The sequence below is a fragment of the Streptomyces aureocirculatus genome (genome assembly GCF_000720475.1).
Lineage (GTDB): Bacteria > Actinomycetota > Actinomycetes > Streptomycetales > Streptomycetaceae > Streptomyces > Streptomyces aureocirculatus.
In genome coordinates this window covers 228780-285380 of the sequence record NZ_JOAP01000001.1, presented here as the reverse complement: position 1 = coordinate 285380, position 56601 = coordinate 228780, and the positions used below count along the sequence as shown (strand labels likewise).

At 72.6% G+C, this 56601-nt stretch carries 51 protein-coding genes and 4 pseudogenes (2 of these 55 running past the window's edge); 27 read left to right on the top strand and 28 right to left on the bottom strand.

The window, feature by feature from the left end; all coding sequences use genetic code 11:
* Positions 1–406: the 5' portion of a penicillin acylase family protein gene (locus tag IG78_RS0101230; protein ID WP_030559038.1), read on the bottom strand. The gene continues 2012 nt to the left of window position 1, outside the view; the window shows 406 of its 2418 coding nt (coding positions 1–406); its start codon is at positions 404–406; the stop codon falls past the left edge of the window.
* Between the two features lie 143 nt (positions 407–549).
* Here IG78_RS0101230 and IG78_RS0101225 point away from each other — a divergent pair, with 143 nt between their 5' ends.
* Complete coding sequence (locus tag IG78_RS0101225; RefSeq protein ID WP_078964682.1) at positions 550–2127, top strand: fatty acyl-CoA synthetase; 1578 nt, start codon at positions 550–552, stop codon at positions 2125–2127.
* 233 nt (positions 2128–2360) lie between these two features.
* A pseudogene (locus IG78_RS50910) lies at positions 2361–2663 on the top strand (SDR family NAD(P)-dependent oxidoreductase); the annotation flags it as partial.
* Between the two features lie 263 nt (positions 2664–2926).
* On the opposite strand, the gene paaK reads toward IG78_RS50910, so the two are convergent.
* From paaK to IG78_RS0101205, 3 genes and pseudogenes are all read right to left on the bottom strand, one after another.
* A complete protein-coding gene (gene paaK, locus IG78_RS0101215) occupies positions 2927–4222 on the bottom strand; it encodes a phenylacetate--CoA ligase PaaK (protein WP_030559035.1) in 1296 nt (431 codons plus the stop codon).
* A gap of 201 nt (positions 4223–4423) precedes the next feature.
* Positions 4424–4757 (bottom strand): annotated as a pseudogene (locus IG78_RS45115) (cellulase family glycosylhydrolase); the annotation flags it as partial.
* Positions 4724–6358: an acyl-CoA synthetase gene (locus tag IG78_RS0101205; RefSeq protein ID WP_030559034.1), complete on the bottom strand. Its 1635-nt coding sequence runs from the start codon at positions 6356–6358 to the stop codon at positions 4724–4726. The pseudogene IG78_RS45115 and the gene IG78_RS0101205, both read right to left, overlap by 34 nt.
* 166 nt (positions 6359–6524) lie before the next feature.
* Here IG78_RS0101205 and IG78_RS0101200 point away from each other — a divergent pair, with 166 nt between their 5' ends.
* From IG78_RS0101200 to IG78_RS0101180, 5 genes are all read left to right on the top strand, one after another.
* A complete protein-coding gene (locus IG78_RS0101200) occupies positions 6525–7325 on the top strand; it encodes a crotonase/enoyl-CoA hydratase family protein (RefSeq protein ID WP_030559032.1) in 801 nt (266 codons plus the stop codon).
* A gap of 115 nt (positions 7326–7440) precedes the next feature.
* Complete coding sequence (locus IG78_RS0101195; protein ID WP_030559028.1) at positions 7441–8409, top strand: Zn-ribbon domain-containing OB-fold protein; 969 nt, start codon at positions 7441–7443, stop codon at positions 8407–8409.
* Positions 8406–9455 carry a thiolase domain-containing protein gene (locus IG78_RS0101190; protein ID WP_030559026.1) on the top strand — a complete coding sequence of 350 codons (1050 nt, stop codon included), beginning with the start codon at positions 8406–8408 and terminating at the stop codon, positions 9453–9455. Before IG78_RS0101195 ends, IG78_RS0101190 begins: the two co-directional genes overlap by 4 nt.
* On the top strand, positions 9452–10630 hold the full coding sequence (locus IG78_RS0101185) for a thiolase domain-containing protein (RefSeq protein ID WP_030559024.1): 1179 nt from the start codon (positions 9452–9454) through the stop codon (positions 10628–10630). The genes IG78_RS0101190 and IG78_RS0101185 overlap by 4 nt, the downstream gene beginning before the upstream one ends.
* 126 nt (positions 10631–10756) lie before the next feature.
* Positions 10757–11002: a DUF397 domain-containing protein gene (locus IG78_RS0101180; protein ID WP_030559023.1), complete on the top strand. Its 246-nt coding sequence runs from the start codon at positions 10757–10759 to the stop codon at positions 11000–11002.
* A gap of 132 nt (positions 11003–11134) precedes the next feature.
* On the opposite strand, the gene IG78_RS0101175 is transcribed toward IG78_RS0101180, so the two are convergent.
* A complete protein-coding gene (locus IG78_RS0101175) occupies positions 11135–12712 on the bottom strand; it encodes an amidohydrolase (RefSeq protein ID WP_030559021.1) in 1578 nt (525 codons plus the stop codon).
* A 108-nt stretch (positions 12713–12820) separates the two neighbouring features.
* On the opposite strand from IG78_RS0101175, the gene IG78_RS0101170 reads away from it, so the two are divergent.
* Positions 12821–13450, top strand: a complete 630-nt coding sequence (locus IG78_RS0101170) for a hypothetical protein (protein WP_051852263.1) — start codon at positions 12821–12823, stop codon at positions 13448–13450.
* A gap of 245 nt (positions 13451–13695) precedes the next feature.
* The gene (locus IG78_RS0101165; RefSeq protein ID WP_030559018.1) at positions 13696–15078 is read left to right on the top strand and encodes a lysine N(6)-hydroxylase/L-ornithine N(5)-oxygenase family protein; all 1383 of its coding nucleotides are present in this window, start codon (positions 13696–13698) and stop codon (positions 15076–15078) included.
* A 117-nt stretch (positions 15079–15195) separates the two neighbouring features.
* On the opposite strand, the gene IG78_RS0101160 is transcribed toward IG78_RS0101165, so the two are convergent.
* On the bottom strand, positions 15196–15963 hold the full coding sequence (locus IG78_RS0101160) for a leucine-rich repeat domain-containing protein (RefSeq protein WP_051852262.1): 768 nt from the start codon (positions 15961–15963) through the stop codon (positions 15196–15198).
* Here IG78_RS0101160 and IG78_RS41515 point away from each other — a divergent pair.
* The 3 genes and pseudogenes from IG78_RS41515 to IG78_RS0101145 form a co-directional block, all read left to right on the top strand.
* A pseudogene (locus tag IG78_RS41515) lies at positions 15941–16375 on the top strand (ABATE domain-containing protein); the annotation flags it as partial. The gene IG78_RS0101160 and the pseudogene IG78_RS41515 sit on opposite strands and share 23 nt — an antisense overlap.
* A gap of 489 nt (positions 16376–16864) precedes the next feature.
* Positions 16865–17059 (top strand): annotated as a pseudogene (locus IG78_RS47505) (CGNR zinc finger domain-containing protein); the annotation flags it as partial.
* A 189-nt stretch (positions 17060–17248) separates the two neighbouring features.
* The gene (locus IG78_RS0101145; protein ID WP_030559016.1) at positions 17249–17749 is read left to right on the top strand and encodes a hypothetical protein; all 501 of its coding nucleotides are present in this window, start codon (positions 17249–17251) and stop codon (positions 17747–17749) included.
* 33 nt (positions 17750–17782) lie between these two features.
* Here IG78_RS0101145 and IG78_RS0101140 read toward each other — a convergent pair whose 3' ends face one another.
* The 4 genes from IG78_RS0101140 to IG78_RS0101125 form a co-directional block, all read right to left on the bottom strand.
* Complete coding sequence (locus IG78_RS0101140; protein WP_051852261.1) at positions 17783–18757, bottom strand: hypothetical protein; 975 nt, start codon at positions 18755–18757, stop codon at positions 17783–17785.
* Positions 18758–18838: 81 nt separating this feature from the next.
* The gene (locus tag IG78_RS41505) at positions 18839–19267 is read right to left on the bottom strand and encodes a peptidase inhibitor family I36 protein (RefSeq protein WP_078964680.1); all 429 of its coding nucleotides are present in this window, start codon (positions 19265–19267) and stop codon (positions 18839–18841) included.
* Between the two features lie 236 nt (positions 19268–19503).
* Positions 19504–21504 carry an N-acetylmuramoyl-L-alanine amidase gene (locus IG78_RS0101130; protein ID WP_030559011.1) on the bottom strand — a complete coding sequence of 667 codons (2001 nt, stop codon included), beginning with the start codon at positions 21502–21504 and terminating at the stop codon, positions 19504–19506.
* 215 nt (positions 21505–21719) lie between these two features.
* Positions 21720–22112, bottom strand: a complete 393-nt coding sequence (locus tag IG78_RS0101125) for a VOC family protein (RefSeq protein WP_030559010.1) — start codon at positions 22110–22112, stop codon at positions 21720–21722.
* 143 nt (positions 22113–22255) lie between these two features.
* On the opposite strand from IG78_RS0101125, the gene IG78_RS0101120 reads away from it, so the two are divergent.
* On the top strand, positions 22256–22654 hold the full coding sequence (locus IG78_RS0101120; RefSeq protein WP_030559008.1) for a VOC family protein: 399 nt from the start codon (positions 22256–22258) through the stop codon (positions 22652–22654).
* A gap of 299 nt (positions 22655–22953) precedes the next feature.
* Here IG78_RS0101120 and IG78_RS0101115 read toward each other — a convergent pair whose 3' ends face one another.
* The gene (locus tag IG78_RS0101115; protein WP_037684681.1) at positions 22954–23784 is read right to left on the bottom strand and encodes an alpha/beta fold hydrolase; all 831 of its coding nucleotides are present in this window, start codon (positions 23782–23784) and stop codon (positions 22954–22956) included.
* Between the two features lie 234 nt (positions 23785–24018).
* Between IG78_RS0101115 and IG78_RS0101110 the strand changes: the two genes are divergently transcribed.
* The 3 genes from IG78_RS0101110 to IG78_RS0101100 all read left to right on the top strand — a co-directional run bounded on the left by IG78_RS0101110 (position 24019) and on the right by IG78_RS0101100 (position 27637).
* Positions 24019–25023: a toxin glutamine deamidase domain-containing protein gene (locus IG78_RS0101110; RefSeq protein WP_030559005.1), complete on the top strand. Its 1005-nt coding sequence runs from the start codon at positions 24019–24021 to the stop codon at positions 25021–25023.
* A gap of 217 nt (positions 25024–25240) precedes the next feature.
* Entirely contained in the window at positions 25241–26500 is a 1260-nt protein-coding gene (thrS, locus tag IG78_RS0101105) for a threonine--tRNA ligase (RefSeq protein WP_030559003.1), read from the top strand.
* A 150-nt stretch (positions 26501–26650) separates the two neighbouring features.
* Complete coding sequence (locus tag IG78_RS0101100) at positions 26651–27637, top strand: phosphotransferase (protein ID WP_030559002.1); 987 nt, start codon at positions 26651–26653, stop codon at positions 27635–27637.
* Positions 27638–27730: 93 nt separating this feature from the next.
* Here the strand turns inward: IG78_RS0101100 and IG78_RS0101095 are convergent, their stop codons facing one another.
* Positions 27731–28903: an aminoglycoside phosphotransferase family protein gene (locus IG78_RS0101095; RefSeq protein ID WP_030559000.1), complete on the bottom strand. Its 1173-nt coding sequence runs from the start codon at positions 28901–28903 to the stop codon at positions 27731–27733.
* A 234-nt stretch (positions 28904–29137) separates the two neighbouring features.
* Between IG78_RS0101095 and IG78_RS0101090 the strand changes: the two genes are divergently transcribed.
* Positions 29138–30634 carry a DNA-binding protein NsdB gene (locus tag IG78_RS0101090; protein ID WP_030558999.1) on the top strand — a complete coding sequence of 499 codons (1497 nt, stop codon included), beginning with the start codon at positions 29138–29140 and terminating at the stop codon, positions 30632–30634.
* Between the two features lie 18 nt (positions 30635–30652).
* Here the strand turns inward: IG78_RS0101090 and IG78_RS0101085 are convergent, their stop codons facing one another.
* The 8 genes from IG78_RS0101085 to IG78_RS0101050 all read right to left on the bottom strand — a co-directional run bounded on the left by IG78_RS0101085 (position 30653) and on the right by IG78_RS0101050 (position 40656).
* Positions 30653–32065: a PP2C family protein-serine/threonine phosphatase gene (locus tag IG78_RS0101085; protein ID WP_030558998.1), complete on the bottom strand. Its 1413-nt coding sequence runs from the start codon at positions 32063–32065 to the stop codon at positions 30653–30655.
* Positions 32066–32388: 323 nt separating this feature from the next.
* Positions 32389–33033: a response regulator transcription factor gene (locus IG78_RS0101080; RefSeq protein ID WP_030558996.1), complete on the bottom strand. Its 645-nt coding sequence runs from the start codon at positions 33031–33033 to the stop codon at positions 32389–32391.
* A 12-nt stretch (positions 33034–33045) separates the two neighbouring features.
* Complete coding sequence (locus tag IG78_RS0101075; RefSeq protein ID WP_078964705.1) at positions 33046–34449, bottom strand: sensor histidine kinase; 1404 nt, start codon at positions 34447–34449, stop codon at positions 33046–33048.
* 147 nt (positions 34450–34596) lie between these two features.
* Positions 34597–35532 carry a hydroxymethylbilane synthase gene (gene hemC / locus IG78_RS0101070; protein WP_030558994.1) on the bottom strand — a complete coding sequence of 312 codons (936 nt, stop codon included), beginning with the start codon at positions 35530–35532 and terminating at the stop codon, positions 34597–34599.
* A gap of 118 nt (positions 35533–35650) precedes the next feature.
* Positions 35651–37159 carry an MFS transporter gene (locus tag IG78_RS0101065; RefSeq protein WP_030558992.1) on the bottom strand — a complete coding sequence of 503 codons (1509 nt, stop codon included), beginning with the start codon at positions 37157–37159 and terminating at the stop codon, positions 35651–35653.
* A gap of 50 nt (positions 37160–37209) precedes the next feature.
* Positions 37210–38736 (bottom strand): MFS transporter, encoded by a 1527-nt coding sequence (locus IG78_RS0101060; protein ID WP_404827635.1) that lies wholly within the window; start codon positions 38734–38736, stop codon positions 37210–37212.
* A 191-nt stretch (positions 38737–38927) separates the two neighbouring features.
* Positions 38928–40181 carry a cation:proton antiporter gene (locus tag IG78_RS0101055; RefSeq protein ID WP_037684679.1) on the bottom strand — a complete coding sequence of 418 codons (1254 nt, stop codon included), beginning with the start codon at positions 40179–40181 and terminating at the stop codon, positions 38928–38930.
* A gap of 4 nt (positions 40182–40185) precedes the next feature.
* Positions 40186–40656, bottom strand: coding sequence for a cation:proton antiporter regulatory subunit (locus IG78_RS0101050; protein WP_030558988.1), 471 nt, complete (start codon positions 40654–40656; stop codon positions 40186–40188).
* A 182-nt stretch (positions 40657–40838) separates the two neighbouring features.
* Between IG78_RS0101050 and IG78_RS0101045 the strand changes: the two genes are divergently transcribed.
* Together IG78_RS0101045 and IG78_RS0101040 are read left to right on the top strand one after the other, a co-directional pair.
* On the top strand, positions 40839–41753 hold the full coding sequence (locus IG78_RS0101045) for a phosphotransferase family protein (protein WP_225881894.1): 915 nt from the start codon (positions 40839–40841) through the stop codon (positions 41751–41753).
* A gap of 365 nt (positions 41754–42118) precedes the next feature.
* A complete protein-coding gene (locus tag IG78_RS0101040; protein ID WP_157855732.1) occupies positions 42119–42601 on the top strand; it encodes a DUF3592 domain-containing protein in 483 nt (160 codons plus the stop codon).
* A 33-nt stretch (positions 42602–42634) separates the two neighbouring features.
* On the opposite strand, the gene IG78_RS0101035 is transcribed toward IG78_RS0101040, so the two are convergent.
* Together IG78_RS0101035 and IG78_RS0101030 are read right to left on the bottom strand one after the other, a co-directional pair.
* Positions 42635–44176 carry an ATP-dependent DNA ligase gene (locus IG78_RS0101035; RefSeq protein ID WP_030558984.1) on the bottom strand — a complete coding sequence of 514 codons (1542 nt, stop codon included), beginning with the start codon at positions 44174–44176 and terminating at the stop codon, positions 42635–42637.
* Between the two features lie 95 nt (positions 44177–44271).
* Positions 44272–45588, bottom strand: coding sequence for a carboxyl transferase domain-containing protein (locus IG78_RS0101030; protein WP_030558982.1), 1317 nt, complete (start codon positions 45586–45588; stop codon positions 44272–44274).
* Between the two features lie 307 nt (positions 45589–45895).
* Here IG78_RS0101030 and IG78_RS0101025 point away from each other — a divergent pair, with 307 nt between their 5' ends.
* Positions 45896–46309, top strand: a complete 414-nt coding sequence (locus IG78_RS0101025) for an SsgA family sporulation/cell division regulator (RefSeq protein ID WP_030558981.1) — start codon at positions 45896–45898, stop codon at positions 46307–46309.
* A gap of 59 nt (positions 46310–46368) precedes the next feature.
* Here the strand turns inward: IG78_RS0101025 and IG78_RS0101020 are convergent, their stop codons facing one another.
* From IG78_RS0101020 to IG78_RS0101010, 3 genes are read right to left on the bottom strand one after another with little or no spacing between them, the layout of a single operon-like run.
* Positions 46369–47382 (bottom strand): Gfo/Idh/MocA family protein, encoded by a 1014-nt coding sequence (locus IG78_RS0101020; protein ID WP_030558980.1) that lies wholly within the window; start codon positions 47380–47382, stop codon positions 46369–46371.
* The gene (locus IG78_RS0101015; RefSeq protein WP_051852258.1) at positions 47379–48623 is read right to left on the bottom strand and encodes a D-alanyl-D-alanine carboxypeptidase family protein; all 1245 of its coding nucleotides are present in this window, start codon (positions 48621–48623) and stop codon (positions 47379–47381) included. Before IG78_RS0101015 ends, IG78_RS0101020 begins: the two co-directional genes overlap by 4 nt.
* Before the next feature lie 36 nt (positions 48624–48659).
* A complete protein-coding gene (locus tag IG78_RS0101010) occupies positions 48660–49934 on the bottom strand; it encodes an MFS transporter (protein ID WP_225881893.1) in 1275 nt (424 codons plus the stop codon).
* Positions 49935–50036: 102 nt separating this feature from the next.
* Between IG78_RS0101010 and IG78_RS0101005 the strand changes: the two genes are divergently transcribed.
* The 4 genes from IG78_RS0101005 (at position 50037) to IG78_RS50905 (ending at position 52251) form a co-directional block, all read left to right on the top strand.
* Positions 50037–50783, top strand: a complete 747-nt coding sequence (locus tag IG78_RS0101005) for an AraC family transcriptional regulator (RefSeq protein ID WP_037684772.1) — start codon at positions 50037–50039, stop codon at positions 50781–50783.
* A 38-nt stretch (positions 50784–50821) separates the two neighbouring features.
* Positions 50822–51415, top strand: a complete 594-nt coding sequence (locus IG78_RS0101000; RefSeq protein WP_030558974.1) for a helix-turn-helix domain-containing protein — start codon at positions 50822–50824, stop codon at positions 51413–51415.
* 204 nt (positions 51416–51619) lie between these two features.
* Positions 51620–52069, top strand: coding sequence for a hypothetical protein (locus IG78_RS41500; protein WP_225881892.1), 450 nt, complete (start codon positions 51620–51622; stop codon positions 52067–52069).
* A complete protein-coding gene (locus IG78_RS50905; protein WP_225881891.1) occupies positions 52027–52251 on the top strand; it encodes a GNAT family N-acetyltransferase in 225 nt (74 codons plus the stop codon). The genes IG78_RS41500 and IG78_RS50905 overlap by 43 nt, the downstream gene beginning before the upstream one ends.
* Positions 52252–52307: 56 nt before the next feature.
* Here the strand turns inward: IG78_RS50905 and IG78_RS0100990 are convergent, their stop codons facing one another.
* A complete protein-coding gene (locus IG78_RS0100990) occupies positions 52308–52802 on the bottom strand; it encodes a glutathione peroxidase (protein WP_030558972.1) in 495 nt (164 codons plus the stop codon).
* A gap of 10 nt (positions 52803–52812) precedes the next feature.
* On the bottom strand, positions 52813–53655 hold the full coding sequence (locus tag IG78_RS0100985; RefSeq protein ID WP_051852295.1) for an ABC transporter permease: 843 nt from the start codon (positions 53653–53655) through the stop codon (positions 52813–52815).
* A gap of 105 nt (positions 53656–53760) precedes the next feature.
* Between IG78_RS0100985 and IG78_RS0100980 the strand changes: the two genes are divergently transcribed.
* The 3 genes from IG78_RS0100980 to IG78_RS0100970 all read left to right on the top strand — a co-directional run bounded on the left by IG78_RS0100980 (position 53761) and on the right by IG78_RS0100970 (position 56425).
* Entirely contained in the window at positions 53761–54846 is a 1086-nt protein-coding gene (locus IG78_RS0100980; RefSeq protein WP_030558967.1) for an S-(hydroxymethyl)mycothiol dehydrogenase, read from the top strand.
* Positions 54846–55529 (top strand): MBL fold metallo-hydrolase, encoded by a 684-nt coding sequence (locus IG78_RS0100975; RefSeq protein ID WP_225881890.1) that lies wholly within the window; start codon positions 54846–54848, stop codon positions 55527–55529. The genes IG78_RS0100980 and IG78_RS0100975 overlap by 1 nt, the downstream gene beginning before the upstream one ends.
* A gap of 176 nt (positions 55530–55705) precedes the next feature.
* Positions 55706–56425: a DUF2470 domain-containing protein gene (locus IG78_RS0100970; RefSeq protein WP_030558965.1), complete on the top strand. Its 720-nt coding sequence runs from the start codon at positions 55706–55708 to the stop codon at positions 56423–56425.
* On the opposite strand, the gene IG78_RS41495 is transcribed toward IG78_RS0100970, so the two are convergent.
* On the bottom strand, positions 56364–56601 hold the 3' portion of the coding sequence (locus IG78_RS41495; protein ID WP_037684675.1) for a YkvA family protein. 101 nt of this gene lie beyond the right edge of the window; the window shows 238 of its 339 coding nt (coding positions 102–339); its start codon lies beyond the right edge, outside the window; the stop codon is at positions 56364–56366. The genes IG78_RS0100970 and IG78_RS41495 overlap by 62 nt on opposite strands.

Sequence of the window (56601 nt, the reverse complement as noted above, 5' to 3'; positions counted from 1 at the left end):
GCTCGTCGAGGAGCCGGTCGACGGTGCCCGCGTCCCGGACACCGCGGAAGTACTGGTCGCTCGCGAGGTTCGTGGTCGCCGACGACAGTTCCCCGCCTGGGTCGCCGTCGGGGCCGAAGTGCCGCGACCGCTCGCCGCGCACCGTGGCGAACCCCTCGGCCAGCGTGCACACCTGGTCGGCGGCCTGCGCCCAGCCGGTGCCGAAGCCGAGGTCCGCGTAGTCGTCGGCGAGGATGTGCGGAATGCCGTACTCGGTGTACCGGACGGTGGCGGACAGGCCGTGGGCGGACGGGTGGGCGTCGTCCTGTCGTGCGTCGTCCCGCGCCGCCGCCACGGGCGAGAGCAGGGCCGAGGCGGTGAGCAGCGCGGCGCCGAACGCCACGACAGGTCTGGTGCTTATGCGCATCGTGCCTCGCAACTGGTGTGGGAGCAGGGGCCGATGGAGCGTACCAAGCGGTATGTGTTGTGTCTGGAGGGCCGGTCGAGCCGATGACGTTCCCTCGTACCGCGCCTTGACCCGCGCACGGGGCCGCCCCCAGGATCACGCCCATGACGGGTGCGCGGGACATACGGGACGATGGCGGCACGGCGGCGGACACGGGCGGGGGCGTGCCGGGGGACGCGGGGGGCCCGGGAGCGCGGGCGAGCACGGTCGACGGGGTTCTGCGGCGCAGCGCACGCCGGGCACCGGCCCGCACCGCCCTGCACTACGCCGACCGCTCCTGGACGTACGCCGAGCTCGACGACGCCGTCTCGCGCGCCGCCCGTGTCCTCAGCGCGCTGGGCCTTCGCCGTGGTGACCGCGTCGCCGCCTACGCCCACAACTCGGACGCCTACCTCATCGGCTTCCTGGCCTGCGCCCGCGCGGGCCTGGTGCACGTGCCGGTGAACCAGAACCTGACCGGCGACGACCTCGCGTACATCGTCCGGCAGTCCGGCAGCGCCTTAGCGCTCGCCGACCCCGACGTCGCAGGGAACCTCCCCGCAGGCCTTTCCGTCCTCGCGCTCAGGGACGCCGACGACTGCCTGCTCGGCCGACTCGCCGTCACCGGCCCGTACGACGGCCCCGAACCTGACGCGGAGGACCTCGTCCAGCTCCTGTACACCTCGGGTACGACGGCTCTGCCCAAGGGCGCGATGATGACCCACCGCGCCCTGGTCCACGAGTACGTGAGCGCCATCCACGCGCTCGACCTCAAGGAGTCCGACCGGCCGCTGCACTCCCTGCCGCTCTACCACTCGGCCCAGATGCATGTGTTCCTGCTGCCGTACCTGGCGGTGGGTGCCGAGAACACGATCCTCGACGCACCCGCGGCCGAACCCGTCTTCGACCTGGTCGAGTCCGGCCGCGCCGACAGCCTGTTCGCGCCGCCCACCGTGTGGATCGGCCTGTCCCAGCACGCCGAGTTCGCGACGCGCGACCTGAGCGCCCTGAGCAAGGCGTACTACGGCGCCTCGATCATGCCGGTGCCGGTCCTTGAGCGGCTGCGCGCACAACTGCCGGGCCTCGCGTTCTACAACTGCTTCGGGCAGAGCGAGATCGGCCCGCTCGCCGCCGTGCTCGGGCCCGAGGAGCACGAGGGCCGCATGGACTCCTGCGGGCGGCCCGTCCTGTTCGTGGAGGCGAAGGTCGTCGACGAGGACGGCAAGGAGGTGCCGGACGGCACCAGGGGCGAAGTGGTCTACCGTTCACCGCAGTTGTGCGAAGGATATTGGGACAAGCCTGAGGAGACCGCGGCGGCCTTCCGCGACGGTTGGTTCCACTCCGGCGACCTCGCCGTGCGCGACGCGGAGGGCTACTTCACCGTCGTCGACCGCGTGAAGGACGTCATCAACTCCGGGGGTGTGCTCGTGGCGTCCCGCCAGGTCGAGGACGCCCTCTACACGCACCCCGCCGTCGCCGAGACCGCGGTGATCGGTCTGCCCGACGAGCGCTGGATCGAGGCCGTCACCGCCGTCGTCGTCCCCGGCGCGGACGTCACCGAGGCCGAACTCCTCGCGCACGCGCGCGAGCGGCTCGCCCACTTCAAGGCACCCAAACGCGTCGTGTTCGTGGACGCGTTGCCGCGCAACGCCAGCGGGAAGATCCTCAAGAGGGAGCTGCGGAAGCGCCTGGCGGACGGCTGACGCCCGATCCGTCCGGGCCCCGGTGGTTCCCTGGCCGGTGAACCCTGCCGCGTCGGGGGTGGGCCCCCGGCGTGGGTGCGGCCAGGGTGTCGTCCGTTGTCCGGCGGCCGACGTGGCGTGTCGGTGCGTTGTCGGCGGTCGACGTGGCGTGTCGGTCCGCTGTCGGCGGCGGCTGTGACCGTGGTGCGGACGGGGCCGGTGAACGGGCCCGGCCAGCGCGAGGAGCCGCCACCATGCCCGCCCCCGCCCCCGCCCCCGACCCTGTCCCCGACCCTGTCCCCACCCCCGCTTCCGCACAGCCCTGGGACGTACACCGGCTGCCGCCCGCCGAGGGCAGGACCTTCCTGGTGACGGGCGGCAACGCGGGCATCGGCTACTTCGTCGCCGAGCAGCTCGCCGGTACCGGGGCGGACGTGGTCATCGGCAGCAGGACCGCGGCGAAGGCCGAGGCCGCCACGACCGCGATCCGCGCCCGGTCCCCCGCCGCCCGCCTGCGCCACTGCCGCCTCGACCTCGGCGGCGTTGCATCGGTACAGCGTAGAGGGACACGGCCGTCAGCCACCGCCGTCGCCGCTGCAAGCGCGGTCGGCGACCGCAGCCGCCAGCGATCGCCGCACCGCCAGCGACCGCCCCCAGCGCCAACCCCCAGCAGGGCCACGCCCCCTGGAAGGGCCACGCCCCCCAGCAGGGCCGCCCCCCACCAGGGCCCCCAGCAGGGCCACGCCCCAGCAGGGCCACCCCCAAGCCGGGGTCCCCGCAAGCCCACCCCCACCGCCAAAGGGGCAGCCCCCTAACCCCCTCACACCCCCCGCAAGTCCACTACCCGGCGAATCTTCCCCACCGAGCGCTCGATGCTCTCCGGTTCCACGACCTCGGCGGTCACCGAGACGCCGATGCCTTCCTTGACCGCTGACTCGACTTCCCGGGCGGCGGCCTCGCGGCGGCCGGGTGGGGTGTCGTGGCGGGCCTCCACGCGGATCGTGAGGGCGTCGAGGCGGCCCTGTTTTGTCAGGCGGAGTTGGAAGTGGGGGGCCAGGCCGGGGGTTGACAGGACGATTTCCTCGATCTGGGTGGGGAAGAGGTTCACCCCGCGCAGGATCACCATGTCGTCGCAGCGCCCGGTGACCTTCTCCATGCGCCGGAACGCGCGGGTCGTACCGGGCAGGAGGCGGGTGAGGTCGCGGGTGCGGTAGCGGATGACGGGAAGGGCCTCCTTGGTGAGGGAGGTGAAGACCAGCTCGCCGTGGGCGCCGTCGGGCAGCACCTCGCCCGTGACCGGGTCCACGACCTCGGGGTAGAAGTGGTCCTCCCAGATGTGCAGACCGTCCTTGGCCTCCACGCACTCCTGGGCGACACCGGGCCCGATGACCTCCGAGAGTCCGTATATGTCCACGGCGTCGATCGCGAACCGCTCCTCGATCTCGGCCCGCATCGCCTCCGTCCACGGCTCCGCCCCGAAGATGCCCACCTGGAGCGAGGTCGTGCGCGGGTCGATGCCCTGCCGCTCGAACTCCTCCAGGAGGGTCAGCATGTACGAAGGCGTCACCATGATGATCTCCGGACGGAAGTCCAGGATGAGCTGCACCTGGCGCGTGGTCATCCCGCCGGACGCGGGGATCACCGTGCAGCCGAGCCGCTCGGCGCCGTAGTGCGCGCCGAGGCCACCGGTGAAGAGCCCGTACCCGTACGCCACATGCACCTTGTGCCCGGGCCGCCCGCCCGCCGCGCGGATGGACCGCGCCACGACGTCGGCCCATATGTTCAGGTCCTGCTCGGTGTAGCCCACGACGGTGGGGCGCCCGGTGGTGCCGCTCGACGCGTGCAGCCGCCGCAGCTCGGACTGCTCCACGGCGAACATCCCGAAGGGGTAGTTCGCCCGCAGGTCCGCCTTCGTCGTGAACGGGAACCGGCCGAGGTCGCCGAGGGTGTGGCAGTCGTCGGGCCCGAGCCCCGCCGCGTCGAACGCCGCCCGGTAGAAGGGCACGTTCTCGTAGGCGTGCAGCAGGGTGTCCTGGAGCCGTTCGAGCTGCAGTGCCTCAAGGTCCGCGCGGCCGAGCCGCTCCGCCGCGTCGAGGAGTGCCGGTGTGCGCGCCATCTGGAGATACCCCCGTCCATGCCGGGCGACCGTGCCGTCGGCCGATCTTGTGTCGGGGTCAGTTATTCAAGGTTCACCGCTTCTGGCAAGGGTTTCGTACGAGGTGTCGCGGGCGGCGGCACGGCCCGCTGGGGCGGCGGTGGTGCCGGGGACCGGAGTGCGGGAGGGTGCGCGCCGGGCGGTCCACGGCGGGGCTCAGAACTTGAAGACGGCGCCGGAGCGGTGGTCGTCGGAGAAGTTCCAGTTGACCCAACTGATCTTCTTCGAGGCCATCAGGTCCAGGTACTTCTGCGACATGGCGAAGTCGTTCGCGCCCTCGCCCGCGTAGTTCTGGGTACCGAACTCGGTCACGAACACCGGCAAGCTTCGCGGCCGCGCGCGAGAGCGTGTCCAGATACTCCTCGCGGTGCGAGTCGGCGTAGAAGTGGAAGGTGTAGAGGATCTTGGCGCGGGCGAGGTTGGCGTGTGGGTCGCCGGGGCTGAGCATGTGCCGGTCGACGATCACGTACATGCCCCGCGCGGTGGCCTGCTCGATGTCACGGCCCGCGCCCAGCGATAGTCGGCCTTGCCGCTCGGTGAGCGCTGGATGTGGTCCGTGAAGACCACCGCGCGGGGAATCTTGTAACCGGCGAGATGGCTCCGGCAGTGGGTCTGGAGCGCGGACAGATCCACCGTTCCCGCGCCGTCGCGCAGTTGGACCACCGCCGCGACCCGGTTGCCCCAGCGCTCGTCCGGCACCCCCGCGACCAGCGCGTCATAGACGTCCGGATGGGACTTGAGCGCCTGCTCGACCTCCTCGGGGTACACCTTCTCACCACCGGTGTTGATGCACTGCGAACCCCGGCCGAGCACCGTGACGATGCCTTCCTCGTCGACCGTCGCCATGTCGCCGAGCAGCACCCAGCGTTCGTCGCCGCGCCGGAAGAAGGTCTCGTCCGTCTTCTTCGGGTCGTTGTAGTAGCCGAGCGGTACGTGCCCGCGCTGCGCGATGCGGCCCACCTCGCCCGCACCGACCGGTTCGCGGGTCGCCGGGTCCACCACCTGCGTACGGGGGTTCACCCGCAGGCGGAAGCCCTTGTCGGGCCCCGAGTCGTCCGTCGCGGTGCCGTTGAACCCGGACTCGGAGGAGCCGAAGTTGTTGAGAAGCAGCACGTTCGGCGCGAGCGCCGCGAACTGGGCGCGGACCGTCTCCGACATGATCGCGCCGGACGACGAGACGCTGAAGAGCGAAGACAGGTCGGTGCCGCGCAGCGGGCCGTTCAGGGCGTCGATGAGGGGGCGCAGCATCGCGTCGCCCACCAGGGACACGCTGGTGACCTTCTCCTTCGCTATGGTGCGCAGCACCTCCTCGGGCGCGAACTTGCGGTGGATGACCAGGCGTTGGCCGAAGTGGAAGCAGATGAACGCGGTCAGCGTCGAGGTGCCGTGCATCAGCGGCGGGGTGGGGAAGAAGGTGATGCCGTCGCCGCCCGCCGCGACCCGCTCGGCGACCTCCTGCGGGCGCGTCACCGGTTCCCCGGTCGGGGCGCCCCCGCCGAGCCCGGAGAAGAACAGGTCCTCCTGGCGCCACATCACCCCCTTGGGCAGGCCCGTCGTGCCACCGGTGTAGATGATGAAGAGGTCGTCCGCCGAGCGCTCGGGGAAGCCGCGCTCCGGCGACCCGGATGCCTCGGCCGCGGCGAAGGGCATCGCGTCCGGCCCCGCGGCTCCGGGGGGCGCGTCGCCGACCCGGACCAGATGGCGCAGCTTCGGTGCCCGCGGCAGCGCCGCGGCGACCCGGTCCCCGAACTCGGCGTCGAAGACCAGCGCCGCGAGGTCGGCGTCCCGGTAGAGGTAGACCAACTCTCCCTCGATATAACGGTAGTTGACGTTGACGGGCACGATGCGGGCCTTGAGGCAGGCCAGGACCGTCTGGAGGTACTCGACGCCGTTGTACAGGTGCAGGCCGAGGTGCTCGCCCGGCTTGACGCCGTGGTCGATCAAATGGTGCGCGAGGCGGTTCGCCGCCGTGTCGAGCTCCGCGTACGTGAGCGCGCGCTCCGCGCCCGTGCCGGGGTGGTCGACGTACAGGAGTGCCGCACGGCCCGGCACCACGTCCACGACTGACTCGAACAGGTCGGCAAGGTTGTACTCCACCGCTCCTCCTGACCCCGGCGTCATCGCGTGTGGCGGTCACTAGAGCAGAGCCGCCCGCAACTGGGAAGGGGCGCGGCGACAGAAAACTGACTGACTGTCAGAAAACTATTGAACTGGCACGTCCCCTCCTGCAACCTGTTCCGGGTCTGACGACGGGAGGACGGCTATGAGTGGTACGGAACATCTCTCCGTACGGCGCGAAGGCGCCACGCTGATACTCACGCTCGACCGGCCGGAGGCCAGGAACGCGCTCTCGCTGCCGATGCTCGTGGGCCTGTACGACGGCTGGGTGGCCGCGGACGCGGACGACGAGGTGCGTTCCGTGGTGCTCACCGGGGCGGGCGGCGCCTTCTGCGCGGGCATGGACCTCAAGGCCCTCGCGGGCAAGGGCATGGGCGGCGAGCAGTACAGGGACCGGCTCAAGGCCGACCCCGACCTGCACTGGAAGGCCATGCTGCGCCACCACCGGCCCCGCAAGCCGGTCATCGCCGCCGTCGAGGGCGCCTGCGTGGCCGGCGGTACCGAGATCCTGCAAGGCACCGACATCCGGGTGGCGGGGGAGTCCGCCACCTTCGGGCTCTTCGAGGTCAGGCGGGGTCTCTTCCCCATCGGTGGCTCGACCGTCCGGCTGCCGCGGCAGATCCCCCGTACGCATGCCCTGGAGATGCTGCTCACCGGCCGCGCCTACTCGGCCGCCGAGGCCGCGTCCATCGGCCTCGTCGGGCGGGTCGTGCCCGACGGCACCGCGCTGGACGCGGCGCTCGCTGTGGCCTCGCGGATCAACGCGTGCGGGCCACTGGCCGTGGAGGCGGTCAAGGCTTCCGTGTACGAAGCCTTGGAGATGAGCGAGGTGGATGGCCTGGCGGCCGAGCTGAAGAGGGGGTGGCCTGTTTTTGATACCGCTGACGCGGCGGAGGGGGCTCGTGCCTTTGCCGAGAAGAGGGCTCCCGTTTTCCGGCGGGCGTAGGGCGGTCCTTTTTGTTCGGGTGCCTCGGTTTTGTTCGGGTGCCTCGGTCGCTTTTCGGCTGCGGGGCCGTTGTGGCTGGTCGCAGTTCCCCGCGCCCCTAACGGGGCGCCCCCTCATGGAAACGGAGTTCGAAGTGTTGCGTGCGCCGCTCGTCGTCGAGTTTCCCTTCACCCGGTCCCTCGGTCCCGTACAGAGTGCCTTTCTCACCGGGCTGCGCGAACGCACCGTGCTCGGTGTGCGCACGACGGACGGCAAGGTGCTCGTGCCGCCCGTCGAGTACGATCCCGCGACCGCGGACGAACTCCGCGACCTCGTCGAAGTCGCCCCCACCGGCACCGTCACCACCTGGGCCTGGAACCCCGAGCCCCGCCGCGGCCAGCCCCTCGCCACCCCCTTCGCCTGGGTCCTCGTACGCCTCGACGGCGCCGACACCGCCCTGCTGCACGCCCTCGACGCACCGGGCCCCGACGCCGTCCGCACCGGAATGCGCGTGCGGATCCGCTGGGCCGCCGAGCGCACCGGCGCCATCACCGACATCGCCTGCCTCGAACCGGAGACGGAGAAAGGGCCGCAGACGCCGCGTCAAGTCAGTGCGCACAGTGGGGTGTTCGAGGGCGAGGCCGCCGTTGCCGGGATCATCGCGCACGCCCGGCTCGACTACACCTACAGCCCCGGCCGCGCCCAGTCCCAGTACATCCACGCCCTCTCCGGGCGCAGGACGGTAGGCGAGCGCTGTCCCGCCTGCCGCAAGGTGTACGTGCCGCCGCGCGGCGCCTGCCCCACCTGCGGTGTCGCCACCGAGGAGCAGGTGGAGGTCGGGCCGCGGGGCACGGTCACCACCTTCTGCATCGTCAACATCAAGGCGAGGAATCTCGACATCGACGTGCCGTACGTCTACGCGCACATCGCCCTGGACGGCGCCGACCTCGCCCTGCACGCCCGGATCGCGGGCATCCCCTACGACCAGGTGCGCATGGGCCTGCGGGTCGAACCCGTGTGGAGCGAAGACGCCCGCTTCCCCGACCACTACCGCCCCACCGGTGAACCCGACGCCGACTACGACACGTACAAGGAGCTGCTGTGAACCGCGATGTCGCGATCGTCGCCTTCGGGCAGACCGGCCATCGGCGCGCCTGTGACGAGCTCTCGGAAGTCGAGATGCTCATGCCGGTCCTGCACGAGGTCCTCGCCGCCACCGGTCTGAAGACGAGCGACATCGGCTTCACCTGCTCCGGTTCGTCGGACTACCTCGCCGGGCGTGCCTTCTCCTTCACGATGGCTCTGGACGGCGTGGGTGCCTGGCCGCCGATCTCCGAGTCGCACGTGGAGATGGACGGCGCCTGGGCGCTGTACGAGGCGTGGGTGAAGCTGCAGACCGGCGACGCCGACACCGCGCTCGTCTACGCCTACGGCAAGTCCTCGCCCGGCTCCGTGCGCGACGTCCTGACCCGGCAGCTCGACCCGTACTACGTGGCGCCGCTGTGGCCGGACTCCGTCGCCCTCGCCGCGCTCCAGGCACAGGCGCTCATCGACGCGGGCGAGACCGATGAGCCCGCCCTGGCAGGAGTCGCCGCCCGCAGCAGGGACGCTGCCCACGCCAACAGCCACGCGCAGTTGCGCGGGCCGGTCCCGCACGGCGACTACCTGGTCCGGCCGCTGCGTACGGGGGACTGCCCGCCCATCGGCGACGGGGCGGCCGCCGTGGTGCTCGCGGCGGGGGAGCGGGCCCGGGAGCTGTGCGGGCGGCCCGCGTGGATCCGCGGTGTCGACCACCGCATCGAGCCGCACGGCCTCGGCGTGCGCGACCTCACCGACTCGCCGTCGACACGCCTCGCGGCCGAACGCGCCGGGGCCTTCGTGCGGCCCGTCGACACCGCCGAGCTGCACGCGCCGTTCACCTCGCAGGAGGTCGTCCTGTGCAGGGCACTGCGGCTCGGCGACGACGTGACGGTCAACCCCTCCGGCGGCGCGCTCGCCGCCAACCCGGTGATGGCGGCCGGTCTGATCCGGCTCGGCGAGGCCGCGGCCCGCATCCACCGGGGCACGTCCGACCGCGCCCTCGCCCACGCCACCTCGGGCCCCTGCCTGCAACAGAACCTGGTCGCCGTCCTGGAAGGAGACCCGCGATGAGCAACGCGCCCGGCAAGGAACCCGTCGCCGTCGTCGGGATCGGCCAGACCGAGCACGTCGCCGCGCGACGCGACGTGTCGATCGCGGGCCTGGTCCGTGAGGCCGCGCTACGGGCCCTGACCGACGCCGAACTGACCTGGGCGGACATCGACGCCGTCGTCATCGGCAAGGCGCCCGACTTCTTCGAGGGCGTGATGATGCCCGAGCTGTACCTCGCCGACGCGCTCGGCGCCGTCGGCAAGCCCATGCTCCGCGTGCACACCGCGGGCTCGGTCGGCGGCTCCACCGCGCTCGTCGCCGCGAGCCTGGTCGCGGGGCGCGTCCACGGCACCGTGCTCACCCTCGCCTTCGAAAAGCAGTCCGAGTCCAACGCGATGTGGGGCCTTTCGCTGCCCGTGCCGTTCCAGCAGCCGCTGCTCGCGGGGGCGGGCGGATTCTTCGCGCCGCACGTGCGCGCGTACATGCGGCGCACCGGCGCCCCGGACGCGGTCGGCTCGCTCGTCGCGTACAAGGACCGGCGCAACGCCCTCAAGAACCCCTACGCGCATCTGCACGAGCACGACATCACGCTGGAGAAGGTGCAGGCGTCACCGATGCTGTGGGACCCCATCCGCTACTCCGAGACCTGTCCGTCGTCCGACGGGGCGTGCGCGATGGTCCTCGCCGACCGCGCGGGCGCGGCCCGCGCGCCGCGCCCGCCCGCCTGGCTGCACGGCGGCGCGATGCGCAGTGAACCCACCATGTTCGCGGGCAAGGACTTCGTCTCGCCGCAGGCCGGGAAGGACTGCGCGGCCGATGTGTACCGGCAGGCGGGCATCGCCGATCCGCGCCGCGAGATCGACGCCGTCGAGATGTATGTGCCGTTCTCCTGGTACGAGCCCATGTGGCTGGAGAATCTGGGCTTCGCGGACGAGGGCGAGGGCTGGAAACTCACCGAGTCAGGGGTGACCGAACTGGACGGTGACCTTCCGGTGAACATGTCGGGCGGTGTCCTGTCGACCAACCCCATCGGCGCCTCCGGAATGATCCGCTTCGCCGAGGCGGCACTCCAGGTGCGGGGGCAGGCCGGTGAGCACCAAGTCCCCGGTGCGCGCAGGGCACTCGGGCACGCCTACGGCGGTGGCTCGCAGTTCTTCGCCATGTGGCTGGTCGGCGCGGAGCCGCCCCTGTCGTGACGCGCGGCGAGTGCCGGGCGGTGTTCCGAAGTGCCGTACGGGACCGCGCCTTGTCACCGCGGCCTGTGCTGCACCCGGGGCGAAAGCTAGGCTGGCGGCGGACGACGCATCGGGAGGAGCACGGACGTGGTTGAGAGCACCACCACCCAGCAGCATCCGCTCGCGGGTTGGAACAAGCCGGACCTCGACCTCAGTACCGCCGACTGGCGGTCGAGCAGTGAGGGGCGCGGAGATGTGGAGATCGCCTTCGTCGAGGGCTTCATCGCGATGCGCAACGGAGGCCGCCCCGAGAGTCCGTCCTTGATCTTCACGCCCGCCGAGTGGGGGGCGTTCGTGCACGGCGCCCGTGCGGGCCGCTTCGACCTCACCTAGGAGGTCGACACCGCCTAGGGGTTCGATACCGCCAGGGGGTCGACCTCGACCGGGGGCCGGTCCCTTGGGGGGCCGGTCCGCGGGGCGGGCCGGTTCGCGGCACGGGGCCGCAGGGCAGGGCCGTGGCGGGCGTCAGGGCGCGTCGGGACCGAGGTCGTCGTCGCCTTCGACGAAGGTGCGGACCACCTCGATGTCCCCGATCCGCGCGGGGTCGACCCGCCGAGGGTCGTCGCCGATGACGACGAGGTCGGCGCGCTTGCCGGGGGTGATACTGCCCGCGCTGTCCTCCCAGTGGCAGGCGTACGCCGCGTCCACGGTGTACGCGCGCAGTGCGGCGTCCACGCAGATCCCCTCGTCGGGGCCGATCCGCGCACCCGACGCGGAAGCCCGCTCCACCATGAACTGGATCGCCCGCAGCGGCGCCCCGTCGGCCACAGGACGGTCCGAACTGCCCACCAGGCGCACCCCGTGGTCGAGGAACCCGCGCCCCCGGTACAGCCACGGCGCCCGCTCCGCTCCCATGATCGCGGCGTAGTCGTCCCCGAAGTGCCGCAGGAAGTTCGGCTGGACGACGGCGGTGACGCCGAGATCGGCGAACCGGCGCAGTTGATCGGGGCGGACGAGGCCCGCGTGCTCCACGCGGTGCCGGGCACCGGGGCGCGGGTGTGCGCGCTGCGCGGCCTCGATGCCGTCCAGGGCGACGTCGACGGCGAGGTCGCCGATGGCGTGCACGGCCAACTGCCAGCCCGCGCGGTGCCCGGTGACGATGGTGTCCTTGAGCACGCCGGCGTCCATCTGGAGCCGCCCGTTCGAGTCGCTGCCGACGTACGGCTCGGTGAGCGCGGCCGTGCGGGCCATCATGCCGCCGTCGGTGAAGATCTTCAGCGCCCCCAGGGAGAGCCGCCCGTCCCCGAAGCCCGTGCGCAGGCCGAGCCCGAAGGCCCGCGTCGTGGTGTCATCGGGCGCGGCTTCGACCGGGCGCAGTGCGTCGGCGGCCACCATGAGCTGCACGCGTACCGGCAGTCTGCCCGACTCATGGGCGAGTTGATAGGCCGCCGCCTCGATCGGGCTGTGGGCGAACAGTTCGCTGCCGACGCCCGCTTCCGCGACCGCCGTCACCCCCTCGGACCTGCACACGCGCGCCGAGTGCGCGATGGCGTCGACGAGTTCACCCAGGGCGTGCGGCGGCCGCAGCCGCAGCACCTCGCCCATGTCCTCCTCCGCGAGGAACCCGTCCGAGCCCGCGAGCCGCGCCGGCAGGAGTTCGAGGACGGCGGTGTTCACGAGGCACGCGTGTCCGGAGACGTGTCCCAGGTGGACCTTGCGGCCGTCGCTGACCGCGTCGAGGTCCGTGGCGGTCAGGGGCCGGTCGAGGTCGCGCTGGTCGTAGCCCGCCAGGGTCACCCAGGCGTCCCGTGGCCGGGTCGCCACGGCGTCGGCCACCATGTGGAGAATGTCGTCGACGCGCCTGCTGGGCGCGACGCTCGGCACCTGTGCCTTCAGGCCCGCCCAGACCATGTGTACGTGGCCGTCGATGAAGCCGGGCAGCACGGTCGCGCCGTCCAGGTCCAGGACCCGGCGCGCCGGGAGCCCCGCGATGTCGGAGTCGAGGCCCACGATCCGGCCCTGCCAGATGCCGAGTTCACGGGCGGTGGGACGGCCCGGATCCATCGTGACGATATGAGCGTTGGTGATCCTGGTGCAGAGCACGAACAGATCCCTTCGAAGGGGCGGGCGTTACGGCTGGTCCTCGTCCTGAACGACCTTGTGTTCTATTGTTAGGTGAGGCTAGCCTAAGTTTGTTGGGGTGGTGGGTGGGTGGACGAGGAACGGGTGGAGCTGCGGGCGGCCGCGGTGAACCGCCTCGAGGCCTGGGCCGATGGTGTGGTCGCGGACCTCGACGCGCAAGAAGACGTCGATCGCTCCTTGTTGCGCGCGCTGTACGTGGATCCGAGCCTGCGCGAGGAGACCGCCGTGCGCCGCGCCGACGCACTGCGCGCGGCCGCCCTGGGGCTGGGTCCCGCGGGCTGCGCCGCGGCGGCGGGGGTGTCGGAGCGCATCCTGCTCAACTGGCAGACCCAGGAACCGTCGTTCGCGGCGGCGCTTGCGGCCGCGGCCCGGCTCGCGGCGCGCGAGGGCGAGCGGGCCCGCCTGGTGGCGGCCCCGGTCGGCCCCGGCGCCGCGGCGCTGCGGGTGGTCCTGCGGGCCGTGCGCGACGGTACCCCGCAGCCGTCGGCCGCCCTGCTCGGCGGCTGGTCGGAGCGGTCCTTCCTGCGGCTGCGCAGGCGCAGTCCGGAGGTCGCGGCCCTGCTTGCCGCCGCCCGCAGGGCCAGGGTGCGGGCCAGGAGGGCGGAGCGGCGCGGGGGTTCGGGGGGCGGGCGCGGGTACCGCCTCGTGCGGGTGGACGAGGGCCCGCTGGTCCACGCCCGGCCGCCGGGCGAGTCATGAGCGCGGGGGAGGTGATGGGCGCCCGGACCGGCGACGGGAAGCCGGTGCGGGCGGGCGGCGACAGGGAGTCGTGTACATTCGGCTGCCGTGCCGGGAAGATCGAATAGTTCCGGGGCGGTCGTCGGCGCGCAGCGTGCGATGACCTCGGGTCCGGCGGTCGATCACGACGGCCCGCACATCAATCCCCCTTCAGACATTGCAAGGTAAGGCTAACCTTATCTAACATGTGCCTGCTTAGGGAGGCGATGACGCGGGTGAACACTCTGCACAGCGGGCCGGATTCGACGTACGGCGGCACCGAGCCGACACACGGGGGACGCGAAGTGACGTACGACGTCTTGGGCATAGGCTTCGGGCCCTCGAACCTCGCGCTCGCGATCGCGGTCGAGGAGCACAACGCCCAGGCCGCCGATGACGAGCGGATACACGCGGGATTCCTGGAGAAGCAGCCCCGGTTCGGCTGGCACCGGGGCATGCTCATCGACGACGCGACGATGCAGGTGTCCTTCCTGAAGGACCTCGTCACCATGCGTGACCCCAAGAGCGGCTACAGCTTCCTGTGCTACCTCCAGGAGCGGGGCCGCCTGGTGGACTTCCTCAACCAGAAGACGCTCTTCCCGCTGCGCATCGAGTTCCACGACTACCTGGAGTGGGCCGCCGCCCGCGTCGCGGGACTCGTCGAGTACTCCTGCGAGGTCGTCGCCGTGAAGCCGGTCACCGAGGACGGCGAGGTCGTCGCCTTCGACGTCGTCAGCCGCGACCCGGGGAACCCGGACGCGACCGTCGTACGCCGGGCCCGCAGCCTCTGTGTGGCCACCGGCATGGAGCCGCACCTGCCGCCCGGCGCCGCGCGCTCCGAACGCGTCTTCCACAACAGCGAGTTGATCCCGCGCGTCGGCGCACTCCTCGAACGGGGTACCCCGGTGCGCCGCGCCGTCGTCCTCGGCGCGGGACAGAGCGCCGCCGAGAGCGTGGACTACCTCCACCGGCACTTCCCCGAGGCCGAGATCTGCTCGGTCTTCGCGAAGTACGGCTACACGCCCGCGGACGACAGCCCCTTCGCCAACCGGATCTTCGACCCGGAGGCCGTGGACATCTTCTACAACGCGCCGCCGGAGGTGAAGCGGTCCCTGGTCGATTACCACCGCGGCACCAACTACTCGGTGGTCGACATGGACCTCATCGAGTCGCTTTCGCGGACCATGTACCAGGAGAAGGTCCAGGGGCGCCAGCGTATGCGGATGCTGAACGTCTCCCGCATCCGCGAGATCGACGCGCAGGACGACGGCCTGCGGATCGGCATCGAGTTCCTGCCCACCGCCGAACGCGACGTCCTGGACGCCGACCTCCTGGTGTGCGCTACGGGTTACCAGCCGCGCGGCATCGACGAGCGCCTCGGCGAGCTCGGCAAGCTGTGCCGCCGTGACGAGGAGGACGCCCTCGTCGTGGGCCGTGACCACCGCGTCGCCACGCACGCGAACGTCTCCGCCGCCATCTATCTGCAGGGCGGCACGGAGCACACCCACGGCCTGACCTCGACCCTGCTGTCCAACACGGCCGTGCGGGCGGGCGAGATCCGCGCCTCGCTGATCGAGCGCCGCCGCGAGGGCAGCGCCCTGAACGGCTAGGGCCCGTCCGGCAGGGCCCGCAGTCCAGTACGAGGACCTGCGCCCGGCACGCCGAGAGCACGCGCCTGACGCCGCGGGGCCGCCCTCCGGGCGACGGAGGGAGTTTGACGACAGGCCCTAGCGCAGCACCACGCATCCCCGCGCGCGCAGTGCCGCCAAGGTGTCCTCGCCGTCGCGGACGTCGTTCCAGCGCAGATCCAGCTTCTCCAGGGACGGCAACGCGGTCAGCCAGGGCGGCACCGTGCGCAGCCGGTTGGCCCGCAGGTCGAGGCGGCGAAGCAGCGGCAGCCCGCGCACGGCCTCGGGGACGGTCTCGAACGCGTTCTCGCGCAGCTCGAGTTCGCGGAGTTCCCCGAGGTGGCGCAGCGTGTCGGGGAGCGCGGTGAGCCGGTTGCCGCGCAGCCACAGCTCGCGAAGACCGCGCAGTCCGCCGAGCGTCGCGGGCAGGTCGGTGAGGCGGTTGTGCTGGGCGCGCAGCTCGACGAGGGACGCCATCCGGCCGAGCCCGGCGGGAAGGGCGTCGAGCAGGTTCTCGCCGACATTGAGGTAGGCGAGCCGGTCGAGGCCGCCCAGCTCCTCGGGCAGGGCGGCCAGCCGGTTGTCGTGCAGATACAGGAAGTCGGTCAGCGCGGGCAGGTCCCCGAGCTCCGGTGGGACCGCGGCGAGGCGGTTGTGGCCGAGGTCGAGCGTGCGCAGGTCCGTGAGCGCGGCGACCCGGGCGGGCAGGTGCGTCAGCGCGTTGTCGGCGAGCAGCAGGACCTTGAGGCCCGGGTGGTTCCAGACCTGTTCCGGTACGGCGTCGAGCCCCGCCCGCCAGTAGTCGAGTACGGACCCGTCGGTCACCGTGCGTCTCCCCCTGCTAATGGTTGCCGCGGAACCTATCATTAGCGTCATGCCCGCAACGTCCGAGCGCTCCGAGCGCTCCGGTCAGTCCGCACCGTCCGAGCCCGAGCCGCCCGGGCCGACCGGCCCTTTTGGCACCGCCCTGACCCTCGCGCTCGCAGGGACCGTCCGCCACGACGGCCGCGGCGGCGTCGCGGACGACCTCGGAACGCCGGACGGGCTCACCACCTGGGTGCGCGCCCACGCGGACGTGCTCCCCGGTGCCCTCACGGCCCGGCGGTACCGCGCCGACAGGAGCGCACTGGAGGCAGTACGAGGGGTGCGCGCCGCGGTCCGTGCGCTCTTCGCGCGTGCGGTGCGTCCGGCAGCGCCGAGCCCGGCGGACGCACGGCGGCTGCTGCCCGTCGGCGAGGCCGTCGCCAGGCTCAACGAAGCCGCCGCCCGGGTGCCCACGGTGCCCGTCCTGAGCTGGCCGGACACCGCGGGGCCCACGATCAGGGACGAGCCGGCTCCGGGTGCCACGGGCACGGGGCGCGGCCGTGGCAGCACGGGCACGGACGCGGGTCCTGGCAGTGACGGCACCGCCACGGTCACGGACGCGGGTCCCGGCAGTGACGGCACCGCCACGGTCACGGACGTGGGTCCCGGCAGTGGCAGCACAGGCACGGACGCGGGTCTCGGCAGTGACGGCGCGACCCGGGCCACGGGTCCCGGCAGCGGCAGCACAGCCACGGCCACGGGCGCGGGTCCCGGCATTGGCGGGACGGCCACGGGTGCGGGCGCGGGTCCCGGCATTGGCGGGACGGCCACGGGCGCGGGCGCGGGTCCCGGCAGTGACGGCGCCGCCACGGTCACGGCCACGGGATTCAGCGGTGGCGGCGCCACCACGGCGGCGGCTCCGTCGCGGCCGCACACCCGCGGGCAGCACACCCCCGAGGACCTCCTGGCAGCGGCCCTCGCCCGCGCAGCGCTCGCGTTCCTCACCGGACCCGACCGGCAGCGACTGCGCGCCTGCCACGCGCCTCGCTGCGTGCGGTACTTCCTGAAGGACCACCCCCGCCAGGAGTGGTGCAAGCCCTCCTGCGGCAACCGTGCCCGCGTGGCCCGCCACCACGAGCGCGGCAGGCCCGCCCCCTGATCCCGAGGGCGGGCCGCTGAATCCCGGGGGGCGGGTCAGGCCCCCGCGCGCGCCCGCCCGTACCGCTTCCCACCGGCCCGTACCCGCCCGTACCGGCCCTCTCCGTACCCTTTCCGCCGCCGCCCCCCGGCCGTCTCCCGCCGCCGCCCCCGCGCCGGGTTCACCCCTTCGGACACGTACCATGGCGGCATGTCCTTCCTCCGCCGCCGCAGCTCCGCCACACCCGCGGGCCCGGACTTCGACGTCCTGGCCATGGATCCGGGTGACTGGCCCGGCAATCTGGGTGCCGGCCTGCTGCCTGCGCCCGACGGAAGCTGCCAGGGCATCTTCCTGCGCTACGACCTGTTCGGCGGCCGCGGCCCCGCGATGATCATCGGCAATCTGCCGGAGGGTTCCCCGGCCAGGGAGCTCACCGAGGGCGAGGCGCCCTTCGAGGTCGTCCAGCTCCTGCTCGCGCTGGAGAACGACGAGGAGGTCACCGTCGTCTCCAGCGAGGACGTGCCGGTGATGCAGGGCGACAACCTCCTGATCGTGCGCCGTCTGCGGCTCTCCGAAAGCCGTATCTCCTGTGTGCAGTTCGACCGCAGCGACAACGTCCTGGTGACGATCGCCGCCTGGGACCGCCCCATCACCGACGACCTGTACGCCCTCCTGAAGCCGCTGCCCGCCGAGCTGTTCCAGCAGGGCTGAGCCGCGGCGGCGAGTACGGCCTGCCCGGCGGGGTCACCGGCCGCCGTCGAGCACGGCGGCCGCGAGCCGCTGCCGCTCGGAGATGTCCCGCTGGATCCTGGCGAGTTGCCCGGCGTGCTTGCCGATGTCCCGCTTCTGATAGGCGACATCGACGGCGTACCAGATGCCGACCACGTTGTGCCGCTTCTTGCAGCGCGCGTCGGCGGTGGCGACGGCACGCTCCCGAGCGGTGGCCTCAGTGGTGCGCCAGGCCGGATCGGCCGCTGCTTCGACCGGCGTGTCGTAGGGGTATCCCGCTACTTCCATGCACCGGGACCACCGGGCGAAGGCGGCCGTGACGCGTGGGTCGCGCCGGGCCAGGCCGAGGCTGCGCTGGTTGATGCGATCGGCCTGCGGCGCGTCACCACCGGCTTCGGGTCCGTCCGCCTTGAGCTTCCGGTTCGCCGCGCCGAGGCAGCCACCGGCCGGGACGGTGCGGCCGTTGACGGTCTGCCCGCCCGCCGCTGCCTCTGAGCCCGGCTTGACGGTGCGGTCGTCCGTACCGGTGAGGGCCTGCGCCATGGTGCGGGGAATCGCCGTCCCCGGCCGCGGACCGGACGGCCGCGGGCCGCGGTCACTGCCCGCGGGAGCGTAACCGTGGACGCGCGCGGCCGAGGCGTCCGTGACCCAGTAGCGGTACTGCGTACGAGTCTTCGGCCGGAACCCGGTGTCGTTCCGCGGCATCCGGTAGGCGAACCCGAACTCCTTCATGCAGCGTTCGACGAGGGTGGCGCGGGCCCGCTCAAGGCGGTCGAGCTGGTCGTCCCTGAGCAAGTAGCGGTCTATCGGCAGCGGCTCGTCGACGGCCGTGGCCAGGGTGGGGAACGACGCGACCTGCGGATGGGACGCGGCCGCGTCACGTGGGGCGCGCGGTGTGCCGGAAGAACAGCCGGCCACGGCGAGAAGCAGCGCGGCCGCCCCCAGGCGCAGCGCGAGCCCGCGCGGGTCGATGGACAGTGATCGGGGCACCGGGGCCTCCTCGCGGGCGGGTACGGAGCGGGGACTGCCCCGCCCGGCGTGCGGGACGGGGCAGTCGGGAACCGTGTGGCCTCAGAGGAACTTGCCGGAGGCGTTGTCATTGCGAAGAGCGCCGAGGTTGCCCTCACCGCCCGCCGCGATGGTGGTGTAAGTACCCTGGTAGTTGGGGAACTTGTAGACCCGGAACCGCTGGCCGAAGTTCCAGTTGTCCACGGAGGCGGCGTTGTTGCGCACGGTCTGCCCGGCGCCGTTGCCGCCGCGCGGCCGGGTGCTGGCGACGAAGCGGTTGTTGCCGTGGTTCGCGTCGTTCTTGCTCTTGTAGACGGCGCCTTCGCGGTTCGGGTGGTAGTGGATGCAGGCGTAGCCGGTGGAGCAGCTCACGGCTGCGGGGCCCTGTGCCGTGGCGGGCGCGCCCGTGGACGCTCCCGCCGTTCCCGGCAGCACGGCGACACACGCGCCGCCGAGGGCGAGAGCGGCGATCAATGTCCTGGTCCTGGCCATGGTTTCCCCCAGTGTGGAGTCGTAGCGGTCAGGACGAGCTTGGTTCCCGCGTCCGCCGTGGCGACTTCCTGCCGCGCTGCGGGGGCTCGTCCGGTGTGCTGCGAGAAGCCTGCCGCAGGCGGGGTGCCGGGGGACAACTGTGTGCGTCTGAGCGCACAGTCCCAGGTCAGAGGGTTACCGCTGTACGGGGGTCGCGGGCTCCGCGGGCCGCCGTCCGGCCCGCGGAGCCCGCACGCTCACGATCCGGACGGCACCACCCGTACGTCGGCGGCGCGCACGAACGCCACCCGGTGGCCGAACTGGATCTCGTAGTACACGTCCTTGCCGCGCACGACGCGGTGCGGGGCGAGGTCGAACGTCGGCGAGTAGAAGTACTCGCCCGGGAGCTTGTCGCCGACGGCGTACTTCTGGCCCGCGAGGAGCTTGTAGGGCAGCGGCGAGATCGCCTGGACCGGGACACCGGCCGGATAGGCCTCCTTCTCCGGGTAGGCGCGGCCGTACACCGGTACGTCGGCGGCGCCGTCCTTGGGCGTCACGACGAGTCCGCGGGCGTCGACGGCCGTGGGCTGCTTCTTCGGGTTCTTGAACCAGGCCTTCTGCCCGAGGTACCAGACGGCCGTCCAGTCGCCCTTGCGCTCGGCGACGGCGTACTGCTGGCCCGTAGAGAGGCGCGAGCCCATGTCGTTCACGTCGATCGTCGAGGGCTCACCGCCGGGCCGCAGCCCGATGTCCTTGATCAGCGGGGCGTCCTCGCGGGGCTCGGTGTACACGCGTACCGCGCTCGAACCGTGCGGTGTGCAGGTCTCGCCCGGCTTGGCGCAGCCCGTGAACACCGGCTTGTTCGCGCTGAACTTCGGGGCGACCGTCACCAGGCCGCCCGCGGGGCCCGACGTGCGGTGGAAGGGCTTGCCGAGCAGCGTGAAGTAGTGCTGCCAGTCCCAGTACGGGCCGGGGTCGGTGTGCATGCCCCGGATGGTGGCCGCGGTGGTGCCGGGAACGGTGTCGTGGCCGAGGATGTGCTGGCGGTCGAGGGGGATGTCGTAGCGCTTGGCGAGGTACTTGACCAGGCGGGCCGACGAGCGGTACATCGCCTCCGTGTACCAGGTGTCGGGCGCCGTCAGGAAGCCCTCGTGCTCCAGGCCGATCGACTTGGCGTTGACGTACCAGTTGCCGGCGTGCCAGGCGACGTCCTTCGTCCTCACGTGCTGGGCGACGTGGCCGTCGGAGGAGCGCAGCGTGTAGTGCCACGACACGTACGTCGGGTCCTGGACGAGCTTGAGCACGCCCTCCCAGGAGCCCTCCGTGTCGTGCACGACGATGTACTTGATGCCCTGGCTCTTCGGGCGGTCGGCCTTGTCGTGGTTGCCGTAGTCCTTGTCGCCGAACTCCTCGTACGGTGCGGGGATCCACTCGCACGCAAGCGTCTGCGGGCAGTCCGTCCCGGCCGCCGGGGCCCTGCGCAGGCCCAGGTGGCGCAACTGCGCCGGGTCAGGGGCGAGTCCGGGCCTCGCGGCGAGGGTGAGGTGCTGACCGGCGTCGGTCGTGCGGCGCTGGCCGTCGCGGATCACGGCGAACACCTCGTTGGCGTACGAGGCCGCACTCGCCCGGTCGTCGGCGCCGGAGAAGCGTGCGATCGCCCCGTACCAGTCGGCCGGGTCGTCGCTGAGGGGCTTGCCCAGGTGCTTCTGGGTGGCGGCGAGCAGGGCCGCCCCGCCGCGGACGTTGGCGGCGGAGTCCTCCCGGAGCCGGTGGGCGGGCTGGCCGCTGAGCTGCGCGGCGCGCTTCAGTGTCTTCAGCCGGGCCGGGAGCTGCGCCTCCGTGGGTGCCTTCTCCTTCGGTAGCAGCGGGGGCCGCGAGCTGTCCCCGCGCGGGTCCTCCTTGCCGTGGCTGTGGTGCGGCACGGTGGCGAGTGCGGTACGGGCGTCGGTCAGGTGCATCGGGCCGTAGCCGCCGGTGACGCTCGGGGCGCCGCCGTGCGCGTCCCAGCGCGACTGCAGATAGGAGACGCCGAGCAGCACGCTCTGCGGCACTCCGTACTCGGCGGCGGCCGCGGCGAAGGCGCGCTGCAGCCCGCCGGACGTGGCGTTCGCGGTGGTGGCCCCGGGCGCGGCCGCCGATGACGCCGACGGGGCCGCTCCGAGCAGCGGCACAAGCAGCGCCGCGGACGCGAGCACCCCCGCCGTCCTGACGGAGCGTCTGCGTGTGGACGGGGCGGTGGCGGTGACGGATCCTCGCAAGACAGCCTCCTGGGACTTCTGGGCCGATGAAGCGTGACGGGGCGTGCGGGGCCGGGCGTGCGTCAGTGGTACCGGCTGGCCGACGATCCGTCAATCATGCCCAGAAGAAGAGATTTCCCATGTCAGCGCGGGTCTGGCGTGTTTTCGCCACGGACGGCGCCATCGCCTGCGGCGCGTCAGTGGCGTGGACCAATGGACGACGCCGGCGGCCGACGTCAGTGCTCACGTACCGGTTCGAGGAACTCGAGCCGGTTGCCCAGCTTGTCGAAGGCGTAGAAGCGGTCGTACCCAGGGAAGGCGTCGTCCCACGTGACGTCGACCCCATGCTCCTCAAGCCGTGCGGCGAGCGCCCGCAGCGAGGTCACGAGGATGCCCGGATGTGCTTTCCCGCTGGGGCGGAAGTCCTTCTCGACCCCGAGATGGACCTCAAGGCCGCCACCTCGGAACCAGCAGCCGCCACGCGCCGCGAGCACCGGCGGCTTCTCGAGCTCCGTCATGCCGAGTATGTCCCCCCAGAACTCCCGGCAGAGCTCTTCGGCACCCGGAGGGATCGCTAGCTGTACGTGGTGCAGCCCGCCGAACTCGTAATGGAGTGTTCCCTGAAGCACGGTCGCTCCCCTCTCTGAATATCTTGACATCAAGATATTCAGAGAGGGGAGGACCCGGCAAGGGTGATCAGTCGATCAGTCGACTGGGGGGCGGGGTGACCGGAACGAACGAGGGCGCCGATGAGCCGCCTAGACTCGGCCGCATGGTGCGACTCGGGATTCCCGTCATCGGCGTCACGGACATGGACCGGGCGGTGGCCTTCTGGACCTCGGCTCTGGAGCTGGTGGCCGCGGAGGAGTGGCGCAGCGAGACGTGGTGCACATTGCATCACGCCGACGGCTCGGGTCGGGCGCTCGGGCTCATGCGCAGTGATTCGCCGCCCGAGCCGCGGCCCCGGGTCCACCTGGACCTCTTCGTGGACACGACGCAGGAACAGCAGGCGGAGGTCGAGCGTCTCATCGAGCTCGGCGCGCAGGCCGTCGACTGGGACCTCTACCCGCCCGACCCCGACTTCGTCGTCCTCGCCGACCCGGACGGCAACATTTTCTGTGTCGTCGATCTGAGCCGCGCCCCGAGCGGCAGCGGCCGACCGGCGTCCTGACGCTCCGCGTGAGCGACCCCGCTCCTCGAACCGATGCGGCGCGAGGAGAGGGGAAGCGGGCTCACTGTCGAACCCGTCACGAACCGTAGTGGGCGGCGAAGCGGCTCACCAACATCCGTGTGCGACTGTGACTGTTTGGATACCGCGCGAGCGGATCGGCCGCCGCACGGAGCGGGGACGGCCGACGGTGACGCGAGGAACACGAGCGTCGACCCCGTTCGGCACGACCACGGCGCTCGCCGAGCGCAACATCGAGAAGAATCGTCGCCGCTGATCTGTGAGGACGGGCTGACGTCCCGTCAAGAACGTGGCCCAGCACCCCAGTTGCCCGCGCTCCGGAAGTCCCGGATGACCCGGGCGATCTCCGGGGCGTGTGTGAAGGGCAGCCGGTGGTCGGCGTCGAGCCAGGTCGTGGCGGTCTCCGGCCGGGCACGGACCAGGCGCTCGATGCCGGACCGCCAGAGCTGGTTGTACCGCGCCGTGCGCTCCTCGCCGTCGGATCCCGCCATGGAGGTCGACATGATCATGCTGACGGGGCAGTGGATCTTCTCGTACCGGGCGAGGGTGTGTTCGGTCCTGATCACATCGAGTTCGAGGTTCAGGTCGAGGATGTCCTGTGCGCCGAGCAGCACCCGGTGCGCGGCGCCCTTGCCGCCCTCGTGCAGCTCCGCCTCTTGTTGCCGCGCCACCTGCTCCTCCCACATCGCGCGGAACTCCGGCAGGTCGGCCTCGGTGATGAACGGTTCGGGCACCGGATTCGCCCCGTCGACGAGCACGACCCCGGCGACGGCGTCGGGATGCTCGGAGGCATGGTGCACGACCAGGTCCGCACCCAGCGAGTAGCCCACGAGCACGGGCGCCGCGGACAGGCCGAGGCGGCCCGGATCCGCGAGGACGGCGGCGAGGTCGCCGCGGAACGCGTCGAAGGAGTACCGGTCCGCGGCGGACGCGAGTCCGTGGCCCCGGAGGTCGAAGGTCACCACCTCGTGGTCGCGGCGCAGGAGTTCGATCAGCTCGTGCAGATCGGCCCGGGTGGAGCAGAGCCCCGGGCACAGGACCAGGGGACGACCCCGGCCGCCGCGCGTCACCGGGATCGTGACGCCGTCGTGGTGGACCGTGAAGTGCCGCATCACCCTTCTCCTCTCTCCTTCGTCCGTGGATCATCGACGAGGCTATCGTCGTCCGGGCCCGGGCCTTCTCCGGGGCGCCCGCCGTCCTGCTCGAAGGGGCGCCCTCCGTGCCGCCCCGGGCAGACGTGAGCGTCGGCAACACTGCCCTTACGGCCCTCCCCGCCGCCGCGCGTTCCCTGTTACACCTGGCTACGGGGGGGGCAGGGCGAGGGCGAGCAGAAAGGGAGTGCCGACGTGCACACAAGTGAGCGGGACGACCGGGCCAAGCCCCCTGCCCGCCTGCCGGCAACTCGGTCGACCCAGGAGCCCCGGACCGCCGCACCAGGCACGAACGAGGCGGCCGCGGCAGCCCGCGGCGGCCAGCTCGGCCCCGCCGACATGAGGGCCATCCAGGGGTCCGCCGGAAACACCGCCGCCAACCTCGCCCTGGTCGCACAGCGCCAGGCCCGCGGTGCGCACCGGGGACACAGGGCGCCCGTGCAGCGGGCCGGCGGCGGGCCCTCCAACGTGCTGTCCAACGACACGCGGGAGTTCGGCCCCGGCGGGCTGAAGCCGCCCCGGCAGGAGGACCAGGAGCACCTGGAGAGAGTCTTCCCCAAGACCAGGGACGGGGGCTTCCAGCAGTTTCCCGACCCGACCGCGACGGGCTACGCCCTGGTGGGCCAGCTCACGCAGCGACTCAACAAGATCGACCCCAAGGGCGCGATGGCCAGCTCGGGAAGGGCCGCGGACTGGGTGAAATCGATCAACCCGCAGCGGGACGAGGCAGGGGGCGCGTACCGCCGCAACTGCGGTGACGCGGCCCGCAGCTTCCTGGCCTCCTGGTCCGGCAACCCCACCGTGGCCGCCGGGGTGCACAACACGGGGCCCAGGGACGTCGAACAGGGCGGTAACGACCGGACGGCCAATATGCTGCGGACCCAGTGGCGGACCTCGATCAGAGAGGCGGCCGAGGGCGAGCGGGTCGAGAGCGTCTGGCCGGTCGTGGCGAGCCGTCTGAAGAACGCGGGGCACGGCGCGTCGAGTGTCGTGGTCTTCCAGCGCGAGGAGACGGGGCTCGTGCACGCCGTCTGCGGCGTCAACCACAACGGCAAGGTCGTGTGGATCGATCCGCAACTGGGACGGGTCAGCGCCGCGCCCATGTACAAGGGCACGCAGTACATGTCGATCACGCTCGACCCCCAGTTCGCACCGGTCGACGCGCCCGCCGCCCACCCCACGGCGCTCTCGCTGGACTGAGCGGACCGAGCCGCTCGACGAGTCGGTTGAGACGCGCCCCGGGGTGGGAAAGGGTCTGCGGTCATGGAGTACTTCTGTCACCACCGTTGCGCCTTCGACGAGCCCCGCACGCGTACGCCGAAACGGAGGTGCACGCCTGGGAGTCCGGGGGGGCGGCGGGGAGGACTCACCTTCGTGTGCCCCGGACACCCGCTCCGTCACCAGTGAGGAGACCGCGATGTCCACCGCGTACGACCACCGCAGGCTCGGCCGTGAGCTCGACCTGTTCGACACCGACCCGCTGATCGGCGCGGGACTGCCGTACTGGCTGCCCGACGGGGCGACCGTACGGCACGCCCTGGAGGAGTACATCCGGGCCGCCGAGCGAAGCGGGGGATACCGGCACGTGTACTCACCGGTACTCGGCAAGCGTGAGCTGTACGAGATCTCCGGGCACTGGTCGCACTACAGCGACGACATGTTCCCGCCGATGGACGTGGGCGGTGAGCAGGTGGTGCTGCGGCCGAGCCTGTGCCCGCACCACGCGCTCATCTACCGCTCCCGCTCCCACAGTTACCGGGAGCTGCCCCTGCGGATGGCGGAGCTGGGCGGCATGTACCGCTCGGAACTGTCGGGCGTCCTCGGCGGACTGACCCGGGTACGGGCCATCCAGCTCAACGACGCGCACATCTTCTGCACCCTCGACCAGGTCGCGCAGGAGGCGTACGGCGCGCTGGAGATGATCCGCCGCGCGTACCGGGCCCTTGGCATCTCCCCCTCCCGTTACCGGCTCTCCCTTCCCGGCGCGGGCGGCAAGTACGTCGCCGCGCCCGAGCTGTGGCGCCGGGCCACCGCCCTCCTGGCCGACGTCCTCGACCGCTCCGGGCTGCCGTACGAAGCGGTCGAGGGTGAGGCCGCCTTCTATGGGCCGAAGATCGACGTCCAGGTCACCGACAGCGCGGGCCGCGAGTCCACCCTGTCCACCGTCCAGGTCGACTTCCACCAGCCCGAGCAGTTCGACCTGCACTACATCGGCGCGGACGGCGCCAAGCACCGCCCGGTCATGGTCCACCGCAGCGTCATCGGCAGCGTGGAGCGTGCCGTCGCCCACCTCGTCGAACAGCACGGCGGTGCCTTCCCGCCCTGGCTCGCCCCCACCCAACTGGTACTCCTGCCGATCTCCTCCGACCAGGTGGCGAACGCCGAAGCACTCGCCGGGAAATGCGCCGACCTCGGTCTGCGCGCCGAGGTCGCAGGGCCTGAGCGGGGCAGCCTGGGCGCCCGGATCCGGGAGCACCGGCTCGTCCCCTACCAGGCCGTGATCGGAGCCAAGGAGGCCGCCGTCGACGACATCGCCCTGCGCCTGCGCGACGGGCGCCGCCTGGAGCCGCGATCGGCGGTGGACGTCCTCTCCCGTATCCGCGGACTCGTCGACCACCACAGCGTCGACTTGTGGGAGAGCGCCGCGCGTTCACAGACCGCCGAGGAACTCTCTTGAACAGAGGTGGCGCCCTTCCGCAAATCAAGGGCTGGGTCAAGCCGCTGAACCGGAGCCGCTCTTCCGGGGGTCCCCGGCGACGGTGGCCCCCGCGGGCCCGAACGGCGCCCCAACCTCCGTGCCGTGCACGGCAGTTGTTAGCGTGGGACGGTGCGGAAACGCCCCGAAGACTTCGATGAAGCCCGCCTCTGGGACGCCGCCGGAGAGTTCGGCGTATCCCCTTCGCGTGTCTCCTATGCCCCGGTCGGCTTCGGGGACCACCACTGGCAGCTCACCGACGAGGACGGCAGGCCGTGGTTCGCCACGGTGTCCGACCTCGACCACAAGGAGCACTGCGGACAAGGGGCCACGGCCGCGCTCGACGGTCTGCGGCGGGCCATGGACACCGCGCGAACCCTGCGCGAGCACGACGGACTGCGGTTCGTCGTCGCGCCCGTGTCCACGAAGGACGGCAGCTCACTCGTCGCCCTGGACGCACGGTACGCCCTCGCGCTCTTCCCTCACATACCCGGTCGCCCCGGCCGGTTCGGGCAGCGCCTCACGGACGCCGAGCGCGACCAGGTCCTGGGACTCCTGGCCAAGCTGCACGGCCGGACACCGCCGGAGAGCACCCCTGCGACGGCCCTTGAGCCCCCCGGGCTCGGCCGCATCCGTGCGGCCCTCGACGACCTCGGCGGCACCTGGTCGGGCGGCCCGTGCGCCGAGCCCGCTCGGCAACTCCTTGCCGAGCACGCAGCGACGGTACGCACCCGCTGCGCCGAGTTCGACGCGCTGACCGAGGAGGTACGGGGCCGTGGGGCACCCCTCGTCGTCACACACGGCGAACCGCACCCGGGCAACCTCATCCTGGGCGAGGACGGATACCGCCTCGTCGACTGGGACACGGTGGGCCTCGCCCTGCCCGAGCGCGACCTCTCCCTGCTCTCCGCGGAGCCCGCGGAACTGGCGCGCTACACCGAACTCACCGGCCGGACGCCGGACGCGGCGGCCCTCGCGCTGTACCGACTGCGGTGGAGCCTGCTGGACATCGCCGAGTTCCTGGAGTGGTTCCGCGATGAGCACGACCGTTCCGAGGACACCGGGACGGCGTGGCAGGGGTTCACCGAGACGCTCGACCGGCTCACGCTGCCCGTGTGACCTGACAGAGGGCGCCGCCCCCCCCGCGCACGGAAGGAAGGACCCGCGGCGCGTCCCTGTCCTTGCGCGTCGCGGGTCCTCGTCGTGGCTCCGTCAGCGAGTGCCGACCGCTGCCCGTACGGCCCGGCGGGCCATCTGACAGTCGTCGTGCAGCCGCCGCAGCAGCAGCCGTTGTTCCTCGCCGGACGGTGCGGCACCGGCAAGGGCGGCACCACCCGGTGCCGGTTCGTGCAGCGAACGCTGTACGGCCATCTCGCACAGCCTGATCTCATGCGTGAGCACCAGCATCAGGTTGACCAGGAAGGCGTCGCGCGCCGCGGGGCCCGGCGCCTGGGCGAGCTGGCTGATGTCGCGGCGCGCCAGGGGAGCGTCGCCGAGCACGGACCACAGTGTCGCCAGGTCGTAGCCCGGCAGGTACCAGCCCGCGTGCTCCCAGTCGACGAGAACAGGACCCGCCGGTGACAGGAGCACATTCGACAGCAACGCGTCACCGTGCGAGAACTGCCAGGTCAACTGCGGACCCGACGGGTGGGCGTGCGCCATGCCGTGCAGCAGCTTCTGCAGATCACCCATGTCCCTGTCCGTGAGCAGCCCCAGCTCGTGGAAACGGGCGATCCGCCGGCCGTAGTCCAGCGGCCTGCCGAACATCTCCTGCGGCGGACGCCATGCGTTGAGCCGCCGCACGGCATCCACCGCCGCCCGGATGTCCGCCCGGGGCGGGGCCTCCACGGGGTGCCGCTGCAGCGCGGCCACCCGGCCGGGAACCCGCTCGATCACCAGCGTGCAGTCGTCCGGGTCGGTCGCGATGAGACGCGGCGCGCGCACGGGCGGACGGTGCCTGACGAACGAGCGGTATGCAGCTATTTCGTGCCTGATCCGCTCGGCCCACAGGGGCGAGTGGTCGAGCAGGCACTTGGCCACGGCGGTGGCGCGGCCCGCCGTGCCGACCATGAGGACGGTGCGCCCGCTGCGCCGCAGCACCTGCACCGGCTGGAACTCCGGACAGATGCGGTGTACGGAGGCGATCGCGGTGCGCAACTGGGCGCCCTGTGGCCCTGACAAGTCGAGTCTCCCGCTGAGCGGCCCGGACGCCGGTACCAGGCGCGTCCGGCCGGCACCGAGCGGAGCGGCCGCGGGACGCGCCGGAGCCAGATAGGGGCCGCCTCCGGAAAGGGGAGCCTCCGCGGCGCGGGCGGAGCCGCGGGCCGGAGGGTGCGGTCGCAGCGGCCGGGGCGGGGCGGACACGGAGGACGATGCTGCGTACATGGGCGATACAGGTCCCTTCGTGTGCCGGCGAGTTGCGGCGCCCTCCCGCCCCGGTCGCTCTGGGTGCACCCTGGGGAATGCCTTGCGGCGACCGGGTCGGGGTGGCGCATTCCTACCTGACACCCGTCAGCCCCTGGCACACCATGTGGCGCACCCTGGCGAACCCTGGCGAATAGTCGCTCAGCAACTGACAGCGGGCTACTGTCAACTCAGCCGAGAACCTGGGGGCTTGACGTGAACGGACAACCCAACACCCGCCTGTCGGATCTCTTCGGCCTGGCGGGCTGGTCCAAGGGTGAACTCGCCAGACTGGTGAATCGGCAGGCGGCCGCGATGGGTCATCCGCAGCTCGCCACCGACACCTCGCGGGTGCGGCGCTGGATCGACGTGGGAGAGATCCCGCGCGATCCGGTGCCCAGGGTCCTTGCTGTTCTGTTCACCGAGCGTCTCGGCCGTGTCGTGACCATCGAGGACCTCGGTCTGGTCCGGCACGGGCGCGTAGGCAAACAGCGCGGCGACGGGAGCGTGGAGCACCCGGACGGCGTGCCGTGGGCGCCCGAGCGAACCGCCGCGGTCCTCACCGAATTCACGGGAATGGACCTCATGCTCAACCGACGCGGCTTGGTGGGCGCGGGTGTCGCGCTCACCGCCGGTTCCGCACTCACCGGCGCCATGCACGACTGGCTGCACACCGATCCGACCCTGAACGCCGACGCCCCCCGCGTCCACGACCCCCTGCACGCCGACCCCGCCGGATTCGACCGCTACGAGGCCGCCCCGATCGGGTCCCAGGAGATCGAGGAGCTGGAGCGCTCGGTCGAGGTCTTCCGCGCCTGGGACGCGTCCCGCGGCGGCGGCCTGCAGCGCAAGGCCGTCGTGGGCCAGTTGAACGAGGTGGGGGGCATGCTCTCCTACCGTCACCCCGACCATCTGCACCGGCGCCTGTGGGGCGTCGCCGCCAACCTCGCGGTACTCGCCGGCTGGATGTCCCACGACGTCGGCCTCGAACCCACCGCGCAGAAGTACTTCGTCATCGCCGCGCACGCGGCCCGCGAGGGCGGCGACCGGCCCCGCGCCGGGGAGGCCCTGTCCCGGGCCGCGCGCCAGATGGTGCACCTCGGCAAGCCGGACGACGCCCTGGACCTGATGAAGCTGGCCAAGTCCGGCGGCGGCGAAGAGGCGCTGCCGCGCACGCAGGCCATGCTGTACACCATCGAGGCCTGGGCACAGGCGTCGATGGGTCGCGGCCAGGCCATGCGCCGCACGCTCGGCATCGCCGAGGACCTCTTCGTGTCGGACAAGGGCGACGTGCCGCCGCCGAGCTGGATGCAGATGTTCGACGAGGCGGACCTGCACGGCATGCAGGCCCTGGCCTACCGCACCCTCGCCGAGCACGAGGCGCCCGCGGCCCGGCAGGCCCAGCGGCACGCCAAGGAGGCCATCGCACTGCGCGCCAAGGGCCGCGACCGTTCGACGATCTTCGACTACATCTCCCTGGCGTCGGCCTGCTTCATCGCCGACGAGCCGGAGCAGGCGGACCGGTACGCGCGCCTCGCACTGGTGTCCATGGGCTCCAACTCATCACACCGCACCTGGGACCGGCTGCGTGAGATGTACCGGCTGACCACCCAGTACGCGGGCTATCAGAAGATCGAGGACCTGCGCGAGGAGATCAAGCACGCCCTGCCGAGGACGGGCCGGCCGGGGGGAGGCAAGTGGGCCCAGGCATAGCCCGGGTGGATACGAGGCTCAGGCGTCGACCCTGGCCACCAGGAGGCACGCGTCGTCCTCGCGCAGGGCCACGCCGAATTCCTCCATGGCGACGCGCACACACTCCTGTGCCGTCCGCGCCTCGGTGAAGTGCGGCGCCAGGGCGAGCAGTCGTCTGGTCGCGGCCTCTCGGGAACGCCGCGGCACCAGGCCATCGGTGTAAAGGAACAGCAGGTCGCCGGGGTGCAACTGCTCCTCGGCCTGCCCGTAGTCGGCACCGGACGTCGCGCCGAGGAGCACGCCGTCGGGTGGTGTGAGCGCGCGCCCCGTTCCGCCGCGGAACAGCAGCGGGGCGGGGTGTCCCGCCTGTGCCCAGGTGAGGGTGTGGTCGTCGGCGTCGTACAGGCAGCACACGGCGCTGCCGAGCGCGGGCTGGGCGGAGGCGTCGAGCAATTGGTTCAGACAGCCCATGAGCCGACCGGGGCTCGTTCCGGTGACGGCCATGCCGCGCAGGGCGCCGAGCAGCATCGCCATGCCCGAGGTGACGGTGACGCCGTGGCCTGTGAGGTCACCGACGCTCAGGAGCGTACGACCGTCGGTCAGTTCGAGGGCGTCGTACCAGTCGCCGCCGATCAGCGCGGGGGAGGAGGAAGGGAGGTAGTGGGCGGCCAGGTCAAGGCTTCCGGAGCCGCCGCGCGGGAACCGCAGGGAGCCGCGCCACGGCGGCAGCACGGCCTCCTGCAGTTCGACCGCGAGCCGGTGCTCGGTCTGCGCGATGTGCCGCTGGCGCTGCAGCGAGTCACGGGTCTCGCGCACCGTTCGCTGGCTTCGGCGCAGTTCGCTGACGTCCCGCAGTACCGCCCACATGGAGGCGGTGGAGCCATCGGCGGCGAGCACGGGTTCGCCCATCATGTGCACCTGGCGTACGCCGCCGTCGCCGCGGACGATGCGGAACTCGCCGTCGATCGGCTTGCCGTCGACCAGGCAGTCCGTGACCATCGCCGTCAGCATCGGCTGGTCGTCGGCGTGCACCAGGGAGGGGAGTTCGTCGAGGGAGAGCGGCGGCGCCGACGGGTCCCTGCCGAGGATCCGGTAGAGCTCGCAGGACCAGTTGGCCTCGTCGTTGAGGAGATTCCACTCGGCGCTGCCGACCCTGCTGAGCAGGGAGCCGCGCGGCGGCTCCGGGAGCGCGGGCGGGTCGGCCTGCGGGACGGGGTGCGGCGGTCCTTCCCGGAGCTGGGCCAGGTGTCCGTGCAGATCGTTGAGCTGGTGGACGGCCAGGTCGCACAGTGCCCGCTGCCAGCGGCCCGCGGGGTCGCCGTGGTCGGCCGCGGTCTCACGGCGCACGGCGTCGACCTCGCCGCGCAACCGGCGCGTCTGCGAGATCAGCGCGTCGACCGCGCCGTGCTCGTGCGGCCGGTCGGGGCGGTCCGCGAACACATGGGACGGCATGGGGTGCTCCGTTGACGATCCGGTGCGACCGGGCTGGCTGTGGGGAACGCCGGTCATGGCTTCTCGACCGGTAGCGGTGGGGCACGCGCCGACCTGCGTACTTCACCTACGAGACTGCCGTGGGTGACATGCGGGCCGGGCGCGGTACTGACTTCAGTAACAACTCTTCGACCGGTAACGACTCTGGCACAGCACGTCCATGCCCGTAAGGGATTTGGCAACACCCGATGCGGTGGTGCTTCTGGCATATGCCACAGTCCTTGCGGGGCGCAACGACCCGGCGGCCGCTGCGCTCCTCGACCGGCGCGGGAGCGGTGTACGTATCAGGAGCGCAGGTAGCGGATGACCGCGAGGACCCGTCGGTTCGCGTCCTGCGACACGGGCAGGCCCAGTTTGTCGAAGACCGCGGCCACATGCTTCTCGACCGTGCCCGCGGAGACCACGAGCGTCTGTGCGATCGCGGCGTTCGAACGGCCCTCCGCCATCAGGGAGAGGACCTGCCGCTCGCGGGCGGTCAGCGGCGCGAGCCCGGCCGTACGGCTGCTCGCCCCGGCGAGCTGGGTGACGACCTCGGGGTCGAGGGCGGTGCCGCCGCCGGCGACCCGGGCCAGGGCGTCGGTGAACTCCGCGACGTTCGCGACCCGGTCCTTGAGCAGGTAGCCCACGCCCGCCGAGCCCTCCGCGAGCAGCCGCGTGGCGTACTTCGTCTCGACGTACTGGGAGAACAGGAGCACTCCCGTGCCGGGGTGCTCACGGCGGATGTCGATGGCGGCGCGCAGGCCCTCGTCGGTGTGTGTCGGGGGCATGCGGATGTCGACGACCGTGACGTCGGGGCGGTGCTCGGCGACCGCGGCACGCAGCGCGTCCCCGTCGCCCACACAGGCGCACACCTCGTGGCCACGCTCCATCAGCATCTGGCCCAGCAACTCCCGCAGGACGGCGGCGTCCTCGGCGATCACGACACGCATGGCGGCATGCTCTCACGCGTGCAGCGGCAGCTCGACGACGACCGTCGTCGGGCCGCCCCGCGGACTGTCCACGAGCAGCCGCCCGTCGACCGTGCGCACCCGCTGCGCCAGACCGGGGAGACCACTGCCCGCGCCCATCCGGGCGCCGCCGCGCCCGTCGTCGCTCACCCGCAGCCGCAGCACACCGTCGGCGCCCTCCGCGACGGTGATCGCCGCCCTGGCCGCACCGCTGTGCTTGATGACGTTCGTGAGCAGTTCGGCCGCGCAGAAGTAGGCGATGGTCTCGATGGCGGGGGTCGGGCGGCGCGGGATGTCCGTGCTCAGCTCCACGGGCAGCGCGCCACGTGCGGCGAGGGTCGCGAGCGCGTCGGGCAGCCCCTCGTCGAGGGCGGGCGGGTGGATGCCACGGGCCAGGTCGCGCAGTTCGGTGAGGGCTTCGGTGGCGTTGTGGTGGGCGGTGTCGACGAGGTGCCGCAGGCGGACCAGGTCAAGGGGCGGGTGTGGGGGCGGGGCGGCGGGTTCGGGGGGTGGGTCGCCGAGGTGTTCTCTGATCATGTCCAGGGTCATGGCCACCGCGACGAGCCGCACCTGCGCGCCGTCGTGCAGATCGCGCTCCACGCTCCGCAGCAGGGCGACGGAGTCGTCGACGGCGAGCGCACGCGTCGTCTCCAGGTCCCGTACCCGCTCGGCGAGGCGTCCGGGCCCGAGCAGGGCGCGCAGGAGCCACCGGTCGGCCTCCACGACGAGCCGGGTCGGCCAGGGCGCGAGCAGCAGCAGCGCGAGGCCGAGGGCGAGCGCGGCGAACGTACCGGCGAAGCCGCGCACTTCGAGGCCGCCGACCGGGACGGGGGTGAGGACGGGCATGCCGCCCACGTCGCCCGAGGTGCCCTGGCCGAAGGCGCCCCACCGCAGCGGCGCCGTGAGGTTGACCAGACCGGTCACCCACCACAGCACCGCGTACAGGCCAAGGGCGCTCACCGGCAGTTTCACCAGGACGTACGCGACGGCCCGCCACCCGGCGCCGTCCCGCAACCGGGCGTCGAGGCGCCCCACCACGCCGGAGCCCGGCCGCGGCGGCACCGGGCGCGGCAGACGCTCGCCGAGCAGCCCCGACGCGAGCCCCCGGTGCAGCGCGCCGAGCCCTCGCGCGAGCCCCAGGCACCCGAGCAGAACGAACACCCCGATCACGGCGCCCACCAGCGAGACCGTCAGGCCCGCGCCGAGGGCGAGGAGTACGGTCAGCAGGACACCGCCCGTCAGGCCGAGCGGCAGCGCGAGGAGACAGTACGCCGTCTCCGTCCAGGCACGCCGGGACAGCGGTGCGCGCAGGAACGCGGTGGCGCGTGCTCGCGGCGTGGCCGGGTGGCCGTTCTGAGGGGTGGCCCGGGGGGCGTCCCGTGTACCTGGCGGTGTCATGACGATCATGCTAGGTCCGAGGCGGGCACCGCCGTAACGCGGCTTTCCTCCCACTGGACCGGGGGTTTTCCCCCACGCCGGGGCCTGGGTCGGGAGGCCGCAGGCCCGCGCTCAGTGGGTGATCGAGTCTCAGTGGGTGATCGAGTCTCAGTGGGCGATCGAGTCGATCAGCTCCCGTGCCCCCTGCCGCAGCAGGGTCACGGCCACGGACGTGCCGAGGGTCGCCGGGTCGAGGGGACCGGCCCATTCGTGGGCGTTGAGCACCGTCTTGCCGTCGGGCGTGAACACCTTCGCGCGCAGCGACAGATCACCGCTGGGCTCGCAGCGGGCGTACCCCGCGATCGGGGAGTTGCAGTGCCCCTGGAGGACGTGCAGGAACATCCGCTCGGCGGTGGCCTCCCGCCAGGCGTCCCTGTCACCGAGACCACTGACGGCGTCGATCGTCGTGGCGTCGTCCTCGCGGCACTGCAGGGCGAGGATCCCGGCGCCGATGGGCGGACACATCGTCTCGACGGAGAGGACCTCGGAGATGTGCTCCGTCGCACCGATGCGCTCCAGGCCGGACACGGCGAGCAGCAGCGCGTCCGCTTCGCCACCGGCGAGCTTCGCGAGCCGGCGGCCCGCGTTGCCGCGCATCGGCACACAGGTCAGTTGCGGGTGGGACGCGGCGAGCTGGGCGATGCGGCGCACCGACGAGGTGCCGATGCGGCTGCCCGCGGGCAGTTCGTCGAGGGTCCGGCCCGCGGGGTCGATGAGCGCGTCCCGGATGTCGTCGCGCCGCAGGAACGCCGCGAACGTCGTGCCCGCGGGCAGCGGCCGGTCCGCCGGCACGTCCTTGACGCAGTGCACCGCGAGGTCGGCCTCCCCTGCGAGCAGCGCCGCGTCCACCTCCTTGGTGAAGGCGCCCTTGCCGCCGAGCGCGGACAGGTCGCCCATCCAGCGGTCCCCGGAGGTGGTCACGGGCAGTACCTCGGTGCGGATGCCGGGGTGGCGGGCGGCGAGTTCGGTGCGTACGCGCTCCACCTGGGCGAGGGCCATGGGCGATGAGCGGGAGACGATGCGGATCAGCTCGGGAGCGGACATGGCGTACACGATAGGGCCTTCCGCTCAAGCTTCCGCAGTGGAGGCTGCGCCAACTGGGTTGTCGGGGTCGGTGGTTGGGCCGACCGTGGTGGTTCTGGGAGAATGCGCCGCCGCCGTGTCAGCTTCGGCGGCCGCATTCCCCCGGTTCGAGGGGCGGCGATGTCACCGCCATGTTCGCTGTGCAGTGCGGGGTGTTGCCCTCGTCGCCGTGCCAGTCGTCGGGGCGCGGCCGGACGAAGGCGAGGGCCGCGAAGGCCGCAAGGGCGAACAGGGCCGCGCAGCCCCAGGCCGCCTTGCCGAACGCGCTGTCGAGGGCGTCCGGGTCGGTGTACGCGGTGCCGGTGAGGCCCACCGCGAGCGGCAGCGCGGCGACCGCCAGGAGCTGCGCGATGCGGGCCGCCGTGTTGTTGACGCCACTGGCGAGACCGGCGCGGCCCGCGTCCACCGACGCCAGGACGGTCGCCGTGAGCGGCGCCACGAACAGGCTCATGCCGAGTCCGAGGACGACGACGGCGGGCAGGATGTCGGCGGCGTACGAGGCCCCTGGGCCGATCCGCAGCATCAGAAGCACACCCGCGGCGGCGATCAGCGGGCCCGCGCACAGCGGCAGGCGGGGGCCGATCCGGCGTGCCAGGTCGCCCGCGGGCGCGGAGAGCAGCAGCATCAGGACGGTGATGGGAAGGGTGGCCGTGCCGGCCTGGAGCGCGTCGTAGCCGACCGTGGTCTGCATCTGCACGGGCAGCATGAACAGGATTCCGCCGATGGCCGCGTACAGACACAGCGTCATGGTGTTCGAGGCCGAGAACAGGCCGGAGCGGAACAGCTCCAGGGGCAGCATCGGGTTGCGGCGGCGGTGCTCGACGAGCAGGAACACCGCGCCCGCGGCGAGTCCCACGAGCCCCGGCACCACGGTCGTGACGACCGACGCGTCCCCGGAGGCGCCGATCAGCGCGAAGCTCACGCCCGCGAGGAACAGCGCGGCGAGCACCGCGCCCGGCACGTCGAACCGCTGCCCTGCCCCGGACCCGGTGGCACGGCTCTCCGGCACGTGCCGCGCCGCCACGAGGACCAGGGCCGCGAGCGGCACATTGATCAGGAAGATCCACCGCCAGCCCGGCCCGTCGATCAGCCAACCGCCGAGGAACGGGCCGACGGCGCCCGCGACGCCGCCGAGACCCGACCACGCGCCCACCGCCCTGGCCTGGTCCCGCGCCGTGAACGTCGCCCGCACCAGGGCGAGGGACCCGGGTGTGAGCAGGGCGCCGCCCACGCCTTGCAGGGCCCGCGCCGCGATCAGGGTGCCCACGTCCTGTGCGAGGCCGCACAGGGCGGAGGCGAGCGCGAACCAGATGACGCCGATGACGAGCGTGCGCCGGCGCCCGATGCGGTCGCCGAGCGCCCCGCCGAGAAGGAGCAGCGCGGACAGCGTCAGCATGTAGGCGTTGACCACCCACTGCAGCGAGGAGATGGACGCGTCCAGGTCGCGGCCGAGGGTGGGCAGGGCGACGTTGACCACGGTGCCGTCCAGCAGGGCCATGCCGGACGCCAGGACAGCGCTCGCCAGGACCCAGCGCCCCCGTGCGGAGGCCAGGGCCACACCGTCGGTGCCACCGGGCGACGTCGTCACCGGGCCCACCGCCCTCCTGACCTGATCGTCCGGGGCGCCCGCGCGCCCGCCTACATGTGGACGGCGCCGTCGTTCATGTGGCTGTCGGCGGGGCGGCCCCTGCGGTAGAGCACGACCGTGACGACGAAGCCGACGGCGAAGAATAGCGCCGACCACCAGTACGCCGTCTCATAGCTCCGCATCTGGGCCTCCGCCTGTGCCTGCGGGGTCGGTCTGCGGCCGGAGAGGTAGTTCGACGCGGCGGTCGTGGCGAGGGTGTTGAGCAGCGCGGTGCCGATCGAACCACCCACCTGCTGACTGGTGTTGACCATCGCGGACGCCACGCCCGCGTCGTGCGCGGCGACGCCCGCCGTCGCCATGCTCATCGCGGGGGCGAAGATCAGACCGAGGCCGAGACCGGCGACGAGCAGCGGCGGCAGGACGTGCAGTCCGTATCCGCTGGTGGTCTGAAGAGCCGTCAGCCACGCCATGCCCACCGCCGAGAGGGCCATGCCCAGCGGCACGATCGGCTTCGCGCCGAACCTCGGCACCAGGACGTTGGTGGTCAGGACCGACACCACGACCATCACCGCGACCATGGGCAGGAACGCGAGGCCGGTGCTGATGGGCGTGTAGTCGAGGATCTGCTGCATGTAGTACGTCAGGAACAGGAACACGCCGAACATGCCCGCACCCGAGATGAACATGGCGAGGAACGAAGCGCCCCGGTCCCGGTCGAGCACCACACGCAGTGGCAGGAGTGGATGGACGGCCCGCGTCTGCCACCAGGCGAACGCCGTCACAAGGACCCCGCCGATGGCGAGGAAACCCCAGGTCAGCGGGTCGCTCCAGGCGTGGGTCTCGGCGTTGGAGAAGCCGTAGACGATGCAGAAGAGGCCGGCGGACACCAGGACGGTGCCCGGCACGTCGAGTTTCGGCCGGTCGTCCGGGGCTCCCGGGTGCAGCAGGCGGGCGCCGCCGAGCATCGCGGCCGCCGCGAAGGCGAGGTTCACGTACAGGCACCAGCGCCAGTCCAGGTACTCCGTCAGGACGCCGCCGAGCAGCAGCCCGACCGCGGCGCCCGAGCCCGCGACGGCGCCGTAGATGCCGAACGCCTTCGCGCGTTCGCGCGGGTCGGTGAACGTCGTGGTGAGCAGGGACAGGGCCGCGGGCGCGAGGAGCGCGCCGAAGACGCCCTGCAGGGCGCGGGCGGCGACCAGCATCCCGAAGCTGGTGGCAGCGCCGCCCACCGCGGACGCCACCGCGAACCCGGCCAGGCCCGCCAGGAACACGCCCTTGCGGCCGACCAGGTCGGCGACGCGCCCGCCGAGCAGCAGCAGACTGCCGAACGCGAGGGCGTAGGCGGTGACGATCCACTGCCGGTTGCCGTCGGTGAAGCCGAGGTCGCGCTGCGCGGACGGCAGTGCGATGTTCACGATCGTCGCGTCCAGGACCACCATGAGCTGGGCGATGGCGATGACCGCGAGGATCAGCCAGCGGTGCTCGTGCTTGCCACCGGTGTGCTGCGGGGCCGCGGTGGCCGACGGGGCGGCAGTGGCGGGTGGGGCGGCAGTAGCGGGCGGGGGCGGCTGTGACACCGGCTGCGGTATGCCCTCCGGTATGCCTTCCGGTATCCCGCCCGGAACGCCTTCCGGGCCGGGGCCTCCTGAGCCGGGGCCTCCTGAGCCAAGGCCCCCTGAGCCGGGGCCTGAGCCTGGGTCGGGGCCGGGCGAACGGTCCATGGTGACCTCCAGACCCCCCGCGCCTCGAGCGACACCCCCGTCACACGCTAAGCGTCCCGCCCATGCCTCGCGACCTGGCCGGACTCTTCCGGTACGGGGGCGGGGTCCTGCGGGGGAGCACCGGAATCCCCGGCCTTGCCGCGTCCCGACACCCTCCCGGCCAGCGCCGCGAACGGCTCCGCGTAGCGGGCGGTGAGGGGGCCGATCACGACCAGGATGAGGACGTACGCCGTGGCCAGCGGGCCGAGGGACGGCTCGATGCCCGCCGGGACCGCGAGGCCCGCGATCACGATGGAGAACTCGCCGCGGGCGACGAGCGCGCCACCGGCACGCCAGCGGCCCTTGACGGAGATACCGGCACGCCGCGCCGCCCAGTAGCCGGTGGCGATCTTCGTGCACGCGGTGAGGACGGCGAGGGCGAGCGCGGGAAGGAGCACCGGCGGGATGCTCGCAGGGTCGGTGTGCAGACCGAAGAAGACGAAGAACACGGCGGCGAACAGGTCCCGCAGGGGAGCGAGCAGGCTGTGCGCGCCCTCGGCGACCTCTCCGGACAGCGCGATGCCGACGAGGAAGGCCCCCACGGCGGCGGACACCTGGAGCTGCTGCGCGATGCCCGCGACCAGGATCGTCAGGCCGAGGACCACCAGGAGCAGCTTCTCCGGGTCGTCGCTCGACACGAACCGCGAGATGACCCGGCCGTAGCGCACCGCGACGAACAGCACGAGCCCCGCGGCGCCGAGCGCGATCGCGAGGGTGAGACTGCCCGCGGCCAGGCCCACGCCCGCCAGGAGCGCGGTGATGATGGGCAGATAGACGGCCATGGCGAGGTCTTCGAGTACGAGGATGCTCAGGATGACGGGCGTCTCCCTGTTGCCGAGCCGCCCCAGGTCCCCGAGGACCTTGGCGATGACGCCCGAGGACGAGATCCAGGTGACGCCGGCGAGGACGACGGCGGCGACCGGGCCCCAGCCCATGAGGAGGGCGGCGGCCGCGCCGGGCAGCGCGTTGAGCGCGCAGTCGACGATCCCGGCCGGGTACTGGGTCTTGAGGTTGCTGACGAGGTCGCTCGCCGTGTATTCGAGGCCGAGCATCAGGAGCAGCAGGATGACGCCGATCTCGGCGCCGATGGCGACGAAGTCCTCGCTGGTGCCGAGCGGGAGCAGGCCGCCCGTACCGAAGGCCAGTCCGGCGAGGAGGTACAGCGGGATCGGGGAGAACTGGAAACGGCCCGCGAACCGGCCGAGGAGCCCGAGCGCGAGAATGATCGCGCCGAACTCGATGAGCAGGACGGCAGAGTGCATGCGCTCACTCCCGGCCGAGTATCGTGGCGGCGCTCTCGACGCCTTCCCGGGTGCCGATCACGATGAGGGTGTCCCCGCCCGCGAGCCGGAAGTCCGGGGTCGGCGAGGGGATGGCCTCGGCCCGCCGCAGCACCGCCACGACGGACGCGCCGGTCTCGGTGCGCAACTGGGTGTCACCGAGCACCCGGCCGTTCCAGTGCGAGGTCGCCGCGACCTCGATCCGCTCGGCGACCAGGCCGAGATCGGTGGTGTGCAGCAGATTGGGGCTCTGGTGCGTCGGCAGCAGCGCGTCCACGAGCGCGGCCGCCTCCCCGGAGCCGAGCCGCACCGAGAGCGCGCAGGCGTCCGGGTCGTCGGAGCGGTAGGCGCTGAGCGTCCTGCTGCCGTCCCGGTGCGCCACGACGGAAAGACGCCGCTGCTCGCGTGTGGTCAGGTCGTAGCGCATGCCGATGCCTGGCAGCGGCGTTCGGCTCATACGTGAAACGGACACAGCTCTCCCCTGGTGCGGGCGGTGCGGGTGGGTCATTTCGTGCTCATGCCACCCTATCGGTCACGATTTTGCCGATACTTGGTGGTCTGCGGATGGGCGGTGACGCTACGGGGTGCGGCGCCGGGGGAGTGCCTTGGGGGTGCGCCGTCATCGCAGGCGCGCGACGCGTGGCCGAGGAGGTGCTCGGCCGGTACGGGGCCGACGTGGCGGACGCGCGGCGCGGTCACGGCTGGACCAACCGCACCTGGCTGACCGACGACCTCGTGGTCCGCGTCGCACCCCGCCCCGAACCTGCCGACCTGCTGCGCGAGGAGCGCCTGCTGCGGCTGCTGCCCCCCGAGGTCGGCTGTCCGGTGATCGTCGAATCGGGCGTCAGCGGCGGCCATGAGTGGGTCCTGACGCGCCGGGTGCCCGGCGAGAACCTCGAAGAGGTCTGGCCCTCGCTCGACGGCGCCGCGCGCTCCCGCGCGGTGGAGCAGATGTGGGAAAGGGTGCGGCACGTCCACCGCGTCGACCCGGCGGCCGCCGCGCCGCACGCCCGCTCCCGCTCCCCGTTCTTCGCCGAGGACGCCGCCGCCGCGACGGCCGCGCTCAGCCGCGTCGTCGCGGCCGGCGGCCTCGACGACGCCGAGGCCAGGGGCCTTGCCCGGGTGCTCGACTGCTTCTGGGCCGCGCTGCCCGCGGCTCCACGCGTGCTGAACCATGGCGACTTCTGCGCCCCCAACACCCTGTGGCACGACGGACAGGTCGTCGCGCTGCTCGACTTCGAGTTCGCCGTCGTCGCCCCGAGCGCCGTCGACCTCAACGAACTCGTGAAGATCGGTTACGGCCCGGGCGACGACGACCGTGCCCCGCTGCGTGCGGTGATCCGGCGCATCGCCACGGCCGAACTGCCCGGCGCGGGCGGCCCCGACGTGCTCCTCGGACACTCCGTCATGCTGGAGATGTGGGTCCTGGAGAACGAGCTGACGGCCGAAGACCCGGACGAGAACGACCTCGCCCAGGCGACGGCGATGCTCCGCGCGTTCGCCGAGGGGGACGGCGGCTACTACGCTCCGCTGCTCGCGGACACCAGGCACTAGGGACTGTCGGACACGCCCTACTGCGGCCCCGCGATGTCGGCGACCTCGCTTGCCATGGTCGTCGTACCGGTGACGTCGGTCGTGGTGAAGCGGCCGGTCTGGAGGCGGTCGGCGGTGTCGGCGACCCACCGACGGTGCCGACGAGGTGGAGGTCCTTGACCGGGTTCTTCAGGGACTTCGTGCGCAGCGCCGCATCACGGGACGCCCGGCGCGCTGCCGGAACAGGTATCGCCGCCCGGGCCGCGGAAGTGACGGCAGATCACTCGTCCGCCGCGCCCCGGCCGGCCGCGCGTGATCGGCCGACTGTGGCGTAGCCCGGACATCGGCGTCACCCTTCCGGCACGGCGGCCGGGCACGCTGACGGCATGTCCAACACGACCACGCGGGCGCCACGCCCGCGCCCCGGGGTGAGCCGGGGCGTCAAGCGTTTCTGGGTCGGCGCGCTGCTCGTCGTCGTCGGCTCGGTCGTCGTCACCCTGTTCGGGTACGTGGGGCACTCGCGGGTGCTCAGGCTCCAGGAGCACGGTGTCTTCGTCCGGGGCACGGTCGTGGCCGTCACCACCGACGGCGACGGCCGGACCGCGCGCCTCACCGTGCGGTTCCGGCCCTCGGCCGGAGGCGACCCCGTCACCGCGGAACTGCCGACCTCGCCGCCGCTGCCGAAGGCCGAGGAAGGCCGCCCCATCGAGGTCGTGTATCACACCGACGACACCTCCGACGTGCTGACCAAGGCGCAGGTACGCAATGTGGAGCCGGACCTGAACCCGCTGTCGATCTCGGGATTCCTCGTCATGGGCGGCGGTCTGTTCGTGGTGGCGTCCGCGGCGTGGCGGCCCCGCCGCCGCTGACGGGGCGGTGCCCGGCACCCCGCTGCCGCCCGGCTACGACTCGTCGTACCGTGCGAGCACCGTCTCCACCGTGTCCGCCTCCTGCGGCGGCTTGTCCTCCCGGTAGCGCACCACCCGTGCGAACCGCAGCGTCACCCCCGCCGGGTAGCGTGTGGACCGCTGCAGCCCGTCGTAGGCGATCTCCACTACCAGCTCCGGGCGGACCCGCACCACATGCCCCTCCTCCTCGACGGCCAGCGCCCGCAGCCGCTCGGTCTGCCAGGTGAGCATCGCGTCGGTCATGCCCTTGAAGGTCTTGCCGAGCATGGTGTACGTCCCGTCGCCGCGCCGCGCCCCCAGGTGCAGGTTGGACAGCTTCCCCGTACGCCTGCCGTGCCCCCACTCGGCCGCGAGGACCACCAGGTCCAGGGTGTGCACTGGCTTGACCTTGAGCCAGGAAGCGCCCCGGCGGCCCGCGCTGTAGGGGGCGTCGAGCCCCTTCAGGACCGCGCCTTCGTGGCCGCGCGCCAGCGTCTCGGCGAAGAACGCGTCGGCGGCCCCGCGCGCCTCCTCGTCGGCGGGGTCGGGCACCAGCGTGCGGCGGACCCGCATGGGTTCGGGCACCAGGCGCGTGAGGCGGACGTGCCGCTCCCGCAGGGGCAGGTCGAGGAGGTCCTCGCCGTCGGCGGACAAGGCGTCGAAGAAGACCGGGGACAGCGGCAGCTCGGCGGCTGCCGTGGCCACGTCGAGCCGGGACCCCACCCGCCCGGCGATGTCCTGGAAGGACCGCGGCCGCCCGTCGGGCCCGAGCGCGATGACCTCGCCGTCCAGAATGAAGTGCTCGCCCGCCAACTCCTGTACGGCGGACGTCACTTCCGGCAGCCGGGCGGTGATGTCGTCGAGCGTACGGGTGTAGACGCGTACGTCGGATCCGTCGCGGTGCACCTGGACGCGGATGCCGTCCAGCTTCTCCTCGACGGCACACGGGCCCAGCTTCTCGATGCCCTCGCCCACGGACGGCGCGCTGTGCGCCAGCATCGGCTGCACGGGACGGCCCACCGTCAGCCGGAACTCGTCGAGCGCCTCCGGCCCGCGTGCGAGCAGCGCCCGCGCGACCGGGGCGAGCGCCCCCGCCAGCATCACCGCGCGCCGCACCGGCGCGGCCTGCGCCCCGGTGGCACGCGCGAGCCCCTCCGCGGCCACGGCGTCCAGGGCGCCCTGACGCACCTCCCCGGTCAGCAGTCCCAGCAGGAAACGCTGTTCCACCTCCGTGGCCGCACCGAGCAACTCCTGTGCGAGGCGCCTGCGTTCGCCCTGCGCGCCCGGCCCCGCCACCCCGGCGAGCGCGGTGAGGGCGGAGTCCACGTCCCCCACGGTGAGCGTCGGCACCGCCGCCGGGGCGACGGGGTCCTTCAGGGCGTTCCACCCCACTCCGATGCGGCCCTGCGGCAGCCGTCCGGCGAGATAGGGGATGACCAGCGGTACGTCGTCTGGCTCCGCCGCCCGGAACAGCTCGGCCAGAAGTTCGATCTTCAGTGACCGCGCGGACGTCGCGGCCACGCCCTTGGACACCTCCGCCACCCGGACAAACAACATGCGGCCATCCTGCAACGCGGGACCCGATCCCGCACGGCACGGGACGGGGCGGACCGCGTGGGGCGGGGCCCGCCCGTGGGCGGCGGTGGGCGGTGTCAGCGCGGCACGACTCCGCGTACGACGCCGAGCTCCACCAGGTCCTGTGGCCGCAGCCGCAGCCGTCCTGCCAGGTCCGGGACGTCCTCGTGCGGGAGCTTCAGGATGGCGGCCGCGGCCTCGGGGCCGATGACCGAGAAGTAGCTGTCCGGCGTGGCCCAGGTGTCGGCGGGCGCGGCGAGGGCCAGGGCGCCGCCCGAGCCGCCCTCGCCGATCACCAGGGACGTGACGGGGACGCGCGCGGCGGCCACCGCCGCGAAGACGTCCGCGATGGCCGCGCCCGCGCCCGCCCGCTCCGCCGCCGCGTCGTTGGCCGCGCCGGGGGTGTCGACGAGGGTGAGGACGGGCACCGACAGCCGGTCGGCGAGGCGGATGAGGCGGGCCGCGGTGCGGTACCCGGCCGGGCGGGTGGGCGTGCCGGTCTGGGCGGCGTACGCGACCGCCCGGCCCGCGCGCAGTCCGAAGCCGCACAGCACGGTGTCGTCCGCGCCGCCGCAGCGGTCGCCGCTCAGCGGTTCGCGGACGTCGAAGTAGGCGTCCAAGTAGGCCTCGGCGCGCGGACGTCCGGCGGCGCGGGCCCGGTGCACCGCGTCCCAGCCGGTGGCGGGCAGGGCCGTGGCGCCGAGGGCGCGCGGCGGCTCGGGCGCGCCGGTCGCGGGCGTGGTGAGCAGCCGCAGCCAGCGGCCGAGGCGGGCGGGCAGCAGCTCCGGCGCGACGACGGCGTCGATCGCGCCCGCGGCGAGCTGGGCCTCCGCCGTGTACGCGGCCGGGTCCGCGTCCGGCGGTCTGACCCGCGACCCCGCGAAGCCCACCTGCGCGCCGGGCTGTGCGAGGACGATGTCGGCGCCCGCGCCGAGCGTGGCCCAGCCGCCGCCCGTCGTAGGGTCGCGCACCACCGCGATCTGGGGCAGTCCGGCCGCGCGGTTCAGCACCGACTGGGCCGCCACGCGCTGGAGCTGGTGCAGGGCGCGCATGCCCTCCTGCATGCGGCTGCCGCCGGTCGCGATGAGGGAGACGAGCGGCAGGCCCCGTTCGCGAGCGGCCGTGTAGGCCGCCTCCAGCCGGTCTCCGGTGCGTTCACCGAGCGAGCCGCCCAGATACCGGAAGTCGAAGGACACCAGGACGGCCGTCTCGCCCGCGACCGTCGCGGTCCCCGCGATCACCGATTCCGTCTCTCCCGTACGCTCACGCGCGACGGCCCGCGCGTCGTCGTACCCCGCCCACGCCAGCGGGCCGTCCGGCCGCCCTGCCCGCGACGGGTACGGCAGTTCGGCGAAGTCCGACGCCACGGCGGCGACGGCCGCCCGCGCGGACACACGGCCCGGAGCGCGGGATGGCCCCGCGGGCGGCTGGGGCGACGAAGACAGCGAAAAAGGGGACACGCCTCGTACTCCTACCCCCTCGCCCCGCGTTCGTCGAGAACCCACTGGCGCCACGCACGCCCTCAGCCCTGGCGAGCGGGGGCAGGAACGTGCCCGTACCGCCGGACGTGAAGACCAGCAGCGCCGGTCCCACCAGGGCGGGAGTGGTGTAGGTCACACGGATCTCTTCGTGCGCTTGCGTAATACGGGCACCCGGAACGGGGTCGAAGGGGCAAGGAAGCAGGAGAAGTGGAGAACGACCATGGCCGTCACGCTCGAACAGTCCGCCCGTGCCCGTCTGATCACCCCCGAGGGGCGTGAACGGACCATCCCCGTGACGCTGCGCTACACCGCGGCCGACCCGCTCGCCGTGCAGATCTCCTTCCCGCCCGAGGTGTCCCTGGACGGCGCCGAGGTCACCTGGGTCTTCGGCCGCGGCCTGCTCGAAGCCGGTCTCAGCGCGCCCGCGGGCACCGGGGACGTGCACATCTGGCCGTGCGGCCGGGCGCGCACGGTTCTGGAGTTCCACGCGGTCCACGGTCTTGCCCTCGTCCAGTTCGACCGCGCCGCCCTGCGCCGGTTCCTGATGCGGTCGTACGCCGTGGTGGGCGCGGGCGACGAAGAGGCGGACAGCGACCTGGACCGCGGTCTCCACCAGCTCCTCGGCGGGGTGTGAACGGCAGGGACACGGCGGTACGGTGACGCCGGGGCGGGCAGGCCGTGCGAGCCGACGGCTCAGCGGTAGAAGGCGGGGCGCTCCGCGAGGCCGACCTCGACCCGGCCGCCGTCGACGAGCGCCCGCACCCCCGCCTCGGCGACGGCCGCCGCCGCGTATCCGTCCCACGCGCTCGGCCCCGTCACCCGGCCCACGCGCGCGTCCGCCACCCACTCGCGCACCTCGCGGTCGTAGGCGTCGGCGAACCGCACCACGTAGTCCTGCGCGATCTCCCGCTGGGCGCGGCCCGCGGACCGCACCACCATCGCGGGCTCGTCGCCGATGCGGGCGCTGCCTTTCTCGCCGACCGCCTCGCAGACGACCTCGTAGCCGAAGCCGCAGTTGACGAAGATCTCCACGTCCACGACGGCACCGGCGTCCGTCTCGAAGAGCACGAGCTGCGGATCCTGCAGACCGGCGGGGGCACTCGCCGACGGGCGCGGCCTGATCACGGTCACCGCGGTCACCTCCTGACCGAGGAGCCAGCGGGCCGCGTCGATCTCGTGCGACACCGAGCTGGAGATCAGCATCGCGGAGGTGAAGTGCGGGGGCGAGGCAACATTGCGATGCCGGCAATGCAGCATCAGGGGTCGGCCGATGCCGCCGGAGTCGAGAAGCGCCTTCAGCCGCAGGTACTCGGCGTCGTAGCGGCGCATGAACCCCACCTGGATCAGCCGCCGCCCGCCGCGGGCCTCCGCCGCCACCACGCGCAGCGCGGCCGCGGCGTCGTGCGCGAGCGGCTTCTCGCACAGCACCGGCAGACCGCGATCGAGCGCGGCGAGCAACGCCTCCTCGTGCGCGTGGTCGGGCGAGGCCACGAGCACCGCGCCCACGCCGGGCTCCGCGATCGCGGCGAGCGCGTCGGCGTGCACGCGTACACCGCCGAGCCCGGCCACGGCGGCACCTGCCCGCGCCCGGTCGGGGTCCGCGACGGTCACCACGTGGGCCCCGACCACGGACCGCGCGAGGCGCCGTACGTGATCGGCGCCCATGTGGCCCGCACCGAGCACGGCCACCCCCAACGACTCGCTCACCGGATGAACTCCCCTCCCGCGGCCCCGCGTCGGGCCACCGTAGCCGCTCGCCGGCGCACGAGCACCAGGCACCCGACGAGAACGGCCGCCGAGCCCACGGCGACAAGCACCAGGGCGGGCCAGTCCGAGTCTTCGGACCGTCCTGACGGCACGATCGCGGCCGCCGCGCTGCGCAGGTCCCGGTCCGGGGCCTTGCGCGGCTTGGCGGGCAGCAGCGACCCCACCGGCTGTACGCGGCCGACCGCGGTGAAGCCCCAGTCCAGCAGCGACCTGGCCTCCTCGTACACGCTGAAGCCGCCCCCGCTCGGGTTCATCACCGTCACGAGCACGGTGCGGGTGCCACGGTGGGCCGCGGCGATGAGGGTGTGCCCGGCGCCGCTGGTGTAACCGTTCTTGACGCCGATCAGACCGGGGTAGCGGTCCACGCCGTCCGCGCCCGTGAGGAGGCGGTTGGTGTTCTGGATGGGGTACGACCACCTGCCGTGCGGGAAGCGCGCCCGCACCGTCGAGCAGTAGCGGGCGAACTGGGGATCGGCGAGACCGGCCCGGCCGAACACCGCGAGGTCGAACGCGGACGACACCTGGCCGGGGGCGTCGTAGCCGTCGGGCGAGACCACATGGGTGTCCCTGGCGCCGAGCTCGCGGGCCTTGGCCTGCATCTGCCGCACGGTGCGCCCCCAGCCGCCGTTCATCTCGGCGAGGACGTGCACCGCGTCGTTGCCCGAGCTGAGGAACACCCCGCGCCACAGGTCCGCGACCCGGTACCGGCGCCCCGCGTCGACGCCCACCAGGCTGCTGCCGCCGCCGACCTCGCGGAGTTCGTGGTCGGTGACCGTGTGCGGGGTGTCCGGGTGCAGCCGGGGCAGTGCCGTCAGGGCGAACAGGGACTTGAGGGTGGACGCGGGCCGCAGTCTGCGGTGCGCGTTGTGCGCGGCGAGCACCTCGCCCGTGCGGGCGTCGGACACCAGCCAGGAGCGGGCGGTCAGGTCACTGGGGGCCCGCGGGACGCCCACTGCCGGGCGCACCTGGGTACCGGGCCGGTCGAGCAGGGACGAGGAGTACGCGGGCAGCGGCTTCGGCGGCGCGGGCTCGGTGGCGACGGCCGGTACCGAAGGGCCGACCACCGGTGCCGACAGGCCGACCGCCGGTGCCGACAGGCAGACCGAGGCGCCGGTGGCGAGGGCCGCGGCGCGCAGGACGGTGGCGCGCCCGAGCGGACGCGAAAGGTACCTGGTGACCATTCAGCCACCGTAGAAGCGGGCTCCCAACTGCGCAGATCAGCTTGGCCCGGGTGGATGTATCGCGCCGGGCGCGGAGCGCACACGCGCCGGTGGTTCGTAGCAGGGCGCCGCGTCCGTGGCGGGAACGGCTTCCGCCACGAGGCCCGCTTCCGCCACGGGTCCCGCTTCCGGCATGGCGGGCTCGCGCAGGGGTCGCAGCAGCAGCCAGCCCACGGCGGGCAGGACGATCAGGGGCGCCAGGGCGATCTGGAGGGACGTCGTGTCCGCGAGGACACCGATGGCGGGGCTCGCCACGCCACCGACGCTGACGGTCAGCCCCAGCGTCACACCGCCGGCGGTGCCCACGCGCCGCGGCAGGTAGTCCTGGCCGAGCGTGACATGCAGGGAGAAGGGCACGTACAGACCCGCGGAGGTGACTGCGACGAACAGGTACAGGAGGGGGCCGGGGACGAGGACGACTCCGGCGACGGCGAGCACGCTCAGCGCGTACGACCACTTCACCACCGTGACGCGGCTGTGCCGGGTGGCGAGCCGACCACCGACGACCGTGCCGACCGCGCCGCCGAGATAGAGCACGAACAGCGCGACCGTACCGGCGAACTCACCGCCGGAGGTGCGCTCACGTACGTACAGCGCGATGAAGGCGCTCAGGCCGACGAAGACGATCGAGCGGCACACCACGGCACCGGAGAGACGCAGGAAGGAGGGCCAGTCGTCGTGGCCGCCGGCGTCGCCGCCCCGGGCGGCGGCCGTGGCCGTGCCCGGCGCCCTGAGCGCGCGCAGCGCCAGCGCGCACAGGGCCGTGCCCGCGACCGCCGGCACGACGAGCAGCGGGGACGCGCCCAGGCCGCCGGTCGCGCCCACGGCGGCGACCAGCAGCGGCGCCGTCGCGAAGCCGACGTTGCCGCCCAGGGAGAACCAGCCCATCGCGGTGTGGCTGCCCCGGCTCGCGACGCGCGCCATACGGGCGGCCTCGGGGTGGTACGCCGCGACGCCGATCCCGGAGACGGCGACGACCGCCAGTGTGAGCGCGTAGGAGCCGCCGACGCCGCTGAGCGCCACGCCCGCGCCGCCCACCAGTGAACTCACCGGCAGCAGCCACGGCATCGCCCACTTGTCGGTGAGCGCCCCGAACAGGGGCTGCACCACGGACGAGAGAAGCGAGGCGGCGAGGACGATGCCGGACGCGGCGGCGTAGGAGTAGGCGCGCTCGGACACGAAGAACGGTACGAGGGCGGCGACCGAGCCCTGGTACACGTCCACGCAGGCGTGACTGAGGGACAGCAGGGTGAGGGGTTTGTTTGTGGACACCGGTCGATCGTCGCCACCGTGACCGCTGTCGGGCTTCCGATAAAGTGCCAGCCTGTAGCGATTATCCGCCAAGTGAACGCGCATACGCACGGAGGTGCCGTGCTGGAAGCCGTCCGTCACACCCCCAAGGCGCCGACCCACGTCCGGCACCTGGCCGCCGGTGAGCGCATCGACGCCCACCGGCACGACGACCACCAGATCGTGCTGCCGGGCTCCGGGGTCGTCGCCGTCACCACGGAGGCCGGTACGTGGTTCGCGCCGGGCAACCGCGCCATCTGGGTACCCGCGGGCACCGTCCACGCCCACCGCGCGCACGGCCGTCTGAACGCGCACTTCGTCGGCCTGCCCGCCGACGAGAACCCGCTGCGCCTGAACGCCCCCACGGTCCTGACCGTCAGCCCGCTGCTGCGGGAGCTGATCATCGAGTACACGCGCGTGCCCGCCGCCACCGGCCCCGAACGCGGTCGGCTGCGCGCCGTCCTGCTCGACCAACTGCGGGCGTCGCCGCAGCAGCCGATGCAACTGCCCACGCCCACCGACCCCCGCCTCGCGGCCGTCTGCTCGCTCGTCCACGACCACCCCGCCGACCCCCGCACGCTCGCCGCCCTCGGGGCCGCGACCGGAGTCGGCGAGCGCACCCTCAGCCGTCTCTTCCGCGCCGAACTGGGCATGACGTTCCCGCAGTGGCGCACCCAGTCCCGCCTGTACCACGCCCTGCGGATGCTCGCGGACGACACTCCCGTCACGAGCGTCGCCCACCGCTGCGGCTGGTCGTCGACGAGCGCGTTCATCGACGTCTTCCGGCGGTCGTTCGGTTACACGCCGGGCACCCACAACCGCCGCCCCTGACCGCACGCCGCCGCCCGGCGGGTGCTTAGGATGCCGTCATGGCTGCTCCGGACCCCTCGACCCCTCCCTCCGCACGGGATCCGGAACTCGGCTTCCCGCCGCCGGGCGCGGTGCTGCACCGGCTGCGGACGCAGCGCGGCATGTCGCTGCGTCAGGTGGCCGCGGAGTGCGGGCTCTCGGTGTCCTTCCTGGCCGCCCTGGAGCGCGGCGAGACCGACATCGCCCTCGAGCGCCTCGGCCGCCTCGCCAAGGTCTTCGACCACGACGTCGGCTCGTTCCTCGGCTTCTCGCGCGGCCGGGCCACCCCCTCGCTGTTCCCGCGCGAGGACCAGGAGACGCTGCGACGCGCGCCCGGCGTCGTCTATCGCGTCCTGCGCTCGCCGGAGCTCGGCTACCAGGTCGTCACGGGAGACTTCGACCCCGGCTGCGGCCTCACCGAAGACCTGCAGCACGAGGGCACGGACCTCGTCACGGTCACCCGCGGCACCCTCGTGGCCCGCTACAACGGCGTGGACCACCGGCTGCGCGCCGGGGACTGCATCCAGTGGTCGGCCGGCCACCCGCACACGTTCCGCAACGACGGCGAGGAACCGGCGCAGATAGTGGCAGTGCTCTTCTCCAGCCTCTACTGAGGACCGACTGCTCCACCCCACAGCCGCCACCGCGGACCGCACCGCTGCTCGCTCCGTACTCGAACACTCTCCCGCTGAGCGATATTCTGGACTAGAGTTCAATTTATCGCACACATGTCACACGCATGCCGTACGTCTGCCGTACGTCCGCCGTACGCAAGGCGCACACGTATCGCATATGTACGCATATTCCGGGAGGGACGCATGGTCGAGGAACTGATGAGGACCTGGGCGGCGGGCTGGGCCGTGTCGCGGGGGAGGCCCACGCCGGAGGAACGGCCCTGGGGGCTGTATGTGCGGGTGGGCAAGGAGGACCAGGTCGCGCGACACGTGCTGACCGCGCCGGACGCGACCATGGTGCGCGCGGCGGCCGCGTCGGTCGATGTGCCGCACACCTGGCTCAAGGTGCCGGCCGAGCCACCGGCGGCAGAGCCATGGCTTCCCGCGGGCTGGATCGTCGACGAGGAGGAGTCGGGCCACCTGATGGCCACCGGGCTCCGGCGCTCGGGGCGGTCGGCGCCGGAGGGCTACACGCCGTCGGCCGACACGCAGGACGGCGTGGTCCTGATAGAGGTTCACGACGGCGCGGGCACGCTCGCGGCCCAGGCCAGATGGCCGTCCTCGGCGAGACCGTCGTCGTCGACCGGGTCGTGACCCATGAGCCGCACCGCCGCCGCGGCCTCGGCGGCTTCGTCATGGGCGCCCTCACCGACGAGGCCCTGAACCGCGGCGCGACCCTCGGCGTGCTCGGCGCCACCGAAGACGGCCGTGCCCTGTACGAGACCTTGGGCTGGCGTCGGCACGTGGCGCTCGCGGCGTGCATCTACCGGCCCTGAGCCGGGGCGCCGGGCGCCCGCGCGTCCGCCGCGCGGGCGCACCGCGCCGGACAGGTCTAGGCGGTCGGCAGGTTCGCCTCGACGGCGGAGACGAGCTCGGGGGCGTCGGGCTCGGTCTGCGGGGAGAAGCGGGCGACGACCTCGCCGTCGGCGGAGATCAGGAACTTCTCGAAGTTCCAGCGGATGTCCCCGGTGTGGCCCTCCGCGTCGGCCGTCGGCACGAGCCGCTCGTACAGGGCGTGCCGCGCGTCGCCGTTCACCTCCACCTTCTCCGTCATCGGAAACGTCACACCGTACGTGGCGGAGCAGAACTCGGCGATCTCCTGCGACGTGCCGGGCTCCTGGCCCATGAACTGGTTGCAGGGAACGCCGAGAACGGTGAAGCCGCGCTTCGCGTACTGCTCGTGCAGGCGCTCGAGCCCGGCGTACTGAGGCGTGAGCCCGCACTTGGAGGCAACGTTGACGATCAGGACGGCTTGGCCCCGGTACTGGGAGAGGTTGGCGGGTCCGCCCTGGAGGCTGTCGATTTCAATCGCGTCGTAAACAGACATGCTGCGGAGCTTACGGCCCCGCCTTGCGCCGTACCACGCTCGCACGTGCGACTTCTCCGCGCCGGTTTCGGGCGGGGTCCGGCTCGCGGTGCAGCTTCCCGTACGCGATGAGCTCCACGGTCACCGCGACGGCCACCGCCTGCACCGCCATCAGGGCGATGAGCACGAAGAGCTGCACGGCGCCCGCCTGCACGGGCGACGCCCCGCCGAGCAGCATGCCGACGAACGCGCCGGGCAGTGTGACGAGGCCGACCGTGCGGGTCTGGTCGAGGCCGGGCAGGAGCGCGTCGGAGGCGGCGGGGCGGACGACCTCCAGGCGGGCGTCGCGCTCCGGCAGGCCGATCGCGAGGCCCGCCTCGAACTCGCCGAGGCGGATGTGCAGTTCGTCGAGGGAGCGACGGCCGCCGAGGACCGTCGCGGTGAGCGCGCCGCCGATGAGGATGCCGGTCACCGGGATCATCGCGATGCCGTCGACGGGCACGAGACCCGTGAGCGTGAGGGCCGCGACGACCGGCACCACGGGCACGGCGAGGGGCAGGGCCGCCCACCACCAGGTGGCGTTCGGGGTGATGCGGCGCCCGGCGGTGCGCGTGGCGACGGCGAACATCAGCAACAGGAAGGCGTACAGCGCGGCTCCGTGGTGCGCCACCCAGCCGATCAGCAGGGACACCGCGCCGAGCTGGGCGGCGGCCCGCACCCCGGCCACGACGACCTCACGGGAGCGGCCCCGCGACGCGTCGGGCGAGAGCCGGGACACCGCGGCCGCCGTCGCCGCGACGAGCAGCAGCACCACCAGTGCGACTGCGAGCGCGGCGTTCACGGGCAGCAGCGTCTGAGCAGCGAATACGCGCACGTCCACACCCTAGGTGCGCGGAGCCGTAGGCTCCTCGTACCGGCGTCCGCCCCTCGTGGCGGCCGTGCCGGACGGACGTACGCAGGAGAGAGAAGGGCGAGAGTCATGGCGCAGCAAGTGCGGGGCGTGGTCGCACGGGCGAAGGGTGAGCCGGTGCGGATCGAGACGGTCACCGTGCCCGACCCGGGGCCGGGCGAGGCCGTGGTGAAGGTCCAGGCGTGCGGGGTCTGCCACACTGACCTGCACTATCGCGAGGGCGGCATCAACGACGAGTTCCCGTTCCTGCTCGGGCACGAGGCGGCGGGCGTCGTGGAGTCGGTGGGCGACGGCGTCACCGAGGTCGCGCCCGGCGACTTCGTGATCCTCAACTGGCGTGCCGTGTGCGGGCAGTGCCGTGCCTGTCTGCGCGGACGCCCGCAGTACTGCTTTGACACCCACAACGCGAAGCAGAAGATGACCCTGGCCGACGGCACCGAGCTGGCGCCCGCGCTCGGCATCGGGGCGTTCGCGGAGAAGACGCTCGTCGCGGCCGGGCAGTGCACCAAGGTGGACCCGGCGGCCTCCCCGGCCGCGGCGGGCCTGCTCGGCTGCGGGGTGATGGCGGGGCTCGGTGCCGCCATCAACACCGGCGGCGTGGGCCGCGGCGACTCCGTCGCGGTCATCGGCTGCGGCGGCGTCGGCAACGCCTCCGTCGTCGGCGCCCGCCTCGCAGGCGCGGCGAAGATCATCGCCGTCGACATCGACGACCGCAAGCTGGAGACCGCGCGCCGTCTCGGTGCCACCCACACCGTCAACTCCCGCTCCGCGGACCCCGTCGAGGCCGTCCGCGAACTGACCGGCGGGTTCGGGGCCGACGTCGTCATCGAGGCGGTCGGCCGCCCGGAGACGTACGAGCAGGCCTTCTACGCCCGGGACCTGGCGGGCACGGTCGTCCTGGTCGGCGTGCCGACGCCGGACATGCGCATCGACCTGCCGCTGCTCGACGTCTTCGGCCGCGGCGGCGCGCTGAAGTCGAGCTGGTACGGGGACTGCCTGCCCTCGCGCGACTTCCCGATGCTCATCGACCTCTACCGTCAGGGGCGGCTCGACCTCGACGCGTTCGTGACCGAGACGATCGCGCTCGACGAGGTCGAGAAGGCCTTCGAGCGGATGCACCACGGCGACGTGCTGCGTTCGGTGGTGGTGTTCTGATGGCCGCCGCCGACGCCGAGTCCATGGGTTCCCCGTCCCGGTCGCGGGGCGGCGGTGCCGCGCGCGTCGACCATCTCGTCACCTCCGGCACGTTCTCGCTCGACGGCGGGACGTGGGACGTCGACAACAACGTCTGGATCGTCGGCGACGACCACGAGGCCGTCGTCATCGACGCGGCGCACGACGCCGAGGCCATCGCGGCCGCCCTGGGTGAGCGGCGCCTCGTCGCCATCGTGTGCACGCACGCCCACGACGACCACGTCGACGCCGCACCGGCCCTCGCCGCCCGCACCGGCGCCCCGATCCTGTTGCACCCCGACGACCTGGAACTGTGGAAGCTCACCCACCCGGACCGCGCACCCGACGGTGGACTGGCCGACGGGCAGGAGCTGACCGTGGCCGGGACGGTGCTGCGGGTGCTGCACACCCCCGGTCACTGCCGCGGCGCCGTCAGCCTGTACGCGCCGTCGCTCGGCACCGTCTTCACCGGTGACACGCTCTTCGCGGGCGGACCCGGCGCGACGGGCCGCTCCTTCAGTGACTTCCCGACCATCGTGGAGTCCATCCGCGGACGGCTCCTGACGCTGCCCCCGGAGACGGTGGTGCGCACCGGGCACGGTGACAGCACGACGATCGGCGCGGAGGCGCCGCATCTGGAGGAGTGGATCGCACGCGGGCACTAGGGCGTGTCCGCCCCTGTCTTCGCCACGAACCGCTGCTTTTGCTGCGACGGCGCTTGGGCCGTCCTCGACTTTCGTTCGGGGGCGGCCTTCGTCGTGCACACCACACCCGCACGCCTGCTGGCAGCGCGACACGATCTCCGATAAGTTAGGCAAGGCTTACCTAATGGAGGTTGAGGATGGGTGTCCGACACGTCAGCACGACCATGCCCACCGCGGCGGCGCGCGCCCGCTCCGTGCTGGCCACCGCCTGGTCCTGCGGGGTGACCACGGAGATCGGCAGGGACGATCTGGTCGGTGCCCACACCGTGAGCGAACGGGGCACGGTGCTCCTGCACCCGCCCGAGGACAGCGCGCTCGCCGCCGCACTGATCTGCGCGCCGCGCGGCGAGCCGTCCACGCTCCTGGAGTTCGCGGACGTGGCGCCGGTACCGATCAGGGACCGGGTGCGCTCACGGCTCTGGCTCTCCGGCACGCTCACGGCGACGCGCGACCACCTCGTGTTCGAACCGGTCTGCGTGGTGCTGCACGACGCGGGCGGCCGTACGGGCGTCGACCTCGACGAGTTCGCGCTCACCGACCCCGACCCGCTCGCGCAGGCCGAGTCCCGGCTCCTCACGCATCTCGCCGACGCCCACCCGGAGGCCGTGGAGCAGCTCACCCGGCTGATCTCCGCGGACAGCCTCACCGGCGTCGTCGCCGTCAAACCGCTCGCCATCGACCGGCACGGCCTGACGCTGCGTCTGGAACGCGTAAGCAGTCAGGCCGACGTACGCCTTCAGTTCCGTGAACCCGTCGACGACCTCGGCCAGGTCACCGAGCGGATGCACGCCCTGCTCACCAAGGCGCGTCTGCTGCGCCGCCCGGTCCTGCGCCCGAGCGCCCCTCCCGAGTCCTGAGCACCTTCCCGCCCGCTTCGGCGGACGGTTCGGCCGCGGACCGCATTGATCGCAGCGCCAGGACGAGCACCCCTATGTCGTCCAGAAGCACGGGGTCGGGCAACAGGTCGGCGGGCAGTACGAGATAGCCGATCGCTCCCCAGAACACCCAGGCGCGACCCGTCGGCAGACCGGCC

What these genes read in the sequence shown, in the direction of transcription:
- IG78_RS0101225 (WP_078964682.1), top strand. Translation starts at nt 550, where the DNA reads ATGACGGGTGCGCGGGACATACGGGACGATGGCGGCACGGCGGCGGAC.
- paaK (WP_030559035.1), bottom strand. Translation starts at nt 4,222, where the DNA reads ATGGCGCGCACACCGGCACTCCTCGACGCGGCGGAGCGGCTCGGCCGC.
- IG78_RS0101200 (WP_030559032.1), top strand. Translation starts at nt 6,525, where the DNA reads ATGAGTGGTACGGAACATCTCTCCGTACGGCGCGAAGGCGCCACGCTG.
- IG78_RS0101195 (WP_030559028.1), top strand. Translation starts at nt 7,441, where the DNA reads ATGGAAACGGAGTTCGAAGTGTTGCGTGCGCCGCTCGTCGTCGAGTTT.
- IG78_RS0101185 (WP_030559024.1), top strand. Translation starts at nt 9,452, where the DNA reads ATGAGCAACGCGCCCGGCAAGGAACCCGTCGCCGTCGTCGGGATCGGC.
- IG78_RS0101165 (WP_030559018.1), top strand. Translation starts at nt 13,696, where the DNA reads ATGACGCGGGTGAACACTCTGCACAGCGGGCCGGATTCGACGTACGGC.
- IG78_RS0101160 (WP_051852262.1), bottom strand. Translation starts at nt 15,963, where the DNA reads ATGATAGGTTCCGCGGCAACCATTAGCAGGGGGAGACGCACGGTGACC.
- IG78_RS0101145 (WP_030559016.1), top strand. Translation starts at nt 17,249, where the DNA reads ATGTCCTTCCTCCGCCGCCGCAGCTCCGCCACACCCGCGGGCCCGGAC.
- IG78_RS41505 (WP_078964680.1), bottom strand. Translation starts at nt 19,267, where the DNA reads ATGGCCAGGACCAGGACATTGATCGCCGCTCTCGCCCTCGGCGGCGCG.
- IG78_RS0101120 (WP_030559008.1), top strand. Translation starts at nt 22,256, where the DNA reads ATGGTGCGACTCGGGATTCCCGTCATCGGCGTCACGGACATGGACCGG.
- IG78_RS0101115 (WP_037684681.1), bottom strand. Translation starts at nt 23,784, where the DNA reads ATGCGGCACTTCACGGTCCACCACGACGGCGTCACGATCCCGGTGACG.
- thrS (WP_030559003.1), top strand. Translation starts at nt 25,241, where the DNA reads ATGTCCACCGCGTACGACCACCGCAGGCTCGGCCGTGAGCTCGACCTG.
- IG78_RS0101095 (WP_030559000.1), bottom strand. Translation starts at nt 28,903, where the DNA reads ATGTACGCAGCATCGTCCTCCGTGTCCGCCCCGCCCCGGCCGCTGCGA.
- IG78_RS0101085 (WP_030558998.1), bottom strand. Translation starts at nt 32,065, where the DNA reads ATGCCGTCCCATGTGTTCGCGGACCGCCCCGACCGGCCGCACGAGCAC.
- IG78_RS0101080 (WP_030558996.1), bottom strand. Translation starts at nt 33,033, where the DNA reads ATGCGTGTCGTGATCGCCGAGGACGCCGCCGTCCTGCGGGAGTTGCTG.
- IG78_RS0101075 (WP_078964705.1), bottom strand. Translation starts at nt 34,449, where the DNA reads ATGACACCGCCAGGTACACGGGACGCCCCCCGGGCCACCCCTCAGAAC.
- hemC (WP_030558994.1), bottom strand. Translation starts at nt 35,532, where the DNA reads ATGTCCGCTCCCGAGCTGATCCGCATCGTCTCCCGCTCATCGCCCATG.
- IG78_RS0101055 (WP_037684679.1), bottom strand. Translation starts at nt 40,181, where the DNA reads ATGCACTCTGCCGTCCTGCTCATCGAGTTCGGCGCGATCATTCTCGCG.
- IG78_RS0101050 (WP_030558988.1), bottom strand. Translation starts at nt 40,656, where the DNA reads ATGAGCCGAACGCCGCTGCCAGGCATCGGCATGCGCTACGACCTGACC.
- IG78_RS0101040 (WP_157855732.1), top strand. Translation starts at nt 42,119, where the DNA reads ATGTCCAACACGACCACGCGGGCGCCACGCCCGCGCCCCGGGGTGAGC.
- IG78_RS0101035 (WP_030558984.1), bottom strand. Translation starts at nt 44,176, where the DNA reads ATGTTGTTTGTCCGGGTGGCGGAGGTGTCCAAGGGCGTGGCCGCGACG.
- IG78_RS0101025 (WP_030558981.1), top strand. Translation starts at nt 45,896, where the DNA reads ATGGCCGTCACGCTCGAACAGTCCGCCCGTGCCCGTCTGATCACCCCC.
- IG78_RS0101015 (WP_051852258.1), bottom strand. Translation starts at nt 48,623, where the DNA reads ATGGTCACCAGGTACCTTTCGCGTCCGCTCGGGCGCGCCACCGTCCTG.
- IG78_RS0101000 (WP_030558974.1), top strand. Translation starts at nt 50,822, where the DNA reads ATGGCTGCTCCGGACCCCTCGACCCCTCCCTCCGCACGGGATCCGGAA.
- IG78_RS41500 (WP_225881892.1), top strand. Translation starts at nt 51,620, where the DNA reads ATGGTCGAGGAACTGATGAGGACCTGGGCGGCGGGCTGGGCCGTGTCG.
- IG78_RS50905 (WP_225881891.1), top strand. Translation starts at nt 52,027, where the DNA reads ATGGCCGTCCTCGGCGAGACCGTCGTCGTCGACCGGGTCGTGACCCAT.
- IG78_RS0100990 (WP_030558972.1), bottom strand. Translation starts at nt 52,802, where the DNA reads ATGTCTGTTTACGACGCGATTGAAATCGACAGCCTCCAGGGCGGACCC.
- IG78_RS0100980 (WP_030558967.1), top strand. Translation starts at nt 53,761, where the DNA reads ATGGCGCAGCAAGTGCGGGGCGTGGTCGCACGGGCGAAGGGTGAGCCG.
- IG78_RS0100975 (WP_225881890.1), top strand. Translation starts at nt 54,846, where the DNA reads ATGGCCGCCGCCGACGCCGAGTCCATGGGTTCCCCGTCCCGGTCGCGG.
- IG78_RS0100970 (WP_030558965.1), top strand. Translation starts at nt 55,706, where the DNA reads ATGGGTGTCCGACACGTCAGCACGACCATGCCCACCGCGGCGGCGCGC.